Origin of the sequence: Paraburkholderia heleia NBRC 101817 (assembly GCF_000739775.1) — a bacterium.
Classification (GTDB): Bacteria; Pseudomonadota; Gammaproteobacteria; order Burkholderiales; family Burkholderiaceae; genus Paraburkholderia; species Paraburkholderia heleia.
The window spans coordinates 57,202-109,788 of sequence record NZ_BBJH01000035.1; the positions used below are offsets into that span (position 1 = coordinate 57,202).

The 52,587-nt window shown below is 65.8% G+C and carries 43 protein-coding genes, 2 pseudogenes and 1 riboswitch (1 of these 46 only partly in view); of the genes and pseudogenes, 25 read left to right on the top strand and 20 right to left on the bottom strand.

All coding sequences use genetic code 11. The features are described 5' to 3' along the window. From BHE01S_RS26090 to BHE01S_RS26100, 3 genes are all read right to left on the bottom strand, one after another. Positions 1-1,466, bottom strand: the 5' portion of a protein-coding gene (locus BHE01S_RS26090) for a bifunctional diguanylate cyclase/phosphodiesterase (RefSeq protein WP_042268927.1). 1,282 nt of this gene lie to the left of the window's left edge; 1,466 of the gene's 2,748 nt are visible here — the first part of the coding sequence; it begins with the start codon at positions 1,464-1,466; the stop codon falls past the left edge of the window. An 8-nt stretch (positions 1,467-1,474) separates the two neighbouring features. Then, complete coding sequence (locus BHE01S_RS26095; RefSeq protein ID WP_042268928.1) at positions 1,475-2,257, bottom strand: substrate-binding periplasmic protein; 783 nt, start codon at positions 2,255-2,257, stop codon at positions 1,475-1,477. A 297-nt stretch (positions 2,258-2,554) separates the two neighbouring features. Further along, the gene (locus BHE01S_RS26100) at positions 2,555-3,907 is read right to left on the bottom strand and encodes an MFS transporter (RefSeq protein WP_042268929.1); all 1,353 of its coding nucleotides are present in this window, start codon (positions 3,905-3,907) and stop codon (positions 2,555-2,557) included. 332 nt (positions 3,908-4,239) lie between these two features. Between BHE01S_RS26100 and BHE01S_RS26105 the strand changes: the two genes are divergently transcribed. Genes BHE01S_RS26105 through BHE01S_RS26115 form a run of 3 tightly spaced genes read left to right on the top strand, consistent with a single transcriptional unit; the run spans position 4,240 to position 8,695 of the window. Then, the gene (locus BHE01S_RS26105; RefSeq protein ID WP_042268930.1) at positions 4,240-6,024 is read left to right on the top strand and encodes an IlvD/Edd family dehydratase; all 1,785 of its coding nucleotides are present in this window, start codon (positions 4,240-4,242) and stop codon (positions 6,022-6,024) included. Positions 6,025-6,050: 26 nt separating this feature from the next. Beyond that, positions 6,051-7,229 (top strand): fumarylacetoacetate hydrolase family protein, encoded by a 1,179-nt coding sequence (locus tag BHE01S_RS26110; RefSeq protein ID WP_042268931.1) that lies wholly within the window; start codon positions 6,051-6,053, stop codon positions 7,227-7,229. A gap of 23 nt (positions 7,230-7,252) precedes the next feature. Then, positions 7,253-8,695, top strand: a complete 1,443-nt coding sequence (locus BHE01S_RS26115; RefSeq protein ID WP_042268932.1) for an aldehyde dehydrogenase family protein — start codon at positions 7,253-7,255, stop codon at positions 8,693-8,695. Between the two features lie 37 nt (positions 8,696-8,732). Here the strand turns inward: BHE01S_RS26115 and BHE01S_RS26120 are convergent, their stop codons facing one another. Together BHE01S_RS26120 and BHE01S_RS26125 are read right to left on the bottom strand one after the other, a co-directional pair. After that, complete coding sequence (locus BHE01S_RS26120) at positions 8,733-9,428, bottom strand: phosphatase PAP2 family protein (RefSeq protein WP_042268933.1); 696 nt, start codon at positions 9,426-9,428, stop codon at positions 8,733-8,735. 650 nt (positions 9,429-10,078) lie between these two features. Further along, positions 10,079-10,375, bottom strand: a complete 297-nt coding sequence (locus BHE01S_RS26125) for a PXPV repeat protein (protein WP_042268935.1) — start codon at positions 10,373-10,375, stop codon at positions 10,079-10,081. A gap of 296 nt (positions 10,376-10,671) precedes the next feature. Here BHE01S_RS26125 and BHE01S_RS26130 point away from each other — a divergent pair, with 296 nt between their 5' ends. Then, on the top strand, positions 10,672-12,591 hold the full coding sequence (locus BHE01S_RS26130; protein ID WP_042268936.1) for a hypothetical protein: 1,920 nt from the start codon (positions 10,672-10,674) through the stop codon (positions 12,589-12,591). Here BHE01S_RS26130 and BHE01S_RS26135 read toward each other — a convergent pair. After that, positions 12,588-14,468, bottom strand: coding sequence for a beta-galactosidase (locus BHE01S_RS26135; RefSeq protein ID WP_245639865.1), 1,881 nt, complete (start codon positions 14,466-14,468; stop codon positions 12,588-12,590). The two genes, BHE01S_RS26130 and BHE01S_RS26135, sit on opposite strands and share 4 nt — an antisense overlap. Positions 14,469-14,549: 81 nt before the next feature. On the opposite strand from BHE01S_RS26135, the gene BHE01S_RS26140 reads away from it, so the two are divergent. Both BHE01S_RS26140 and BHE01S_RS26145 read left to right on the top strand, forming a co-directional pair. After that, the gene (locus tag BHE01S_RS26140; protein WP_157025651.1) at positions 14,550-15,110 is read left to right on the top strand and encodes a DUF308 domain-containing protein; all 561 of its coding nucleotides are present in this window, start codon (positions 14,550-14,552) and stop codon (positions 15,108-15,110) included. Between the two features lie 131 nt (positions 15,111-15,241). Beyond that, positions 15,242-15,622: an SHOCT domain-containing protein gene (locus tag BHE01S_RS26145; RefSeq protein WP_042268938.1), complete on the top strand. Its 381-nt coding sequence runs from the start codon at positions 15,242-15,244 to the stop codon at positions 15,620-15,622. Positions 15,623-15,710: 88 nt separating this feature from the next. Here BHE01S_RS26145 and BHE01S_RS26150 read toward each other — a convergent pair whose 3' ends face one another. Continuing rightward, positions 15,711-16,037, bottom strand: coding sequence for an RcnB family protein (locus tag BHE01S_RS26150; protein ID WP_042268939.1), 327 nt, complete (start codon positions 16,035-16,037; stop codon positions 15,711-15,713). 410 nt (positions 16,038-16,447) lie between these two features. Between BHE01S_RS26150 and BHE01S_RS26155 the strand changes: the two genes are divergently transcribed. The 4 genes from BHE01S_RS26155 to BHE01S_RS26170 all read left to right on the top strand — a co-directional run bounded on the left by BHE01S_RS26155 (position 16,448) and on the right by BHE01S_RS26170 (position 24,188). Beyond that, complete coding sequence (locus tag BHE01S_RS26155; RefSeq protein WP_245639866.1) at positions 16,448-17,653, top strand: efflux RND transporter periplasmic adaptor subunit; 1,206 nt, start codon at positions 16,448-16,450, stop codon at positions 17,651-17,653. A gap of 12 nt (positions 17,654-17,665) precedes the next feature. Continuing rightward, entirely contained in the window at positions 17,666-20,854 is a 3,189-nt protein-coding gene (locus tag BHE01S_RS26160; RefSeq protein ID WP_042268941.1) for a multidrug efflux RND transporter permease subunit, read from the top strand. Continuing rightward, the gene (locus BHE01S_RS26165; RefSeq protein WP_042268974.1) at positions 20,847-22,319 is read left to right on the top strand and encodes an efflux transporter outer membrane subunit; all 1,473 of its coding nucleotides are present in this window, start codon (positions 20,847-20,849) and stop codon (positions 22,317-22,319) included. The genes BHE01S_RS26160 and BHE01S_RS26165 overlap by 8 nt, the downstream gene beginning before the upstream one ends. Positions 22,320-22,466: 147 nt before the next feature. Next, complete coding sequence (locus BHE01S_RS26170; RefSeq protein WP_042268943.1) at positions 22,467-24,188, top strand: dihydroxyacetone kinase family protein; 1,722 nt, start codon at positions 22,467-22,469, stop codon at positions 24,186-24,188. Positions 24,189-24,266: 78 nt separating this feature from the next. Here BHE01S_RS26170 and BHE01S_RS26175 read toward each other — a convergent pair whose 3' ends face one another. From BHE01S_RS26175 to BHE01S_RS26190, 4 genes are all read right to left on the bottom strand, one after another. After that, complete coding sequence (locus BHE01S_RS26175) at positions 24,267-25,001, bottom strand: metallophosphoesterase family protein (protein WP_042268944.1); 735 nt, start codon at positions 24,999-25,001, stop codon at positions 24,267-24,269. Positions 25,002-25,164: 163 nt separating this feature from the next. Beyond that, on the bottom strand, positions 25,165-25,479 hold the full coding sequence (locus BHE01S_RS26180; RefSeq protein WP_042268945.1) for a high-potential iron-sulfur protein: 315 nt from the start codon (positions 25,477-25,479) through the stop codon (positions 25,165-25,167). Between the two features lie 19 nt (positions 25,480-25,498). Next, entirely contained in the window at positions 25,499-26,698 is a 1,200-nt protein-coding gene (locus BHE01S_RS26185) for a c-type cytochrome (protein ID WP_042268946.1), read from the bottom strand. A 95-nt stretch (positions 26,699-26,793) separates the two neighbouring features. Next, positions 26,794-28,521, bottom strand: a complete 1,728-nt coding sequence (locus BHE01S_RS26190; RefSeq protein WP_042268947.1) for a methanol/ethanol family PQQ-dependent dehydrogenase — start codon at positions 28,519-28,521, stop codon at positions 26,794-26,796. Positions 28,522-28,968: 447 nt separating this feature from the next. Here BHE01S_RS26190 and BHE01S_RS26195 point away from each other — a divergent pair, with 447 nt between their 5' ends. The 10 genes and pseudogenes from BHE01S_RS26195 to BHE01S_RS26235 all read left to right on the top strand — a co-directional run bounded on the left by BHE01S_RS26195 (position 28,969) and on the right by BHE01S_RS26235 (position 38,384). Next, on the top strand, positions 28,969-31,284 hold the full coding sequence (locus BHE01S_RS26195; protein WP_042268949.1) for a TonB-dependent receptor: 2,316 nt from the start codon (positions 28,969-28,971) through the stop codon (positions 31,282-31,284). A gap of 277 nt (positions 31,285-31,561) precedes the next feature. Then, positions 31,562-33,550, top strand: coding sequence for a sigma-54-dependent Fis family transcriptional regulator (locus BHE01S_RS26200; RefSeq protein ID WP_042268950.1), 1,989 nt, complete (start codon positions 31,562-31,564; stop codon positions 33,548-33,550). Between the two features lie 222 nt (positions 33,551-33,772). Beyond that, positions 33,773-33,847 carry a pyrroloquinoline quinone precursor peptide PqqA gene (gene pqqA / locus BHE01S_RS37130; RefSeq protein ID WP_006410019.1) on the top strand — a complete coding sequence of 25 codons (75 nt, stop codon included), beginning with the start codon at positions 33,773-33,775 and terminating at the stop codon, positions 33,845-33,847. Positions 33,848-33,974: 127 nt separating this feature from the next. Continuing rightward, positions 33,975-34,316 (top strand): annotated as a pseudogene (locus tag BHE01S_RS26205) (pyrroloquinoline quinone biosynthesis protein PqqB); the annotation flags it as partial. A 2-nt stretch (positions 34,317-34,318) separates the two neighbouring features. Next, positions 34,319-35,038: a pyrroloquinoline-quinone synthase PqqC gene (gene pqqC, locus BHE01S_RS26210; RefSeq protein ID WP_042268976.1), complete on the top strand. Its 720-nt coding sequence runs from the start codon at positions 34,319-34,321 to the stop codon at positions 35,036-35,038. Further along, entirely contained in the window at positions 35,035-35,322 is a 288-nt protein-coding gene (gene pqqD / locus BHE01S_RS26215) for a pyrroloquinoline quinone biosynthesis peptide chaperone PqqD (RefSeq protein ID WP_042268952.1), read from the top strand. The genes pqqC and pqqD overlap by 4 nt, the downstream gene beginning before the upstream one ends. A 1-nt stretch (position 35,323) precedes the next feature. Further along, positions 35,324-36,442, top strand: coding sequence for a pyrroloquinoline quinone biosynthesis protein PqqE (gene pqqE / locus BHE01S_RS26220; RefSeq protein ID WP_042268953.1), 1,119 nt, complete (start codon positions 35,324-35,326; stop codon positions 36,440-36,442). Between the two features lie 13 nt (positions 36,443-36,455). Further along, a complete protein-coding gene (locus BHE01S_RS36140; protein WP_052406127.1) occupies positions 36,456-37,247 on the top strand; it encodes an energy transducer TonB in 792 nt (263 codons plus the stop codon). A 13-nt stretch (positions 37,248-37,260) separates the two neighbouring features. Further along, positions 37,261-37,959, top strand: a complete 699-nt coding sequence (locus BHE01S_RS26230; RefSeq protein ID WP_042268954.1) for a MotA/TolQ/ExbB proton channel family protein — start codon at positions 37,261-37,263, stop codon at positions 37,957-37,959. Beyond that, positions 37,956-38,384, top strand: a complete 429-nt coding sequence (locus BHE01S_RS26235) for an ExbD/TolR family protein (protein ID WP_042268955.1) — start codon at positions 37,956-37,958, stop codon at positions 38,382-38,384. Before BHE01S_RS26230 ends, BHE01S_RS26235 begins: the two co-directional genes overlap by 4 nt. A gap of 3 nt (positions 38,385-38,387) precedes the next feature. Here BHE01S_RS26235 and BHE01S_RS26240 read toward each other — a convergent pair whose 3' ends face one another. From BHE01S_RS26240 to zwf, 3 genes are all read right to left on the bottom strand, one after another. Further along, positions 38,388-38,918, bottom strand: a complete 531-nt coding sequence (locus BHE01S_RS26240; RefSeq protein WP_042268956.1) for a cytochrome b — start codon at positions 38,916-38,918, stop codon at positions 38,388-38,390. Positions 38,919-39,142: 224 nt separating this feature from the next. Then, positions 39,143-39,928, bottom strand: coding sequence for an ROK family protein (locus BHE01S_RS26245; RefSeq protein ID WP_245639868.1), 786 nt, complete (start codon positions 39,926-39,928; stop codon positions 39,143-39,145). A 115-nt stretch (positions 39,929-40,043) separates the two neighbouring features. Next, positions 40,044-41,651: a glucose-6-phosphate dehydrogenase gene (gene zwf, locus BHE01S_RS26250; RefSeq protein WP_042268957.1), complete on the bottom strand. Its 1,608-nt coding sequence runs from the start codon at positions 41,649-41,651 to the stop codon at positions 40,044-40,046. A 161-nt stretch (positions 41,652-41,812) separates the two neighbouring features. Here zwf and BHE01S_RS26255 point away from each other — a divergent pair. The 4 genes and pseudogenes from BHE01S_RS26255 to BHE01S_RS36145 all read left to right on the top strand — a co-directional run. Then, positions 41,813-42,066 (top strand): annotated as a pseudogene (locus BHE01S_RS26255) (dihydroxy-acid dehydratase); the annotation flags it as partial. A gap of 116 nt (positions 42,067-42,182) precedes the next feature. Continuing rightward, positions 42,183-42,286, top strand: a riboswitch (SAM-I-IV-variant riboswitch). 42 nt (positions 42,287-42,328) lie between these two features. Then, complete coding sequence (locus BHE01S_RS38065) at positions 42,329-42,652, top strand: hypothetical protein (RefSeq protein WP_157025653.1); 324 nt, start codon at positions 42,329-42,331, stop codon at positions 42,650-42,652. 43 nt (positions 42,653-42,695) lie between these two features. Beyond that, positions 42,696-43,664, top strand: a complete 969-nt coding sequence (locus BHE01S_RS26265) for an ROK family protein (RefSeq protein WP_042268958.1) — start codon at positions 42,696-42,698, stop codon at positions 43,662-43,664. A 111-nt stretch (positions 43,665-43,775) separates the two neighbouring features. Further along, on the top strand, positions 43,776-44,441 hold the full coding sequence (locus BHE01S_RS36145) for a hypothetical protein (protein WP_052406131.1): 666 nt from the start codon (positions 43,776-43,778) through the stop codon (positions 44,439-44,441). 11 nt (positions 44,442-44,452) lie between these two features. Here BHE01S_RS36145 and BHE01S_RS26275 read toward each other — a convergent pair whose 3' ends face one another. The 5 genes from BHE01S_RS26275 to BHE01S_RS26295 all read right to left on the bottom strand — a co-directional run bounded on the left by BHE01S_RS26275 (position 44,453) and on the right by BHE01S_RS26295 (position 50,712). Continuing rightward, the gene (locus BHE01S_RS26275) at positions 44,453-45,550 is read right to left on the bottom strand and encodes an enolase C-terminal domain-like protein (protein WP_042268959.1); all 1,098 of its coding nucleotides are present in this window, start codon (positions 45,548-45,550) and stop codon (positions 44,453-44,455) included. Positions 45,551-45,569: 19 nt separating this feature from the next. After that, on the bottom strand, positions 45,570-47,849 hold the full coding sequence (locus BHE01S_RS26280) for a xanthine dehydrogenase family protein molybdopterin-binding subunit (RefSeq protein WP_042268960.1): 2,280 nt from the start codon (positions 47,847-47,849) through the stop codon (positions 45,570-45,572). Further along, complete coding sequence (locus BHE01S_RS26285) at positions 47,846-48,877, bottom strand: FAD binding domain-containing protein (protein WP_042268961.1); 1,032 nt, start codon at positions 48,875-48,877, stop codon at positions 47,846-47,848. The genes BHE01S_RS26280 and BHE01S_RS26285 overlap by 4 nt, the downstream gene beginning before the upstream one ends. Beyond that, entirely contained in the window at positions 48,874-49,476 is a 603-nt protein-coding gene (locus tag BHE01S_RS26290) for a (2Fe-2S)-binding protein (protein ID WP_084069242.1), read from the bottom strand. Before BHE01S_RS26290 ends, BHE01S_RS26285 begins: the two co-directional genes overlap by 4 nt. A 207-nt stretch (positions 49,477-49,683) precedes the next feature. Then, positions 49,684-50,712 (bottom strand): cation diffusion facilitator family transporter, encoded by a 1,029-nt coding sequence (locus BHE01S_RS26295; RefSeq protein ID WP_245639867.1) that lies wholly within the window; start codon positions 50,710-50,712, stop codon positions 49,684-49,686. Positions 50,713-50,904: 192 nt separating this feature from the next. Here BHE01S_RS26295 and BHE01S_RS26300 point away from each other — a divergent pair, with 192 nt between their 5' ends. Then, positions 50,905-51,729: a CHAD domain-containing protein gene (locus BHE01S_RS26300; protein WP_042268963.1), complete on the top strand. Its 825-nt coding sequence runs from the start codon at positions 50,905-50,907 to the stop codon at positions 51,727-51,729. Here the strand turns inward: BHE01S_RS26300 and BHE01S_RS26305 are convergent. Then, positions 51,726-52,587: TolC family protein (locus BHE01S_RS26305; protein WP_157025655.1), on the bottom strand; the 862-nt coding region annotated here is incomplete at its 5' end. The genes BHE01S_RS26300 and BHE01S_RS26305 overlap by 4 nt on opposite strands.

The following is a 52,587-nucleotide window of genomic DNA, read 5'->3' on the forward strand; positions in this document are numbered from 1 at the left end:
CGATTGGGCAGGCCGGTGAGCGCGTCGTAGAAGGCCAGTTCCTTGATGCGCTGGTCGGCGATCTTGCGCTCGGTGATGTCGCGCCCGCTGGTGCGGAAACCGATGAAATCGCCCTTCGAGTCGGTAATCGGCACCCACGAAGCGCAGAGCCACATGAGCGAGCCGTCCTTGCGCACGCAGCGGAATTCGAGGTTGTCTCCGCGCGAGCCCAGTTGCGCGCCGCGGAACTCGGGCGCGACGTAGGAGGCGTCGCCCGGATAGATCACGGTGCAGGCGAAGTCGCTCATGGCCATGCACTCGTCGACGGTATAGCCGATGTACTGCTCCACCGCCGAGTTGATCCAGCGCGGCTTGCCTTCCGGCGACCACCAGATTTCCCAGTTGACCGTGCAGTCCGCAATGGCGCGAAATTTTTCCTCGCTTTCGCGCAGTTCCTTCGTCATCGACGAGGCGAGCCGTATCGCGCGGCTGCGGCCCGTCATCATGAGGCGCGTGAGCAACGCGAGCAGCAGGCTCAGGCCCGTGCCGGTGATCGCGATGAGCGTTGCCGCGTCGCGGCCGAAACGGGCTTTGAAGCCGTCGCGCGCCATCAGCCTGAGCATCCAGTTGTGTCCGCAGACCACGAGATATTCGGTCGCCGAAAGGTCGCTGGGCAGATGATGGGCGGGGGCGCCCGAGGTTCTGTAGAGCAACGCGTCCGGGGACGATTCCACGCCGTCGTAGAGGGAGACCGAAAGGCCGGGCAGTTCCTCGCCGTAAAGGCTGGCGATGACGTCGTGCATGCGAAAGGACGCATACACCCAGCCGACCAGCCGCGCCTCGCGTTCCGTGGCGTTTTCCGGCGCCTGGCCGCGTGTGTAGACCGGCATGTACATCACGAAGCCGGGGTCGGCGCGAGGATCGGTGTCGACCGAGAGGCGCACCTTGCCGGAGATGGTCGCCATGCCGGTGTCGCGCGCCTGCTCCATGGCGCGTCGGCGCACCGGGTCGACCCAGGCGTCGAAACCGGGCGCCGCGCGATTGGCGCCGATATACGGCTCGCGCTGGATAATGGGCGCGTAGTTCGCGCGCGGACCAGCGGGTTCGATAGAGTAGCCCGGCAAGCCGCGCTGCTGCATGGCCGCAATATGCGCGGCCTTTTGCGTTTGCGGCACCCATGCAACGATGCCGATGGCCTGGATGCCCGAAAAGTTGGCGTCGAGATTGAGCGTGTTGACGTAAGCCCGGAACGCATCGCGATCGACCTCCCCGCTGGCGGCAAAGAGGCTCTGCACGCCGCGCAGCAGCAGCTCGTACGTGCCCATGCGCTGTTCGATGCGGCTCACGACGTCGCCGAGCGAGAAGTCGAACTGCGTGAGCAGTTCGTGGCGGGCCGCTTCCCGCTCGTGGTTCCAGAGCGTCCAGGTCACGCCGAGCGCGGCGGCGAGAACCAGTAGCGGGAGCAGAACGAGGCGCGTCCGGGTCATGGCGGCGTCTAGAAAGGGACCATCGAGTCGGCGAGATCAGGCTTGAAATACTTCGTGAAGATGCGCCGCACCGTGCCGTCGGCGATCATTTCGTTGACGAGGGCGCGCCACTTGTCCCGCTCCTCGGGTGAGAGCGCTTTCTTCGACATGATGAGTCCATGCGGAATAGGTGGATCGTCGAACTCCACGATATTGGTCACGCTCCGAATCTTCGCTTCATCGATGGCGGGATAATCGAACGGCTCGATGATCATTCCCTGAATGCGCCCAAGGATCAGCGCCTGGTAAAGCGGCTCGAGGCCCCCGGCCTGACTCACGCGGTTTTCGGCGGAGAGAGAATCGACCAGCCGGTTGGCCGACTCGCTGTAGCGGAAACTGCGAATCACGCCGAGCTGAAACTTGTCGTTGTGCTCGAAATCGGCCAGTTGATGGATGCCCGAATCCTTGCGAACCAGCAGATAGTACTTGTTGCTGAAGTACCAGGCAAAATCCGCGTATTGATTGCGCTCTTCGTTGGCAATGCCCGAAAGACTAAAATCGAGCGCACCCGATTCGATCAGTTTCCAGATGCGCGCGCGCGACATCAGGCTCACGCGGATCTGGCAGCCGCTGCGCCGCGCCAGGGCGTCGGCGAAGTCCTTGTCGATGCCTGTGTCCGTGTCGACGGAATAGAGCAGCCCATGATCGTGTAAGGCGAGCGTGAATGAGCGCGAGCAGTCGGGGCCCGCGGCGAGCGCGGTACCGATGCAACCGAGCGCGAGCGCGAGGCCTCCAAGGCAGTTTCGAATCACAGCGTCTCCGTTGCTTGTCAATGGCCCGACGGCAGCCCGTCGGGCGAAAAACAGTCGTCACGTCTTATCGGCAGCCTGCTGCAATTCTTGAGACAATTCCAATTGTTTTTTTGCTCGCTTTTCGTGCAGGCACGGGGGTGTTCAGGCAGGACGAGTGCCCGTGCTCGCCGGACCGCGCATCCGTTAAGAAAAAAAAGCGCCGGCGCAAGGCCGACGCAATTGTCATGGGATCGTGCAGGGAAGGCGTGCCCGGAAGGCGGCCCTCGCAACGGATGATTTAACCGATTCGCATAACGCTCAGTTCTCTTCCACCGGGTCGCGGTTCAGCATGCTTTTCGGAATCGACAGAATCAGAACGCAGCTCACGAGCAGGCACGCGCCCAGCGCATAGGTGCCGTTGTTGATGTCGCCGGTCAGGTCCTTCGCGACGCTGGTGATCATGGAGCCCGTGAAGCCGGAGAGATTGCCGACCGAGTTGATGAGCGCAATACCCGCCGCCGCAGCCGTGCCGGAGAGAATCTGCCCCGGGAACGTCCAGTAAATCGGCATGAGCCCGAGGATCGCGCAGGTGGCGATAGTCAGAAATGCGATCGAAAGCGGCACGTTGTGCGCGAAGAGCGCGCTCAGAATCAGGCCGACGCCGCCAATACAGGCCGGAATGGCCGCATGCAGCCGGCGCTCGCCCGTCTTGCGCGAGTGCGACGCATTCCAGATCATGGCGACCACGGCGCTGAGATACGGAATGGCGGTCAGCAAGCCGATATTGAACGTGCTCTTCACACCGGAAGCCTTGATGATGGAAGGCAGCCAGAACGCCAAACCATAGAAGCCGGTATTGAAGGTCAGCAGAATGAACGTCAGCAGCCAGACGCGCGGGCTTTTCAGCGCCGCAACGGCGCTATGCGTTTTCTTCGCGCTTTCCTGTTCGAGATTCTTTTGCAGTATGGCTTTCTCGGCGGCGCTCAACCACTTCGCCGACTGAATGCCGTCGCCCATGCACAACAGCACCACGAAAGCGACGAGAATCGAAGGGATGCCTTCGAGCAACAGCATCCACTGCCAGCCGCCCAGACCGAACAGGCCATGGGTGTTTTCCATGAGCCAGCCCGAGATAATCCCGCCAAGCGTAAGGCTCACCGGAATGGCGATCAGGAAGCCCGACATGGCGACGCTCTGGCGACGCGCGGGAAACCAGTAGTTCAGGTAAAGAATGATGCCGGGGAAAAAGCCCGCTTCGCATACGCCGAGCAGTAAGCGCAGGATGTAGAACATCGTCGCGGTTTGCACGTGGAAGACACCCGCGAGCGGCGCGATAAAGGCGAGCGACGAAGAGACGATGCCCCACGTCACCATGATGCGCGCAATCCAGAAACGCGCGCCATAGCGATGCAGCAGCAGGTTGCTCGGCATCTCGAAGAGAAAGTAGCCCCAGAAGAAGATGCTTGCGCCCACGGCGTAGACGCTGTCGCTCAAGCCGAGCGAGTCGAGCATCTGCAGCTTGGCGAAGCCGACGTTGACGCGGTCGAGGTAGGCGACGACGTAGCACAGAAGCAGAAGCGGCAAGATGCGCTTCAGTACCTTGCGGTACAGCGCTTCTTCGGCTTCGTTGACGGCGGCCGGCGAGTCCGCAATCTGGGTCAGGGTTGGCATGGGATGTGTCTCCTTTCACATGTGCCTTTGAATGGTCCCGCGCTGGGGGAGGCGATTCCACGAGCTTCGTGGTGTGTTTGCTGGATCTCTGCGCTGGCTGTGAACAGCGCTTTTTCTGTTATCGGTAACACAGCGGTCGCTAAATTAGCATGAGACGAGGCGCCACAGCAAGTCGAAAGCCGGTGCCGAGGTCGGGAAAACGTGTGGTGTCACCTGGTGCACAGGGCGAGCGCAAAGTGCTAATATGCAACGATGTTACCGATAACAAACTCGCGCGGGCTCGAATGTGCGCCCGCCGCATCGTCGAGACAAGGAACAAGGAAGTGAGTGATATGACCGAGCCCAACGCACGGCGCCTGCGCAGCCAGGAATGGTTCGACGATCCTGCCCACGCGGACATGACCGCGCTCTATGTCGAGCGCTTCATGAACTACGGTCTGACCCGGGAAGAACTGCAGTCGGGCCGCCCCATCATCGGCATTGCGCAAACGGGGAGCGATCTCGCTCCCTGCAACCGTCACCATATCGAGCTTGCCGCCCGCACCAAGGCGGGCATTCGCGACGCGGGCGGCATCCCGATGGAGTTCCCGGTGCATCCGCTGGCCGAGCAGAGCCGCCGGCCCACGGCAGCGCTCGACCGCAATCTGGCCTATCTGGGTCTCGTCGAGATCCTTCACGGTTTCCCGCTCGATGGCGTCGTGCTGACCACCGGTTGCGACAAGACTACGCCCGCTTGCCTGATGGCCGCGGCAACGGTCGATATGCCCGCCATCGTGCTCTCAGGCGGCCCGATGCTCGACGGCTGGCATAACGGCCAGCGTGTCGGGTCGGGCACGGTCATCTGGCATGCGCGCAATCTGCTGGCGGCCGGCGAGATCGACTATGAGGGCTTCATGGAACTGACGACGGCTTCGTCGCCCTCCATTGGGCACTGCAACACGATGGGTACGGCGTTGTCGATGAACAGCCTCGCCGAAGCGCTGGGCATGTCGCTGCCCGGCTGCGCCAGCATTCCGGCTGCTTACCGCGAGCGAGGGCAGATGGCGTACGCAACGGGCAAGCGCGTTGTCGACCTCGTGCGCTACGACATGCGGCCTTCGCGCATCATGACGAAGGAGGCGTTCGAGAATGCCATCGTCGTGGCCTCCGCGCTGGGCGCGTCCACCAACTGCCCGCCGCACCTCATTGCCATCGCGCGGCACATGGGCATCGAGCTGAGCCTCGAAGACTGGCAGCGCGTTGGTGAACAGGTGCCGCTCATCGTGAACTGCATGCCGGCAGGCGAGTATCTGGGCGAGAGCTTCCACCGCGCGGGCGGCGTGCCCGGCGTGCTGCGCGAACTCGATCGCGCGGGCCTCGTGCACCGCGAATGCCTCACGGTATCGGGCCGCACCGTCGGCGCGATCGCCGACAGCACTCCCGAGCCCGATCGCGAAGTCATCAGGACAACCGATGACCCGCTCAAGCACGGTGCAGGATTCATGGTGCTGTCGGGCAACTTCTTCGACAGCGCGATCATGAAGATGTCGGTGGTCGGCGACGCCTTCCGGCAAACTTACTTGAGCGAACCGGGCGCGGAAAATACCTTCGAAGCGCGCGCGATCGTGTTCGACGGTCCCGAGGACTACCACGCGCGCATCAACGATCCGTCGCTCGAAATCGACCAGCACTGCATTCTCGTGATTCGCGGTACGGGCACGGTGGGTTATCCGGGCAGCGCCGAAGTCGTGAACATGGCGCCGCCCGCGGAACTGGTGCGCCAGGGCATCACGTCGCTGCCCACGCTCGGCGATGGCCGCCAAAGCGGCACGTCGGCGAGCCCGTCGATCCTGAACATGTCGCCCGAGGCGGCGGTGGGCGGCGGCCTCGCGCTGCTGCAAACGGGCGACCGCATTCGCGTGGATCTGAATGCGCGCAGCGTGAACGTGCTGGTCGACGAAGCCGAGCTTGCGCGGCGCCGCGAAACTGCGCACTTTGAGATTCCCCCTGCACAGACGCCCTGGCAAGAGCTTTACCGCAAGACAGTGGGGCAGCTGTCCACGGGCGGATGCCTGGAACCGGCCACGCTTTATCTGAAAGTCATCGCCGAGCGCGGCAACCCGCGCCATTCGCATTAACCTTCGGACACCCAACTGGACGCACCATGACCTCGAACACCCCCTCAAACTGGCTTCCCCGCGATGTTGGGCAGGCGCTGCTCGTTGGCCGCGTGTGGCGCAAGGCAGGCGAGCATGAAGGCCCCTGCGTCGTGCTCGTGCGCAACGGCGAAGTCATCGATATCACGACCAGCGCGCCGACCACCGCGGATCTGTTCGACCGCGAGGACATCGCGCAATTCGCGCGCACGGTGAGCGGCGAATCGCTCGGCCCGGTGGAGAAGCTGATCGAAGCGAATCTGCCCGGCAGCGCGGAGCCCGCGCTGCGTCTGCTCGCGCCCAATGACGTTCAGGCCATCAAGGCCTGCGGCGTGACGTTCGCGGTGAGCCTGATCGAGCGCGTGATCGAAGAGCAGGCGGGCGGCGATCCCGCGAAAGCGCAGGAAGTGCGCGAAACCATTGCGGCAACGATCGGCACCGATCTCTCGAAGATCGAGCCGGGCTCGGAAGACGCGATGAAGCTCAAGGCGGAACTCGAGCGGCGCGGCGCGTGGTCCCAGTACATGGAAGTGGGTATCGGGCCCGACGCCGAAGTGTTTTCGAAGTCGCAGCCCATGTCGGCCGTGGGCTTCGGCGCGGCGGTGGGCTTGCTGGCCGCTTCGGTCTGGAACAACCCGGAGCCGGAAATCGTGCTGGCCGTGAACAGCCGCGGCGAGATCGTCGGCGCGACGCTCGGCAACGACGTTAATCTGCGCGACATCGAAGGCCGCTCGGCGCTGCTGCTCGGCAAGTGCAAGGACAACAACGCTTCGTGCGCGATCGGCCCGTTCGTGCGCCTGTTCGACGAATCGTTCAGCCTCGACACGGTGCGCAAGACGAGCGTCGCGCTGCGCGTGGAGGGCACGGACGATGACTTCGTCCTGGAAGGCATCAGCCACATGAGCGAAATCAGCCGCGACCCGGCCGACCTCGTGGCGCAGACTTGGGGCCCGCATCACCAGTATCCCGATGGCTTCATGCTCTTTCTCGGCACCATGTTCTCGCCGATCAAGGATCGCGACACGCAAGGCGGAGGCTTTACGCATCACCTCGGCGACAAGGTCACCATCTCCGCGCCGGAACTCGGCGCACTGATCAACACCGTGCAATTGAGCACGGCGCTCGCGCCGTGGACCTTCGGCGTGCGCGCGCTCTATCGCAATCTGGCTGCGCGCGGATTGCTGTGAGCCATTGAATCGGGAAACACGACATGAACCAGTTCGACAATTACATCGGCGGCCAATGGGTGCGCGGCGCCACGGCATCCGCCAACATCAATCCCTCCAATCTCGACGACGTGATCGGCGAATTTGCGCAGGCGGACGACGCGCAGACGCGCGACGCCATCGCCGCCGCGCGCAAGGCGTTTGCGCAGTGGTCGCTCTCCACGCCGCAGCAGCGCTTCGATTTGCTCGACCAGGTGGGCAGCGTCATTCTCGCGCGCAAGGCCGAGCTGGGCCGCCTGCTCGCACGCGAAGAAGGCAAGACGCTGCCCGAGGCCATCGGCGAGGTGGGCCGCGCCGCGCAGATCTTCAAGTTCTTTGCCGGCGAGGCGCTGCGCCTTGGCGGCGAGATCGTGCCTTCGGTGCGGCCCGGCATGACGGTCGAGGTGACGCGCGAGCCGATCGGCGTGATCGGGCTCATTACGCCGTGGAACTTTCCGATCGCCATTCCCGCCTGGAAGATCGCGCCCGCGCTGGCCTATGGCAACACGGTCGTCATCAAGCCCGCCGACCTCGTGCCGGCCAGCACGTGGGAACTCGTGAAGATCATCGCGGAAGCGGGCGCGCCGGCCGGCGTCATCAACCTCGTGATGGGGCGCGGCTCGGTGGTGGGCGAGGCGATCGTCGGCTCTGCCGATGTCGACGCCGTCAGTTTCACAGGCTCGGTCGCGACCGGTCGGGCGATCGGCGCGAAGTGCTTTGCAACGGGCAAGAAATTCCAGCTGGAAATGGGCGGCAAGAACCCCATGGTCGTGCTCGACGACGCCAATCTCGACGTCGCCGTGGAAGCCTGCATCAATGGCGCATTCTTCTCGACGGGGCAGCGCTGCACAGCATCGAGCCGCCTCATCGTGACCGAAGGCATTTACGACCGTTTCATCGAAGCGATGAAGGCCCGCATGCAAGCGCTGAAGACGGGCGACGCGCTGGCGGACGGCACGCATATCGGACCGGTGGTGGACGACAAGCAGCTTCAGCAGGACGAGCGTTACATTGCGATTGCGCGTGAAGAGGGCGGTGAGGTGTACGGCGGCGAGCGCGTGCAAGGCGCCACGCGCGGCTATTTCCTTGCCCCGGCGCTGATCACCGGTACGACTGCGCAAATGCGCATCAACCGCGAAGAAGTGTTTGGTCCGGTCGCCTCGGTCATCAAGGTGAAGGACTATCACGAGGCGCTCGCCGCGGCGAACGACACGGAGTTCGGTTTGTCGGCCGGCATCTGCACGACGTCGCTCAGTCATGCCAACCATTTCCGCCGCCATGTGCAGGCGGGCATGGTCATGGTGAACACCGCAACGGCGGGCGTGGACTACCACGTTCCGTTCGGCGGCCGCAAGGGTTCGAGCTACGGCCCGCGCGAGCAAGGCAGCTATGCCCGCGAGTTCTACACCACGGTCAAGACGGCGTACGTCAATCCGGGCGCAGTGTGAAGCCGCGCGGGCGGCGTACGGAAGACGCCGCCCGTTTTCAGATCATGCCGTGCACCACGGAGTGGACGAGCCTCAGCAGATCGTCGAATTGCGTGACCAGTTCGAAACACACGACAAATGCGAATGCGGCGGCCGCCCCGGGAAAGCGCACCATCAGGCGCAGAGCGGGCTCGGCGGTCCGCTTCCTGACCGTATCGCGCGTCATCAACCAGGTAATCACCACGCCGATTACGCCGCCTGCGATCAAATCCGTGGGGTAGTGATAGCCCAGATACGCACGCGGCAAGCAGATGACCAGTATCACATATAACATCACCAGCGCGCCGACCATACGCCATACCAGGAAGATCCCCATCGCAATCGCCACCCATAGCATGGCGTGATCGCTCGGAAACGAGCTGAAGTCGGTTAGCCCGGCCGCCCGTAGCGACGACGAGGCGAAATGCAGATGCAGATCGGGATTGAAGAGCGGCCGTTGCCGGAACGGCAGACAACGCGCGAGCAGGCGTCCCACCGCGAGCGCGACAAGGCCGCTGGCCACCGTGGCGATCATCATCTCGCGCCGCCATGCGCGCCGCTCGTTCGGCTGGAACCAGATCCACCAGATGAGCGGGATGAGGAAATAACCCTTGAACGTATAGAGTCCCACCATCACCCGGATCGCGTGATTGAGCAGTGGCGGCAGATCGATTTGGGTGAGGGCTCCCAGAATGACGGTGTCGAAGCTGTTCATTTATTGTGGGCCATGCCGCTGACTTTATTTACGAATGAGAAAGGCGGCCGGAAACGGAAGTCTCCGGCCGCCTTGGGCCCCGATGTTCCAGGCGCCAGCCATCGTAAGTTTCAACTCAGCGCGCATAGGTAAAGAATCGAAAGCAAGTGTAAATAGCGCTTGCTCCCCCTCCCGCCGCGCTGCAAAGGCAGGCGTCAGCCAGTGCAGTACGGCTGTTCGCTTGCTGTTACGCTCCGTCACACATCGTTTCGTTTCCAAACGAACTGCGCCGTGCAGCGTTTCCGTTATCGGGCATGACCCCACATCGTTTCGGCGATTTGCCCGGTTCCGTCGCCTGGTCGGGCGGCAGGGAGCCGCTTCTCGCATCGCAGCGCACGCGACGGCCACGTTCTGCTGTGCGTCGCCGCTCAGCCGGGTGCCGACACGCGGGAGAAGGAGTTTGGCGAGATCGTGGAAGTGGCGGTTGAAGTTGGCCGCGGTGCCGCTTTTGAAACGGCCGGGCAATTGGCCGAGCAGGCGTTGATAACTCTGGAGGCTAGCCGAACCGGACTACTGTCGCGGCGTGGGGGCGTGGGACTGGCGCAGGCAGGGAGGAGGCATGCGCGCACATGATGTTGTGCGCGCAACGATATCGGTGGCGGGTGCGCCGGTCAATCGTCGTCGCCACGGTGATGTTCCCAGCCGCGATGACGGCCGTGGTCGTGCCAGTGATGTTCGTCTTCGTCGTGATCGTAGCGGTAGTAGCCGTAAGCCGGGGCCGCTTCGTAGACCGCGGCGGGAGGCGCTTCATAAACGACGGGCGGCGGCGCCTCGTACACCGGCTCGGGCGCGGCATAGACCGGACCAGGAACGCCGAGATAGACGCCGATATCGGCATGGGCGGATGCCGCCGTGCTGACACACGTCCCTGCGAGTCCTGCGAGGAGATAAAACGTCAGGCGATTCATGGTGATCTCTATTTCAGTCAACGGACGTGGTTGCTATGGAAGCGGATTCTAGATGCTGAGCCTGCGAACGGGATGCGCAGATTTGTCAATCGTGTAACCGCTGGTAAAGCCGCACGAAAAATAGCGGCCTTAAGGTTCCCATAAGGGAAGCGCGCGGCCCTGAAGCGCCGTTGGTTCGGGGCGGCCGTTTTGGGGCCATGACACGTTTGTGCTGTTGCCATTACCCTATGGAGGCTGCTCGCGCCCGAGACAGGTTGCCCATGCGTGCCGACGATCGAACTTCTACGCAAGCCTGCATGCCCGAATTCCGGACATGGGGCGATGTCTGCTCGTTCGGGAACGACGCCGTTGCGCTGCGCTGGGCACTCGAGGACGCACACCTCACGCACTGCTCGCTGGTCGATTGCACCGGGGCATGCGAGCTGCCCATCGCCGCGCCGTTCGCGCTGACGTTCGCGGACGGCAACACACTCGGCGCGGCCGGCATGCGCGTGCTCGCACCGGTAAGGGAAGATGCGCTCGCCGCCAACCCCCACGCATTGCGATTGGCCGAGCGCGTCTCGGGCCGGCGCGTGAGCGTCATGCTGGGCGACGCGCAGGGACGCCTTGCGATTCAATGGAGCGTAGAGCAGCGCGACGGCGCAAGATATCTGCGCATGACGCTGAACGTGACGGCCCTGCGCCAGGCCGAAGCCATTGCCGTCGTTTCATTGCTGCAGGCGCGCGCTGTCGGCGCGCAGACCTGCAGCGAACGCAAGGGCACGCCGGTCGTTGCGGGCAACTTCTACCTGGGCTTCGAGTTGCCGCTTGCAACCAGCCGCGTGGAAGCAGATAGCGTCAGTTTTACGCTGCAACGCGCGCTGCCGCTGGAAAAGGATCGGACGCTGACTTACTCCGCCGTGGCGGGCGTGGCTCGCGACGGCCAGTTGCGGCGCGACTTCGCCACCTGTCTCGAGCAGGAGCGCGCCCGCCCATATCGTCCGTTTCTGCACTACAACAGCTGGTGGGATATCGGTTATCTCACGCCTTATACGCAGGACCAGGCGCTCGAGCGCATCGAAACGATCGGCCGCGCATTGCATACCGCGCGCGGTGTGCTGATCGATTCGTTTCTTTTCGACGACGGCTGGGACGACCTTGGCGGCGGCTGGCATTTCAGCCAGGCGTTTCCCTATGGCTTCGTACCGCTGCGCGACGCGGCGGCACGCTATGGCGGCGCGCCCGGTGTCTGGCTGTCTCCCTGGGGCGGCTATTGCGCGCCGAAGCATGAGCGCATAATGCACGGCCGCGCCTCGGGCTACGAAGTCATCGACGATGGTTTCGCGTTATCGGGGCCGCGCTACTACGAGCGCTTTCACGAAGTCGTGATGAGCCTGCTCGCGAGAGACGGCGTGAACCAGTTCAAATTCGACGGGACAGGCAACGCGGACCGGGTATTTCCAGGCAGCCTTTTCGATAGCGATTGGGACGCGGCGATCCAGCTGATCGGCGACATTCGCGCGGCGAAACAGGAAACTTTCATCAACCTCTCGACCGGCACGCATCCCTCGCCGTTCTGGCTGCGCTACGTCGACGCGATCTGGCGCGGCGGCAGCGACGACGGTCAGGCGGGCAGCGGCACGAGCCGCGAGCGCTGGATCACCTATCGCGACGCGCAGACCTACCGCAACGTCGTGCTGCGCAGCCCGCTCTTTCCACTCAATTCACTGATGCTGCACGGCATCGTGCTGGCGCAGTGCAATCCACGGCTGAATGCGCCGGCAGGCGATGCATTCGCGCACGAAGTGCGGTCCTTCTTCGCGAGCGGTACGCAGTTGCAGGAACTGTACATCACGCCTTCGCTGCTGGGCGAGGACCACTGGAACGTGGTCGCGCAAGCGGCCCGATGGGCGCGTGCGAACGGTGACATATTGCGCGACAGCCACTGGATCGGCGGCGCGCCCGACGAAGCGGCCATCTACGGCTGGGCCGCTTGGGCGCCGCACAAGGCAATCGTGACGCTGCGCAATCCGCACGATCGGGCCCAGCGTTTTGCACTGGCGTTGCGATATCAACTGGAACTGCCGGATGGGGCGGCGGGACGATTCCGTGCGCTGAGCCTCTGGCATGCAGGCACCCCCGGCGTTCCCGCAATACTGAGCGCGGACGTACCGTGTGAAATCGAGCTCGCACCTTTCGAAGTGCTGACGCTGGAGCTGCTGCCCGATGGGTGCTAATACAACGAATTCGCTAGTGGCACCGGCTTCGTTTCGGTCAGATGCAGGTCGAAGATCAGCACCTCGTTCTCACCATGCGTGAGCCACGGCGCGGGGCAGTACAGGCGCGTTTGCGGGCCGATGCTCCAGTAGCGCCCCAAATTGTGTCCATTGACCCAGACCACGCCCTTCGTCCAGTTGCCCATATCGAGCCAGGTATCGCCCACTTCATCCAGAACCAGGCGCGCCCTGAAAAATAGCCCGGGTTTCAGCGGATTCGTGCAGCGTTCCTGCAACCCGGCGATGTACGCCTCATCCATCGGCAGCGAAAAGACTTCCCACTGCTCGAGAGACGAAACGGACCCGTCGAGGTATTGCATGTTCACGGGATCCAGCAATCCTTTGCGGTCGACGATGGCCGGCCCGAAGTTGACGCGCCCCATGGCCTCTATCAGGATTTCCAGCGCACCGGGCGCACCGGGCGCACCGGGTGCATCGGCCGCGGTGGCCGGCAATGCGAGCGGCGCGCGATGTGTCACGCGTAACCGCTGTGCATAGTCTTGCGGAATGCATGCGCGCGAGACGCCGCCCGCGTAGCGCTCGCCGACAAAAACCGTCGCATAGTCATGAACGCCGCCGATATCCAGCGCGCCAACCGGTTGCGCAAGCAACGTTTTCCGGTACAGCATGAAGCCGAAACTCTGGCCGTAGCGCTCGAACGGCAGCGGATCGACGCTCGACTCGCGCGGCAGAGGCGCGGGGAGGTTGTCCCAGACGGAGGCGAAGAGGGTCGGCGTCAGGGTGTGCCCCGCGACTGTGGGGATGGCGTCGGGAATATCCGGCAATGGCCCGGCCAGATAGTGGGCGATGATGTCGCGATACCTCATGTATTTCGCCGTGGCCGCCCCGTGCTCGTTAATCGGCGCTCCATAATCGTAACTCGTGATATCCGGTTGATAGTTGCCCGACTCGTCCACATTCGCGCCGGCATAAAAGCCAAAGCTCGTGCCGCCGTGAACGACATAGAGGTTGAACGACAATTGCGACTGCATGAAGGCCGTCAAGATGGCTGAAAGATCGTAATCGAGTCCGGCGAAATCCGGCTCGCCCCAATGCGTCAGCCAGCCCGGGTAGACCTCGCCCGCCATCGCGGGCACGGCGGGAAACGCGCGCCGCACCGCTGCGATTTGCGCCGCGTTGCCGTTGCTCAGCGCAATGGCGCCACCTGTCACCGTAGTGCGATTGCGTTCGAGTTGCGCGAGACCGTCCTCGGTGTAGAAGGGCCCGGCTATGCCGTCCCGTAGCCAAAGCTGCCTGAGTTCTTCGAGGTAAGCGGGATTGCTTGCGTACGAACCGAATTCATTTTCTATCTGGATCATCAGGATCGGCCCGCCTGCATCGATCATCAACGGCTTGATGCGCGCAGCGAGTTCGCCGATGTAGCGGGCAACCGCGGCCATGTAGCGGGCATCGGTGGCGGAGTCGGTGCGCAGTCGAATGTCCGGTTCGCTCAGCAGGTAGGCGGGGAGGCCGCCCAGGTCCCACTCGGCGCAGACGTAGGGGCCCGGACGCAACAGCACCCAAAGCGCTTCTTGCTGACACAGGCGGATGAAGGCCGCGATGTCGCGGTTGCCGCTTTCGAAGTCGAACACGCCCCGGCGCGTCTCATGGTAGTTCCACATGATGTACAACGCGATGCAGTTCATGCCCATCGCCTTGGCCATGCGAATGCGATGCAGCCAGTACTCGCGCGGAATGCGCGCGGGATGCATTTCGCCGCTGCGAATCTGCAAGGGCTCGCCGTCGAGCAGGAAGTGCTCGCCGTCGGGGCTGAACGAGAAGGTGTGGCTGCGTTCGCGGTTCACGGTGTAATCGCGCCCTTGTATTTGCACACTCACGCACTATACTTCCACGGCTGATAGTAGAACGCTTAATTTCGCTTAAGCCTGTAATTCGGCGGGAATACGCGCAAGTCAGATATGCCGGGCTATGTAACCGTATTGATGCAGTTACATTCGAATATGAAAAAGCGTGCTATTTTTCCGATTGCCAGCTCAACGCTTCTCGTCGCGGCGGGAATTTTCTGCATCGTCTTGTCGCTCTCGACAAGGTCCCTGATCGGAACGCTTTTCATCGCGAGGATGCTGCTGTTCTGCGGCTTCGTGCATGCCTTGAATCTCTTCACGACGAAAGACTGGAAACTCGCCATCAGGCGCATTCCGCCAGTCATCGTGCCCATACTCATCGGCATTCTCATTCTGGTCAATGACAGCGCACGGGCGCGCGGGCTTACCGTGATGCTGATGATCTTCTTCGTACTCGACGGCTTCTTCAAGATCATTGCGTCGGTCGGGCAGGACGTGAAGATCAACAATATCGGCATTGTCAGCGCCGCGCTGTCGTTCCTGCTCGCCATTTTTCTGGCCGCCAATTTCCCAAGCGTGCCGTTACCCTTGCTCGGATTGTTCCTCGGGCTGGATCTCATTTCCATGGCCGTGGTGCCGTTTGGCGGCCGGGAGCGCAGGCGCGAGCTGATCTGACCTGACGAAAGCGCAGTCGGCGGCCGCGTCGCGGCCGTGCATCACGTTTCGCACGCACACGGTGTCGCCATCGATGTCCGTATCAGTGTGCGGTTGCCGTTTTACACACGCAAAACCGACGGAGGCGATTCATGATCTTCGCAAATGGCTTTACGTTTTCGAACTTTATTATCGATGCGTTTTCGATATTCATGTTCATTCTGTGGTTCTGGCTGTTCATCACGATCACGAGCGACCTGTTCCGTCGGACCGATATGTCGGGCTTCCTGAAGATCGTTTGGGTGATCTTTCTGATTGTTTTGCCCTATATCGGCATATTTGCCTATGTCCTCACGCAGGGCAGAGACATGGCGCATCGCAACCAGGAACGGGCGCAGAAGGCGCGCGAAGAACTGCGCCACATCGTGGGCTACAGTGTCGCGGACGAAATCGAGAAGCTCGACAAGCTGAAAACGACAGGCTCGATTACCGACGACGAGTACAAGCGCCTGCGCGCGCGGCTCGTCGATTGAGTGAGGCAGCAGGCATGGCAACCCTCCATGCCTGAGTCATGCCGCAACCGCGCGGGCTGCGGCAACGCAGCCCGTCACGTCATTCCGGTCATTCGGTACCCGAAACGATCTTCGAGATCCTCCAGTTGCTTCTCGTCACCAGCACGTAGTCGCCATTCACGCCAAGCCATTGCTGGCCGCGCTTCGGGGCGTCCAGGTTATGCGATTTCCAGTCGTTCATCACAAAGTTGTAGTGCCGGTACTTCGAGGGAACCTGTTGGCCCTCGTGCCAGTCGCGATGCGGCATGGTCGGCATGACCTGCTGGCGGCCTGTCCCCTGGCTTTGATCCTCACCGGATGTGCCTTGCGCCATTGCGGACGAGGAGACACCGACGAGGAGCGCAGCGATGACTGAGAGGACGAATTGGCTTTTCATGATTCGATCTCCGGTGGCAAGAAGATGATTGACTTCGCCATGACCTATGGCTTCTTCGGTTATAGAACATCCCGAAAGCCTTGATATCCAACTGTGCGAACGTGCCCTTAAAAGCGTCTGGGAAAAAGGCAGGAAAACGAACGAATATGGCGGTGTGAATAAGGGTGGAAGCGTCTATCCATAGTAGTAAACGGAATTCCGACTTCAAGTAATTTACGAGTGGTTGAATTTGTGGCGTTTTTGCGTAATTCCCGTGAATGCATGAAAGCGCTGTTTGTTAGATAACGATTGAAGCGTTATGCGCATTTCGTGCGCGTGTGCATCGGCGGACTGCGCACATCGGGGGCCGTAATTCGCAGTTTGAGTGAACATCGCAATGATCCGGTCGCGTACTGCGCAATGAGCCGTTCATGGCGCGCGCGTACCGTCTCTATTTTTCGGTGGAGCCTCGCGTGCCAAACTGCGAACCCAGACGCTGTAGACCGTGGCTGATCGGCATTGCGGCTATGCTGCTGCTGGCGGGCTTCGGATGCCGCGACCGGCAAGCCCAGAGCGGCGCAGCGCCACCGCCTCCCAGCGTGCTCGTCGAAACGGTTGCGGCGCAATCCATTCCTCGTGTGATCGAACTGCCGGGGCGCATTGAGGCGATCCGCTCTGCGGAGGTGCGCGCCCGCGTGGACGGTATCGTCGAGCGGCGGCTCTTCGAGGAGGGCACCGACGTGCGCGCCGGCGCGCCGCTCTTTCTCATCGATTCGCGCGACTACGAGGCCGCACTGCAGCAGGCCCAGGCGGCGCTCAACCGGGCTCGGGCCGTGCAGGGCAATGCGGCTTCCGAGGTTGCGCGCTTCAAGCCGCTGGTGGCGCGCCAGGTCGTGAGCGCCCAGGAATTCGAGGCCGCCACGGCCGCACTGCAGCAGGCCGACGCGAACGTTGAGGATGCTCGCGCCGCGGTGACGCTTGCGCAGCTTCGCCTCGATCGATGCACGGTTCGCGCGCCGATCGCGGGCCGTGTGGGACGCGCGCTCGTCACCGAAGGCGCGCTGGTCAGTGCGGCCGGCGCGACCTTGCTCACGCAGGTCAACCAGTTAACGCCTGTGAACGCCGTTTTTACGCAGTCGAATATTTCGTTGCTGGAAGTACGCAAACAGATCGCGTCGGGCACGCTCGCTGCGCCCGCCGCCGACCGCGCGCAAGTGTGGCTCACACTCGCGAACGGCGACGACTACGGCGAGCCGGGTGTGCTCGACTTCACCGATCTCGTCGTCGATCCTTCCACCGGGACGCAGGTGCTGCGCGCGCGCTTCAACAATGCGTCGCGCATCCTGTTGCCGGGGCAGTTCGTGCGCGGGCGCATCGTGATCGGCACGATACCGAATGGCCTCGTCGTCCCTGCGCGCGCGGTGCAGTTCGACAACAACGGCGCGAGCCTTTCGCTTGTTGCCGACGACGGCACCGTCGTGCGGCGCAATGTCGTGCTCGGCCCGCAGGAAGCGGGGCAATGGGTCGTCAAGGATGGGCTGGAGCCGGGTGAGCGCGTCATCGTCGACGGCTGGCAGAGGGTGCAGCCGGGGCAGCGTGTGGACGCCCATCCCTTCGCCGCGCCGGGCCACTCCTGAGCGGCGCGCCCCATGAACCGGTTCTTCGTCTACCGCCCGGTCTTCGCGTGGGTCGTCGCGCTCTTCGTCACGCTCTTTGGCGCCCTCGCGCTCATGCTGCTGCCGGTCGAGCAGTACCCCGACGTCGCGCCGCCCTCGCTCTCGATATCGGCGGTCTACAGCGGCGCCGACGCGAACACGCTGGACCGTACGGTCACGTCTATCATCGAAGACGAGATGAACGGGGTCGACAATTTCCTCTACATGTCGTCGCAGAGCCGCTCGAACGGCACGGCGCAGATCACGCTCACGCTCAGGCCCGGCACCAATCTCGACGTCGCCCTCTCGCAGGTCCAGGACCGCCTGAGCCGCGTCGAGCCTCGCCTGCCGCTGGAGGTGAGACAGGTCGGCGTGAGCGTCACGAAAGCGTCGTCGGGCTTTCTGATGCTCGTTGCGCTGCAATCCGCCGATGGTTCGATCCCGGCCGTCGAGCTGGGCAACTTTGCCGCCAATAACATCGTCAACGAATTGCGCCGCATTCCCGGCGTCGGCGACGCACAGCTGTTCGGTTCGTCGTATGCCATGCGGATATGGATCGATCCGGAAAAACTCGGCAGCTTCGGTATTTCGGCTAACGAAGTGATGACGGCCATCCAGGAGCAGAACAGCCAGACTGCGGGCGGCAGCCTCGGCGACCAGCCCATTGCGCCCGGCGCCGAACTCAATGCGCAGATCGTCATGCGCGGCCGGTTTTCGACGCCCGAGCAGTTCCGCGAGGTGATCGTGCGTTCGAACCCGGATGGCTCCACGGTGCGGGTGGGCGATGTCGCACGCGTGGAGCTGGGCAACGACAGCTATGGCTTTCGCTTTCGCGTGAACGGCAGGGAGTCCGCCGGGATTGCCATCCAGCTAGCGAGCGGCGCGAACGCGCTGGCCGTGGCGAACGCCGTCCGGCAGCGTCTCGCGCAATTGCAGCCGACGTTCCCGAAGGGCGTGGCGTGGGTCGTGCCGTTCGATACGACGCCGTTCATCACGACCTCGCTGAGCGGCGTGCTGCGCACGATGGTCGAGGCGCTGCTGCTCGTGACGGTCATCGTGTTCCTCTTCCTGCAGCAATGGCGCGCGACGCTCATTCCCACGCTGGTCGTCCCGATTGCGCTGATCGGCACATGCGCGGGCATTTATTTGTTCGGACTCTCCATCAATCTGCTTTCGTTGTTCGCCATGGTCGTGGCGATCGGTATTCTCAACGACGACGCGATCGTGGTCGTGGAAAGCGTCGAGCGCGTGATCCAGGAAGAGGGCTTGAGTTCGCGGCGCGCGACCGTCAAGGCTGTCGGGCAGATTGCGGGCGCCGCCGTCGCGAGCACGCTCGTGCTCATTGCGGTGTTCGTTCCCATGGCGTTCTTTCCCGGCTCGACGGGCGCGATCTATCGCCAGTTCTCGGTCACGCTCACCGTCTCGATCTTTCTCTCGACCCTGCTCGCGCTGACGCTGGGCGTGGCCATGTCGGCGGCGCTGCTGGGCAGCAGGAGGAAGTCCGGTGACGGCCCAGGCAAGCCCGCCGCCACGCACTGGCCGGCCCGCATGCAGCAGCGCGTGTTCGATGCGTTCAACCGCGGCATGCAAACCGCCACCGAGCGCTACGTGCTGGCCGTGCAGGCCATGCTGCGCAAACCGGTGCGTTGGCTCGTCGTATTCGTCGTGGTGTGCGCGGCGACCGGGTTCCTCTTCACCCAGTTGCCGCGCGGTTTTATTCCGGGCGAGGACCAGGGGCACATTTTCGTCGCGTATACGGCGGCGCCCGGCGCGACGGCGCAGCGCACGCAACAGGTCGTCGACCAGGTCGAGGCGTTTCTCCGGCAGCAGCCGCAGGTGCGCAATATCGCCTCCGTCACGGGATTCAGCTTCTTCGGCCAGGGGCAGTCGGCGGCGATGTCGTTCGTCGACCTGAAGCCGTGGGCTGAGCGGCCGGGCGCGGCCAACTCGGCGGGGGCGCTGGTTGGGCGCGCGAACGCGGCGTTCCGCAATATTCCTCAAGCGCTCGTCTTCGCGCTCGATCCGCCGGCCATCCCCGCACTCGGCAATGCGAGTGGCTTTACGATGAAGATACTCGACCGCAGCGGCGTGGGCGGCGCCGCGCTGCAGCAGGCGAGCGCGCGCATGCTGGCGGAGGCGGCGCGCAGCCCCTTGGTGGTGGGCGTGCGTCCCGACGGTTTGCCGCCCGCGCCGCAGCTCTATGTCGATATCGACCGCGTGAAGGCGCGCGCGCTGGGGCTGCAGATCGGCCAGGTGAACAGTGCGCTCGCACTCGCATTCGGCTCGAACTACGTGAACGATTTCGTCTACGAGGGGAATGTGCTGCGCGTGCTGATGCAAGCCGACGCCGACCAGCGCATGCGGCCCGAGGATATCGGCGCGCTGCGGCTGCGCAACAACGTCGGCGAGATGGTGCCGTTCTCGGCGTTCACGAGCGTGCACTGGAGCGCGGGGCCGCAGCAGGTCGAACGCTACAACGGCTTTCCCTCGGCCACGATCTCGGGGCAGGCGGCGCCGGGCCGTTCGAGCGGCGCGGCGCTCGCCGAAATGGAGCGCATCGCGAACCACGTTCTTTCCGGCAGCCTGACCTATGAATGGACCGGCACGGCGTTCGAGGAACAGCAGGCAGCCGGGCAGATCGGTGCGCTGCTGCTGCTTTCCTTCGTCGTGGTGTTTCTGCTGCTTGCCGCGCTCTACGAGAGCTGGGCGATTCCCATTGCCGTGCTGCTCATCATTCCGCTGGGCGTGCTGGGCGCGGTGCTCTTTACCATGGCACGGCGTTTTTCCGCCGATATCTACTTCAATATCGGCCTCGTGACCATCATCGGCCTCGCGGCGAAAAACGCCATCCTGATCGTGGAATTCGCGCTCAAGGAGGAGGCCTCGGGCAGCGATACGGTGAGCGCGGCCGTGAACGGCGCGCGCCAGCGCTTGCGGCCGATTCTGATGACGAGCGTGACCTTCGTGCTCGGCATGCTGCCGCTCGTGCTCGCCACGGGCGCAGGCGCGGCGGGCAGGCAGGCGGTCGGCACGGGCATCATGGGCAGCATGCTCACGGCCACGCTGTTCGGCGTCTTCTTTACGCCGGTGTTCTACGTGGTGGCGCGCCGGTGGTTGAGCCGCAAACGCACGCACGACGATGACGAAGAAGGCGCGCGGCCTGCGGGAGCGCACGATGCTTAAGACTGCAAGGCGGTGGGCGAGCATCGCGTGCCTGACGCTCGCGTCGTGCAACTTCGCGCCGCGCTACCAGCAGCCGGAGGTGCCGATTGCGCAAGGCTACGCGAGTGCGGATATTGCCGTGCCGGGCGGCGAGCGTCTCGCTTCGGAGCTGACGTGGGAGGCGTTCTTTCGCGACCCGGCGCTCAAGCAGCTGATCGCCATGGCGCTGGCGCGCAACCGCGATCTGGCGGCATCGGTTGCGCGCATCGAGCAGGCTCAGGCGCTCTATCGCGTGCAGCGCTCCGCGCAGTTTCCACAAGTGGCTGCGGGCGCGGACGCAACCCGCACCAAAACGCCGCTCAACTCCATCGAGCCCGAACTGCCCGACAACACCACGTCGATTCACTTCAACCAGTACAGCGTGCAGGTGGCCGTCACGTCGTTCGAACTCGACTTCTGGGGGCGCGTGGCCAACCTGAGCGAGTCGGCGCGGCGCAACTATCTGGCGACGCTGGAGGCCAACGAAGCATTTCGTCTCTCGCTCATCAGCAATGTGGCGGCGACCTACTATGCCATCCTCTCGGGCAACGAGGGCATCGCCCTCGCGCAGCACACGCTTCAAACGCGCCAGTATGCGTTGGAGGTCGCGCGGCTGCGCCTCGAAGCGGGCGCGACCTCGCTCATGGACTACGAGCAGGCGCGCATTCTCGTCACGCAGGCACAGACGCAGCTTGCCGAGCTGCAAAGAACGACGGGCCAGCAGCGCGATCAGTTGGTTGTCCTGATAGGCGGGCCGTTGCCGGACGCCGCGGACATGACGCAGCGCCACGTGCTGGCCGACGCCGACCAGTTCGGCCCGCTCGACGCGGGCCTGCCTTCCTCGCTGCTCGCGCTGCGCCCCGACATTCGCGCAGCCGAGCAGTCGTTGCGGGCCGCCGACGCCGATATCGGCGCTGCGCGTGCCGATTATTTCCCGCGCATTTCGCTCACGGGCAATTTCGGCTACGTGTCTCCCGAGCTGAGCGACCTGTTCGTGCCCGGCAAGCAGGCGTGGCTCATATCCGGGTTCGTCACACTGCCGATCTTCGATGCGGGGCGCCGCAGCGCGCAAGTGCGCCTGTCCGAAGCGCACCAAACCGAACTCGTGGCGAACTACCAGAAAACCGTGCAGGTGGCGTTCCGCGAAGTGTCCGACGCGCTGATCGCGCGCCAGCGCCTGCAGGAGCAAATCTCGGCACAGGAGCGCGCGGTGGCCTCCGAGTCGCGCCTCGCCGAGGCGGCACAACTGCGCTACGAGAACGGCATTTCCATCTATCTGGAAGTGGTCGATGCGAAGCGCAGCCTGTTCGCGGCGCAACAGCAGCTGATCCAGCTGCGCGCGGCGGCGCTGCAAAACGGTGCATCGCTCTATGTCGCGCTGGGAGGCGGGCAGGACGCGCCCCGCGCCGGGCACGCGGGCGAGGCGGCCAGGGCCGCCAACCCGTAGCCGCGCGGGTCGGGCGCCGCACATCCGGAGCGCATTCGACGCCCGTGCTTCAATACGCCCATGGCGTGAAGGGATCGCGCGGTCCGCCGGTGTAGCCCCTCGCGTCTGCCCCTCGTTTTGCCCCTGTTACTCGTTCAAGGGATTCACATGAAGAAACTCGTCAACGACCCGTCGTTGGTGGTGCGTGAAATGCTCGAGGGCATTGCGCGCACTGCGCCGCATGTCGCCGTGCTCGGCGACGAAAACGTGCTCGTTCGCAACCCGTTGCCCAGCCCGCCCGAGCGCCCCGTCGCGGTGATTTCGGGCGGTGGCAGCGGCCACGAGCCCGCGCATGGCGGTTATGTCGGACAAGGCATGCTGAGCGCGGCCGTGTGCGGCGAAGTGTTCACGTCGCCCTCCACCGACGCCGTGCTGGCCGCGATTCGCGCGAGCGCGGGTCCGAACGGCGCGCTGCTCATCGTCAAGAACTACACGGGGGACCGGCTCAATTTCGGTCTCGCAGCCGAACTGGCGCGAGCCGAGGGCATTCCGGTCGAAATCGTCATCGTGGCCGACGACGTATCGCTGCGCGGGCATGCGCAACGCAATCAACGGCGCGGCATCGCGGGGACGGTGCTCGTGCACAAGATCGCAGGCGCGGCGGCGGCGCGCGGCGATGGGCTGGATCTCGTCGCCGCGATGGCACGCAGCGTGGCCGGGAATCTCGGCACGATGGGCGTGGCGCTCGACGGTTGCACGCTGCCCGGTGCGGAGCAGGCCGGCTTTCGCCTGGCCGACGACGAAATCGAACTCGGCATGGGCATTCACGGCGAGAAAGGCGTGGCCCGCACGGTGCCGATGGCGGCGGCCGAATTGACGGAAACGCTGCTCGCCAACATCGTCGAAGACCTGGCGTTGAAAGGCGGCGAGCGCGTGGCGCTGCTCGTGAACGGACTGGGCGCGACGCCCGCGATGGAACTGGCGATCATCATGCGCGACGCATTCGAGAGCCTGAACCGCCGTCATGTGACGGTCGAGCGGGCGTGGACCGGCACGTTTCTCTCGGCGCTCGACATGCCGGGCTGTTCGATCTCCGTGTTGCGGCTCGACGATGCGAAGCTGCCGCTGCTCGACGCCGCCACCGAAGCGCGCGCGTGGCCCGGCCCCGGCACGGTCAACCGGCATATCTGCATCGAGCCTGCGTTTTCGGCAGCCGATGCGCGCGCCGAGGCGGGCGCGACGCCTGCGGACGCGGCGGGCGTTGCATGGGGGCGGCGTCTAAAGCCGGCGCTCGATGCCGTTGCGCACGCATTGATCGAGAACGAAGCGATCTTCGCGGACCTCGATTCCCGAGCCGGCGACGGCGACCTGGGCGCGAGCATGCAGCGCGCCGCGCAGGCGATGCTCGCCGTGCCGCAAAGCGCGCTCGGCACGCCGGGCAGCGCGCTCGCCGCGCTCGGCACGGCATTGCGCCGCGCGATTGCGGGCAGTTCCGGGCCGTTTTATGCAACGGCGCTGCTGCGCGCCTCGCGCACGCTTGGCGAGAAAACGCAGCCCGACGCGCGCGATTGGGCGGCCGCCATGCGCGGCGCGGCCGAGGCAATCAGCGAACTGGGCGGCGCGAAGCCCGGCGACCGCACGATGCTCGATGCGCTCGTACCCGCCGTCGATGCGCTGGAAAACGCCTTGAAGTCGGCGCACCCCATGGGCGAGGCGTGGGCGCTGGCGGTGAGCGCCGCGGAGTCCGGTGCAAAAAGCACGGCGAACATGACGCCGCGCGCGGGCCGGGCAACCTACCTCGGCGCGCGCGCGATCGGGACGCCCGATGGCGGGGCGGCGGTAGTGGCGTGCTGGCTCAAGGCCCTGCAGCCGCATATCGGCGCGGGGTGAGGGGCGGGTCGCGCAGCCGCCAGATCGTGGCGACGGTGCAGACCATCGATGCGCGGCGCCCAGCATTGGCGAAAACGCTCAGCAATACCCGGTGCGAAGCGCCGCTGCCCAGTCGGGCCGGCCATTGGCGGCAGCACGTTCGGCGGCCGCGTGCCAGTCGTACTCCACGGCGCGAAACGCCACCTCCCAGCCGCGCGGGGTACGGGTGACGCTCGCGTAGCGCGCGTGCGGCGTGCCCGTTTCCATGCGATGCGCAAACGGATGCGTGTCCTCGTACGCGGGCAGGCCGACACTGCCCGGGTTCACGATGAAGCGGCCGTCGGCGAGCTGCATCGAGCGCGCGAGATGCGTATGGCCGCACAGGATCAATGCCGCCTCGACTTCGGCCGCGCGGCGTCTGACCTCGCCATGCGTAGCCGTTCGGCATCCGCTTGCCGTGACGGTTTCGAGGAAATAGGAGAGGTCGTCCTGCGGCGTGCCGTGCACGAGCAGCACGTCGCTTTCGAGCCAGAGCGTGGCAGGCAATGCGCCGACCCATGCCAGCTGTGCTTCGCTCAGCGCGCCGCGCGCAAAGCGGTCCGATGGCCCCATGCGGGCGCAATCCGCGCCGAGCAGCTGTCTTTCGTGGTTGCCGCGAATGGTAGGCAACCCGAGCGGCATCAACCGGTCTGCCGTTTGCGACGGATAAAGCGGGCCGGAGAGGATGTCGCCGAGATTGACGATCACGTCCGCGCCTTGCCGCCCGATATCGTCGAGCACCGCTTCGAGCGCGGGCAGATTGCCGTGAATGTCGGAAAGCGCCGCGATTTTCATGGTGCGAACGGAGGCTGGCCGCGAAAGTCGTGAATTGGCCGATTCTGGACGATTCGCCACCCGGTGTCCACGGGCAATCGTTTGTATTTGCAGATTGCATGGATCCATCAAGCCGGCTCATTGCGCTATGAGCGCGCGGGATGGCGCGCGCTCAGGTGTGTCCTCAGGCACGCTGCGCGTAGACGTTGCACCAGCCATCGGCGGCGACGCTCTTGCCTGGGAACATCGGGCACGCGCCCGAGGCGTCGGCCGCCGCGCCGGCATAGAAGCGGCAAGTCGCGCAGCGCTGACCCGCTGCGTACTTCGGGAACTTGCCTGCGTCGACGCTGCTGGCTTTGGCGCGATAGCCGAGCGCCTTGGCGGTGGGGTCGTTCTCGTCGACGAGGGGCGGCCCGGCGAGTGCGCGCCCGGCCGTGGCGAGCGCGGCGCAAAGGCCGGCGGTGTGAAGGATGAAGATTCTGCGATTGCGGGAGATCATGCTGGTTTCCTGGGTTGTGTTAGTGGCGCGGTCCGGCGTTCAGCGGCGTGGTCGACGATTGCGCGGCGTCGGAAGTCAGCTTCGCGTTGCCCGCGTCATAGCCGTTCGTGTAGAGCAGGAAGGCCATCAGATCGGCGTACTCCTGATCGCTCATCTTGCCCGGGCGGTCGGCCGGCATGTTGGTCGACATGTACTGGTAGATGCCGCCGATGGTCAGATGCGAATTCGCAGCCGGGGCGAAGGCCGGCCCGCTCAGCGCCGGCGCGGTGATGCCTTCGAGTTGCGCGCCGTGGCATTTTGCACAGGATTCCGAATAAAGATGCTCGCCGTGCTCGACCTGTTCGTGATCGAATGCGGGCGCGTTGCCGCCAGCGGTCGCGGAGACCTTGATGAAGGCGCCTCGGCTGTCCATGGCTGCGCGCTGATATGAGACCTTCGTGCTTTCGCGCGAGGCGCTCGCGGCGCTTTCCGGCAGCGTCCAGCCGCGCGTGAGCGCGGCGAGACGGCCGTCTTCGTTCATGCGCGCGAGGGCGTTGTCGATGCGCGTTTGCAGCGCACGCATGCCGGACCCCGAAGCGAACACGAGATGCCAGTCGGCATACGGCGAAGCCGCCGCCGCGACCGCGAATCGATGCTGCGGATGCGCGCGCTGATAAGCCACGACGGCCGGATACCAGACGATAGCGCGCTGCGCGCGCCCTTTCGCGACCGCGTCGACGGTCAGTTCGGAGGTGTTCTCCAGGTCGAAGCGCGCGTTTTTTTGCTGCACGGCGATGAGTTGCGACGGACTGGACCAGGTCGCCGCGACCGTTTCCTTGCCGTCGGCGGCGGGTGCGCTGGCGCGGGGGTGGCGCAGCGTGACGCTGACGTAGCCCGAGCGCAGGTAGCCTTGCGAGAAAATCATCTGCGAGCCCGACGCGTCGGCGACGCTCGAGCGTGGGAAGCCTGCCACGAGGTCGCAGTCGCGGCCCAGCGAACTGGCGAGTTCGTGAGCCGAGATGCCGTCGTCGCCGCCGTCGTCGATGCCGTGGGTGACGAACGTTGCGGCCACGCCGGCGGTTTTCAGCACGGCGCGCGCGACGGCCTGGTCGAGCGCGGCTGTGGGGCTGCCCGGCAGCGTGCAAACACGCACGGCGTTTTCCGCAGCATGAGCGCTGATATGCGCGCCGCCGGCCGCGAACGCGGCGGCCATGGCGAGCCAGGTGATCCGGATGTTCATGATCGTGTGTTCCAGTGAAGTCGGGGCCGCACGCAAGCGCGGGTGGCTTGCGCACATGCGTGCGGCGGAAGGCGGGAGCGTCGTTCAGCCCTGGTTCAGCCCCGGTCCAGTGCGAACACGTAGAGCGTGCCGCCGCGCGGGACATCCTTTGCCACATCGGCCATCGGGCCGCCCCAGATCGGATTCGCGCCGCCGTAGCCCGCAAGCACGGCGACGTACTCCTTGCCGTCGACTTCGAACACGGAAGGCTGCGCGACGATGCCGCTCGCGAGTTGCGGGCTTTCCCAGAGCACCTTGCCGGTGGCGACGTCGAACGCATAGAGATGGCCGTCGAGCGAGCCGCTGAACGCAAGACCGCTGGCCGTGGTCGCTACGCCGCCGTTCCAGGGCATCTTGCTCCAGTGGCCCCAGAGCTTCTTGCCGGTATTCACGTCGATGGCCTGCAGTTCGCCATAGCCTTCGCTGCCCGGTTCAGGCTTGATTTCGAAGCCCTCGCCGAGATAGGGCAGGCCTTCCATATAGCTCACCGACTTGCCCGAGAGGCTCATGCACGCGTGCAGCGAGGGCACCACGGCGATGTGGCGCTCCGGATCGTAGGACACCGACCACCAGTTCTTGCCGCCCAGGAAGCTCGGGCAAGTGTCGATCGTCGTGCCGGCCTTCGGGTATTTCGACGGGTCCTGAACCGGCTTGCCGTCGTCCGTGTAGCCCGTCACCGAGGTGGCCTTGACGAATGGCTCTGCGTAGATCAGCTTGCCCGTTTGCCGGTCGATGGCGTGGAAGAAGCCGTTGCGGTCGGCGTGGATGATGGCGTCGTAATCCTTGCCCTTGTACTGGATGTTCGCGAGGATCGGCGTGTTGACGCCGTCATAGTCCCACGTGTCGTTGCTCGTGTACTGGTAATGCCATTTGAGCTTGCCGTTCTTCGGGTCGAGCGCGAGCAGCGAATCGGAGTACAGATTGTCGCCGGGACGCAGCGCGGCGAGCCACGGGCCGGGGTTGCCCACGCCCCAGTACAGCGTGCGGCTGGCGGCGTCGTAGGTGCCGGTGAGCCACGCGGCGCCGCCGCCGTGCGCCTGCATGCCGTCGGGCCAGGTTTCCGCGCCTTTTTCGCCTGAGCCCGGAATGGTGTAGCGCTTCCACACGATCGCGCCGTCGTCGGGGTTCAGCGCGGCGATGTAGCCGCGAATGCCGTACTCGCCGCCCGAGGTGCCCACGACGATCGAGCCGTCGAGCGCGAGCGGCGCGAGCGAGAACGCGTAGCCGAGGCCCGGCTCGAACATCTGCTTCTTCCAGACCAGGTTGCCGGTTTTCGCGTCGAGCGCGGCGATCTCGCCGCTCAGCATGGCGATATAGACGTTCTTGCCGTACAGTGCCACGCCGCGGTTCACCACGTCGCAGCACGCGGTCTTGAACGACTCCGCGCCGAGCTTCGGCTCGTATTTCCAGAGCTGCGCGCCGGTCTTTGCATCGAAGGCGTAGACATTGTCCTTCGGCGTGCTGACGAAAAGGTAGTCGCCGTTGACGATCGGCGTCGCCTCGAAGCCCTGTTTCAGCTCGGCGGGAAACGCGTAGCTCCACGCCTGTTTCAGCCCGGCGACGTTCGACGCGTCGATCTGCTTGAGCGGCGAATGCGACTGGCCGCTGTAGCTCCGATAGTACGTGAGCCAGCCCGGGTCGCTTTGCGCGCGGGTCAGGCGGTCATAGGTCACGGGCGGATAGTCCGAGGCGGCATCCACGGGGCCCGCGTTCAAGGACATCGCCGCTGCGATGGCCATTGCGCAGGTCGCAAGCCGGCTTGCCGCAGCCGAGCGTCTCTTCATCTTCGTCTCCTGAGTATTGTCGATGCACGGCCGGGAAGCGGTCAGGCTGGATGCGCGGGGGATGGGGCCGGTCCGGGTGCGCTGCCGTTCTTGCAAGTCGTATGCCATTCGCCGCGAAGCGTTGCGCCACGGGCGTTGCAGCCCGTTGCCCGGCTTCCCGGCGAGGTGCCCCGCGGGTGGCCGATGTGTTGCATTCCGGTACAGGCCGCGGTGAAAAGTGTTGGCGAACGTGACAGTGGGCCGGTGGCGCAACGAGGCGCTGCGAGGTATCGCGCATACCGAGGCGCGCGCGGAGGCACGCGCGCCGCACGGCAAAGGACGCCGCCATGCACGCTGGCACGTTCCTGGCTAGATCACGGCAAAGAGGAGACGGTTGTGTGCGCATCGGTCGGCGTTCGACACTACGGCGTCGAGCGGCACGAGCGCATAAAAAAATGGAGACGAAAGTTGATCCGGGAGAAGGCGGCGGGCGCGAGCCGGGGCAGCGCCAGGCGCGCATATGCGGCGGGCGCGAGCCTCGCACTCGGCGCGCTGTGCGCCGGCGCATCCACACCAGCCGTCGCACAGGCACAAGGCGCAGTGGACAAGAACGCGCCGAGCCCGCCCGTGCTGCCCGCTGTCATGGTGGTCGGCACGACGCCGCTGCTCGGCATCGGCACGCCGCTCGCGGAGGTGCCGGCCAACGTGCAGACCGTGAACGCGCAGGACATCGCGACACAGCACCGCGAAACGCTGACCGACTTCTTCGCCGCGAACCTGCCGGGTGTGAGCGTGACCGACGCCCAGGGCAATCCTTTCCAGATGAACCTCAACTATCGCGGCTTCACGGCCTCGCCGGTCCTTGGCACCCCTCAGGGATTGTCGGTGTTCGTCGACGGCGTGCGCGTGAACGAGCCGTTTGGCGACGTCGTGAACTGGGACCTGATACCGACCGGGGCGATCGACAAGATCCAGCTCATTCCGGGCTCGAATCCTGTCTACGGCCTCAACACGCTGGGCGGTGCCATCGCGATCACGACGAAGAACGGCCGCACGAGCCCCGGCGGCGACATCGATCTTTCGGGCGGCTCATGGGGTCGCAAGAGTGCACAGTTCGAGCAGGGCGGCACATTCGGGCCGCATGTCGACTACTATGCGAACGCGAACATCACGAACGACAACGGCTGGGCCGACCACAACGCGAGCCGCGTGCGCCAGGCGTTCGGCAAGCTGCGCTACGCCGACGACGACACGACGCTCTCGATATCGGGCGGCGGCGCGGACAACCAGTTGTACGGCAGCCAGACCATTCCGCGCTCGTTTCTGGACAATCCGAACCAGGCCTACACGTATCCGGACCTGAATCGCAACAGCGTGGGCTACCTCACGCTCTCGGGAGACCATTTCTTCAACGACAACGTGGAGCTGAGCGGCAACGCCTACTATCGCCATTTGCGCAACGAGAACGTGAGCAGCAACAACAACACGGATTACGGCTCGATCGACGCCGGCGGCAACGTCGACACGCTGCAGGGCACCAACGTCGATTCCATCGTGACGACGGACAGCTTCGGTGCGAGCCTGCAGCTGACGCTGCTCGGCAAGCTGGGCGGCATGGGGAGCCAGCTCGTGGCGGGCGTGGCGGCGGACTTCGCGAACTCGCGCTACGTTTCCTCTTCGCAGGAAGCCGCCTTCACGCCCGAGCGCGCGACAGTCGGGATCGGCGATTTCGTTCAGCAGACCGATGCGAGAACGCGCAACGCGAACTATGGCATCTACCTGAACGAAACGCTCACGATCACGCCACAATGGACGCTCACGCTGTCCGGCCGCTACGACTGGGCGAGTGCGCGCATTGCGGACGAAAGCGGCGTGCAGCCGCTACTCGACGGTTATCACACGTTCTCGCGCTTCAATCCGGCCGTCGGGCTCAACTGGAATCCGCTGCCCGCCGTCACCGTCTACGCGGCCTACAACGAGGGCATGCGGGCGCCAACCGCAATCGAGCTGGCCTGCGCGGACCCGGCTGCGCCATGCTCGCTGCCGAACGACTTCGTGGCCGACCCGGCGCTGCAACCGGTGGTCTCGAAGACGTTCGAGGCCGGTGCGCGCGGTCGCGTCGGCGCGCAGACCACGTGGAGCGCCGCGGCGTTCAGCACCACGCTCGCCAACGACATCGAGTTCGTGAGCGCGGCGGGCAGCACGCAAGGCTATTTTCAGAACGTCGGCAAGACACGCCGCCAGGGTGTCGAGCTGGCGGGTCACACGGCGTTCGGCCCCGTTGGCATCAGCCTGAACTACAGCTATGTGGATGCGACCTACCGCTCGGCATGGACCGAGCAGAGCCCCGCGAATGCTTCGGCGGATGTGCACGGCGTGATCACGGTGCGGCCGGGCGACCACGTGCCCGGCATTCCCGCGCATGCCGTCAAGCTGCGGCTCGACTATGCGGCCACGGCGCAATGGAGCATCGGCACGAACATCACGTGGCGCAGCGGCGTGTATGCGCAAGGCGACGAAAACAATCAGGATGCCAATGGAAAGATCGCGGGTTATGTGCTCGTGGATCTCGACACGCGCTATCGCGTCACGAAACGGCTGGAGGTCTACGCGAACGTGACGAACCTGTTCGACAGGCGCTATGCGAGTTTCGGCGTGCTGGGCCAGAACGTCTTCAACGGGCCCGGTCACACGTTCGACGGTGCGCATCCGGTAAACGAGCCATTCGTTGGACCAGGCGCGCCGCGCGGTTTCTGGGTGGGTCTGCATTACGCCTGGGGTTGAAGGAGGGGCAGAGTGCACGCATCGGGGTGAGTCCGCATTCCTCCATGCGGGCCATTTGCGGTAATACACAGACTGGCGCATCGCCGCGGCACGTGTTACGACCGACGCACGGTGCTTTGCATACGATTCGCTTACACAGCGTGTTGCGCGTCGCGTGCGCGTTCGGTGCAGGCCGGCTGCCTGGAATCGGGAGCCGGATGGCCCGGAGCTTGCTAATAGAGGACACCGAGAAATATCGAAGTGTCCGGCAAGGTACCGGCCAATCGTGGAGGAGAGCATGCGCGACGACGTTCATATGGCCGCGGGGCAAGCGGTCCAGATATCCAATGGCTGGCCCGCACCGGCCATCCGGAAGGCGCACGAGCGCTCGGAGACCTTCGGTCTGCGCGCGACGGCGAGACCGGATTACGATGTGCTTTCGGGCGCGGGGCTCGAGCTCAAGCGCGAGCAGAACCGCGTACTGTGCATGCATGCCACGCCGGTCATGGAGACGCTGCACGAGCAGATCGTCAACACGCAAAGCATGATCGTGCTGACCAATGCCGAAGGATTGATCCTGCATTCGATCGGCGACGACGATTTCCTCCAGCGCGCCGAAAAGGTCGCGCTGCGGCCCGGCGCCAACTGGGCCGAGGACCGCCAGGGCACCAACGCCATCGGCACTGCGCTCGCCGAGCGCTGTGCGATGGTCGTGCACGGCGACCAGCATTACCTCGCGGCGAACCGCTTCCTCACCTGCTCGAGCGTGCCGATCTTCGACCCGTACGGCGACGTGATCGGCGTGCTGGACGTGACGGGCGACCACCGCAGCTATCACCAGCACACCATGGCGCTCGCGCGCATGTCCGTGCAGATGATTGAGAATCATTTGTTTGCCACGACTTTTCAGGAGACGCTGCAGGTCTCGTTTCACGGCCGCCCGGAATTCCTCGGCACGCTCATGGAAGGCATCGCCGCCTTCACGTGCGACGGGCGTTTTCTCTCGGCCAACCGCAGCGCGCAATTTCAGCTCGGCCTCTCGCTCGCCGCGCTGCGCGCCCATACGCTCTCGTCGCTATTCCAGACGACGAGCGCGCAACTCATCGACCGGATGCGCGCGGGGCTGGAATCGCACCTCATGCTCAATCTGGCCAGCGGGGCAGTGGTTTGCGCGCGCGTGCAGGCGAGGCGCGCTACGCTGGCCGAAGGCGCCCGGCCCGCGGTGGTGCACGGCGCGGCTGCGCAACCGGCCGCCTGTACGATGGCGCAGCCGCCTTCCATGGGCCTTTCGCGCCTGAGCTACCTCGACACGGGCGATCCGCAGGTGGCGCTCGTGATCGCGAAGGTTCGCAAGGTGATCGGCAAGGACATTCCGGTTCTCGTGACCGGCGAAACCGGCACGGGCAAGGAGCTGCTCGCCCAGGCCATTCACAACGATTCGCCGCGCCGCGACCAGCCGTTCGTGGCAGTGAATTGCGCGTCGATTCCGGAAACGCTTATTGAATCGGAATTGTTCGGCTACGAGGAGGGCGCCTTTACCGGCGCGCGGCGCAAGGGCGCGGCGGGCAAGCTGCTGCAGGCGAACGGCGGCACGCTGTTTCTCGACGAGATCGGCGACATGCCGTATCCGCTGCAAGTGCGCCTCCTGCGCGTGCTGCAGGAGCGCATGGTCAATCCGCTCGGCTCGACAAAGACTATCCCCGTCGATATCGCGATCATCTGCGCGACGCACCGCGATCTGCGCGAGATGATCGCGCAGAACCGCTTCCGCGAGGACCTGTATTACCGGCTCAACGGCCTCGTGGTGCGCCTGCCGCCGCTGCGCGACCGCACGGATCTCGCGGTCGTGATTCAAAAGCTCCTGCATCGCGAATCGCACGGGCGTGCGAACGCGCAGCCGCTCAGCGTCGCACCGGACGTGATGGCGCTGTTCGAGCGCTGCGCCTGGCCCGGCAACTTCCGGCAGCTCGGCAACCTGCTGCGCACGGCTGCGGCCATGGTCGACGACGACGGCCAGATCCGGCGCGAGCACCTGCCCGACGACTTTTTCGACGATCTGCGCGGCTGCGGCCAGAGCCAGGCATTGCCGCCCGCGCGTGCCCACGCGGAGCCGCTCGTGCCGGAGGACGCGCGCCTCGAAGACGTGACCGCCTCGACCATCGCGGCCACGCTTGCGCGCCATGGCGGCAACGTGTCCGCTGCGGCGCGGGCGCTGGGCGTGTCGCGCAATACCATCTACCGCAAGATGCCCGCCGCCGATCCCGGCCGCGGTCCGGACGGCGCCTGAAGCGCCATTCGCGCGGCCAGGTCCTTCCCTGCTTTCTCCTCTGTCCCACGGGTGTTGCATCCTGTAGCACCCGTGTTCCGAAACGCAACACCCTCTGCCTCGCCCGCGGCACGTGCCGCATCGAGCGAGCGCCGGCTCGCACCGGCATGCCCCTTGCTTTGAAGAGACTGGCCGCACATTCGTTGCGGTATGCAGCCTCAATCTCAAACAAGGAGACATGTCATGCAATGGACCACCCCCGCTTATACCGACCTGCGTTTCGGCTTTGAAATCACGATGTATATCGCCAACCGCTGAGCGCGTGCCAGTGCCGTCCGCGCGGCCCTCAGGCAGCGGCGGGCGGCATGCAGCGAGAACGATCATGAAGATCAGGATACTGGGTTCAGGGGCTGGCGGCGGCTTGCCGCAATGGAACTGCAACTGCGCGAATTGCCGCCGCGCGCGCCAGGCGTGCGGCGATGTGCTGCCGCGCACGCAGTCGTCGATTGCGGTGAGCGGCGACGGCACGTTCCGGACCACTACCGAAATGATCGACCTCGGCCTGTCGACGAAGCACGCGGCCGACATGGGGCATCTCGCGCAGCGCGGCGACGACGGCACGCCGGGCATGATCGACTGGCTCGACACATTGCCGCGCGGCACGCGCAAGGTGCTTACGCATATCAACAACACGAACCCGGTTCTCGACCCGCATTCCGTCGAGCGTGCGCAACTGCGTGCCCATGGCATCGACGTGGCCCACGACGGCATGCAGTTTCAGGTATGACGATGAACGCACCTCTCCCGTTGCCGGACACGCACGCAATACCATGGACTGCGAATGAATTCGAATCGCGTCTTCGTGCGCTCGAATCGCGCTATCACATCCACCATCCGTTTAATCGCATGCTCAACGGCGGCCGGTGTTCGCCCGCGCAGATCCGCGGGTGGGTCGCGAACCGCTTTTACTATCAGATCAACATTCCGCTCAAGGACGCGGCGATCCTTTCGAACTGCCCCGACCGCGCCACGCGTCGCCGCTGGATTCAGCGTCTCACCGACCACGACGGGCAAGGCGGGAACGAAGGCGGCATCGAAGCCTGGGTGCGGCTCGGCGAAGCCGTCGGCGTCGATCGGGACACGATGTGGTCGCAGCGGCTCGTGCTGCCTGGCGTGCGCTTCGCGGTCGATGCCTACGTGAATTTCGCCCGGCGCGCGCCGTGGCAGGAGGGCGTGTGTTCGTCGCTCACCGAAATGTTCGCACCGCAGATTCATCTGGACCGGCTCGCGGGCTGGCCTTCGCATTACCCGTGGATCGAGCCGCAAGGCCTGCAATATTTTCGCAGCCGCGTGCCGCTCGCGCAGCGCGACGTCGAACACGGGCTCGAAGTGACGCTGAGCCATTTCCGCACGCCCGCCGAACAGCAGCGCGCGGTGGAGATCCTGCAGTTCAAGCTCGATATTCTCTGGTCGATCCTCGATGCGGTCGAAAAGGCGTGGCCCATATGAACCCGATAGTGCCCGATGCTGGCAGCGGCGTGCCGCTGCGCCCGCGCTTGCGCGGCATGTACCGTTTGCAGTGGGAGGCGGCCCAGGACGCGTATGTCCTGCTCTACCCCGAAGGGATGGTGCAGCTCAATTCGAGCGCGGGCGAGATACTCGCACGTTGTGACGGCGCGCACGAACTCGACGAGATCATTGGCGAACTGGAGCGGCTTTTCAGCACCTCCGAGCTGGCGCCCGATATCTACCGCTTTCTCGATCACGCGCGGCTGCGCGGCTGGCTCGACTGACATGGCGACCCCAACCGCGGTCCTGCCCAAGCCGCTCTGGCTGCTCGCCGAGCTGACGTACCGCTGCCCGCTGCATTGCGCGTTCTGCTACAACCCCGTGGACTTCGCGCGGCACGGCGAAGAACTCGACACCGAAGCATGGCGCGCGACCATCAGCGCCGCTCGCGAACTGGGCGCGGCGCAGATCGGCTTTTCCGGCGGCGAGCCGCTGCTGCGCGACGACCTGGAAGTGCTCATTGCGCATGCGCGCCAGCTTGGCTTCTATACGAACCTGATTACGTCCGGGATCGGCTTGAACGTCGAGCGCATCGAGCGGCTCAAGACGGCCGGGCTCGATCATATCCAGGTGTCGATGCAGGATTCCACGCGCGAACTCAACGACTTTCTCACGAGCACGCACACGTTCGAACTCAAGCGCAACGTTGCGCGGCTCGTCAAGGCGCATGGCTATCCCATGGTCCTCAACTGCGTGCTGCATCGTTTCAACCTGCCCCACATCGCGCAGATCATCGACATGGCGCTCGAACTGGGCGCCGATTATCTGGAGCTTGCGAACACGCAGTATTACGGCTGGGCCATGCTCAACCGCGATCAGTTGATGCCCACCGCCGAGCAGCTTCGCGAAGCGGAGGAGACCGTGAACCGGTATCGCGCCCGGATCGGCGAGCGCTGCCGCATTCTGTTCGTCGTGCCGGATTACTTCGAACAGCGGCCCAAAGCGTGCATGAGCGGCTGGGGGAGCGTGTTTCTCGGCGTGGCGCCCGATGGGGCGGCGTTGCCTTGCCACGCGGCGCGCTCGCTGCCGGGCCTCGTGTTGCCGAACGTGCGCGATATGCCGCTGCGGCAGATCTGGTACGAGAGCGAAGCGTTCAACGCATTTCGCGGCGACGCCTGGATGCGCGAGCCCTGCCGCAGTTGCGATGAGCGTCACGCCGATCATGGCGGCTGCCGGTGCCAGGCCTACCTGCTGACCGGCGACGCCGACGCGGCGGACCCGGTGTGCTCGAAGTCGCCGCACCACGACCGCATCGCGCAGGCCGTGGCATTCGCAAGACGTCCGACGCGCGACGACGAGCGGCCAATCGTGTTCCGCAGCCGGCAGAACTCGCTCGCGCTTTGAGTGGAGAATCGACATGGCGTCGGTCGTTGCCCGCTTCGATCGCGGTGAGCCTGCGGTATTCGGCCAGCATGCGTTGGGGCGACGCGCCGCAATTGCCACCGTGGTTGCGGGCGTGCTCGCGCTGCATGCCGCGCTGATTGCCGTGGCGCGGTGGGAGGCGCCCGCGTCGCACGTCATGCCGGTGCGCGCGAGGGTTGTGGACGTCGCGCTGATCGCACCGACGGGGCCGATGGGGCCGATCGCGCCGGTGTCGCATGCGAGCGCCGCGCCTGCGCGAACGTCGTCGCCGAGTCCGTCGATTCATGAAGCAATCCGAAGCAATCCGTCGCAGCCGGCTCGAACGCGTCCAGTGGCGCCGGTGCATGCGCAAAACACCGTGCGCACGCCGCCGCCGCTAGCGGCGCCATCGGACGCACGTGCTGCGCCCGAGGCCGCGATGCCATCGGAACGCATAGCCGGCCCGCAGCCGCAACCGCAACCGCAGCCGCAACCCGCGCCCGTCGCCAACGCGCCTGCCGCGGACGCGCCCCACCACGTCGCCCGACTGGACTGCGCGCTCACGAAGCCCGACTACCCCGCGCAGTCCTTGCGCCGCGCCGAGACCGGCACGGCCGTCATCGAACTCGAGACCGCAGCTGACGGCCGCGTGGTCGCCGCACGCGTCGCGACGACCAGCGGCTACGCGAGACTCGACGAAGCGGCGCGCAACGCGGCGCTCGCGAGCCGCTGCCAGCCCTATGCCGGGGACGGCAAGCCAGCGCCGGCGCGCGCCGACGTGCCGTTCACGTTCACCCTCAGCGAATGAAACGGAGGACCTCATGACAACCTATGGAATCGCGCACCTGTGGGCCCAGGGCGATCCGATGACGCGCTTCGTGGCGGCGCTGCTCGTCGCGATGTCGGTCGTGTCGTGGTCGGTGATCGTGTTGAAGGCGTTCGCGTTCGCGCGTCTGCGCCGCCATGCTGGCTGCGCCCAAAGACACTTCCGGGAAGCCGGCGACACAGACGATGGCGCCGCCGCGCTGGGCCGCCCCGGCACGCCGTTCTTCGAGTTGGCCAGCGCCGGCCAGCGCGCGCTGGCGCACCACGTGGCGAGCGGCGCGGCGCACCGGGAGCGCGTCGACTTGAGCGAGTGGCTGCTGCGCAGCCTCAGGGCTTCGGTGAGCGAGAGCTCGGCACGTCTTCAGCGCGGTCTCGGCCTGCTCGCCTCGATCGGCAGCACGGCGCCGTTCGTCGGCCTGCTCGGCACCGTGTGGGGCATCTACCATGCCCTGCTCGCGCTCGGCGCGAGTGGCGACGCCAGTCTCGAACATGTCGCGGGGCCCGTTGGCGAAGCGCTCATCATGACGGCACTCGGACTATGCGTGGCGATTCCCGCCGTGCTTGGCTATCACGCGCTTGCGCGTGTTTCGCGCGATATCGTCGCGCAGCTCAACCGCTTCGCATACGGCGTGCACACGCTGTTGCTCACGGGCAGCGTACCTGCGCCGTGTGCGGCGGTGAAGGAACGGGTATGAACGACGATCGCGATCTGGAAGACGAAGCGATGCCGGCGGCCGACATCAATATGACGCCGCTCATCGACGTGATGCTCGTGCTGCTCGTCATCTTCATGGTGACTTTGCCGGTTCTGCACCATGCCGCGAAGCTGGCGTTGCCGCGCGCGAGCAGTCAGCGTGAGGATCTGGCCGCGCCGCACGTCGATATCGTCGTCGATGCGCTTGGCCACATGAGCTGGAACGCGCAGCCTGTTCAGGACTCCAGCCTGGCGGCGCGGCTCGCAGAAGCCGCGCGGCTCACGCCGCAGCCCGAAATCCGGCTCTCGGCCGATCGCGCCACGCCGTACGGGCGTGTCGCGACGCTGCTCTCGGCGGCGAGTGCCGCAGGACTCGCGAAGGTCGGCTTCGTCACCGAGCCGGACCCGCCGCGGCACGACCCATGACAGTTAGAGCTTCATGCGTTGCAGCACGCGGTCGTTCAGCACGAAACGATGAAAGAGCGCCGCGGCCACGTGCAGGCAGATGAGCGCGAACAGCACCCAGGCGAGCACGCCGTGGACGTCCCCCATGGCGTGCCCGAACGACGACCCAGCAGGGGAGAGCGCAGGCAGGGGGATGGCGCCGAACAGCGTGACGTCCCACGCGCGCGACGAGGCGTTGATCCATCCGAGCACGGGCACGGCGATGAGCAGGGCGTAGAGGGCGCCATGCGTGAGTATCGCCACGGCGCGCATGAATGGCGTCTGGTCGTCGGGCGGCGGACGATGGGTGGCGCGCCAGACCAGGCGGCACGCCATGGCGGCAAGGAGCGCCGTGCCGACGCCCAGATGCCACGCAATTTCGCCAACGGGGCGCGTATCGCGGTGCACGTCGGGCATGGTCCAGCCAATCACGAACTGCGCCGCGACGAGTGCGACGACGAGCCAGTGAAGCAGGCGCGCAACGAGGTCGTAGCGCGAATCGGCGGTGATTTGCATGGACACTCCCTTCTCAGCAATGGTCGGTTGAAAGTGGTGATTCTAGCGTGCCGAGATTAACGGATCATTAACTGCGCGGCTTGCGGGCCCCCTTAAAGCCAGGTCCTCCCTTGCCGCGCGTTCGGCTCCTGCGCCAGCGCGTCGAACTCGGGGATCCCGTCCAGGTGTTCGAGCACGCCCTCGCGCGAGCCGAGCGCGAACCGTTCCCGCCGCGCAGGGTCCCGCTAGCGGAATTTGCCCGCGCGCTGCGTGGCTGCGGGCAACTGCCGCGTTTCGCGCACCGAACGCGGGTGCCACAGGCGCGCGCCGCCCTCGATGCCCCGGTCGTTCGGCACGGTCGCCACCTTGGGCGGCAGATCGAACGCGAGGCGGGCCGCGTTGCCGCCGCCTATCCACAGCTTGTCGTAGTGCACGAGCGAGTCGAGTATGCCGATGATCTTCTCGACGCGCGCGTTCCAGCGCTTGTTGCCGGCCTTGCTGCGCGCGGCGTCGCCGATGTACTCGTCGTATGCGCGCTTCTTGCTGACCGGATGATGTGCGAGTTCCAGGTGCGGCATCAGTTCGCCGTCACGGAACATGGCCGTGCCCACGCCCGTGCCGAGCGTCATCACGAATTCGAGGCCTTGCCCTTCGATCGCGGCGAGGCCCTGCATTTCCGCGTCGTTGATCATGCGCACCGACGCAATGCCGAGGCGCTCGCCGAGCATCTGGGCGAGCGGCACGTCGTTCCAGTCGTCGGGGCCGAGATGCGGTGCCGTGATGACGTGATTGTTGCGCACGAAACCAGGAAAGCCGATCGAAACGTGCGTGGCAGGATACGGTTCAAGCAGCGGTTCGACGAGCGTCGCGAGCGTTTCGACCAGCAGGGCGGGTGGGCACGGATGCGGCGTCGCCACGCGCACGCGTTGCGTGCGCATCACGCCGTTCTCGTCGATGATCGCGGCCTTCAGGCCCGTTCCGCCTACGTCGATGGCGAGAATATTTTTGATGTCCTGCGAGGCGCGCGTCACACTTGCCGCGTGCTTAACAGCATTTTTTACAGGGTTTTTCACAGCGCTTTTCCTGACGGCTTGTTCGATTTTGGCCATACGTTCTCCTTGGCTGTCTGGTTCACTTCTTTATGGCTTACGTCGGCGCGAGTGCCCGCCACGCCCGGCCGTCGCGCGCGAGCAGTGCATCCGCCTGCGCCGGGCCTGCGCTGCCGGCGGCGTAGTCGTACACGGGAAGCGCCGCGTCGAGTTCAGGGTGCAATACGCCATCCACCGTCGACCATGCCGCTTCTATGCCGTCGGCGCGCTGGAAGAGCGTCTGGTCGCCGAGCATGCAATCGTAGAGCAGGGTTTCGTAGCCGACGTTGGCACGCTCTGCGAAGAAGTCGTCATAGTCGAACGACGATTGCACCGAGCCGATCTGCACGACCGGCCCCGGCGTCTTCACGTTGAAGTCGAAGCTCGCGCCATGCGACGGATCGATGCGCAGCGTCAGCACGTTGGGCGTGAGCGTCTCGACTGGCGTGTCGCGAAAGAGGAGAAACGGCACGCTCTTCAACTGCACCGAAATCTCCGTGCGACGCGCGGCGAGGCGCTTGCCGGTACGCAGATAGAACGGCACGCCCGCCCAGCGCCAGTTGTCGATCTGCACGCGCGCGGCGGCATAGGTTTCGGTGCGGCTGTCCTGCGCCACGTCCGGTTCCTGGCGGTAGCCCGCGCCCGCCGGACCTTTTGCGTATTGACCGAACACCACGTCGTCCGGCGTGAGCGGCTTGAGCGCTTCGAAGATTTCGGCCTTGTTGTTGCGCACGGCTTCGGCGTCGAACGAGTTGGGCGGCTCCATCGCGACCATGCCGAGCAGCTGGAACAGATGGTTGGGCACCATGTCGCGAAACGCGCCGGTCTGCTCGTAGAACTTGCCGCGGCCTTCCACGCCGATCACTTCCGAAGCGGTGATCTGCACGCTGTCGATGTACTCGCGCCGCCAGACCGGCTCGAACATGGCATTGGCGAAGCGCAGCGCGAGAATGCTCTGCACCGTGTCCTTGCCGAGGAAATGGTCGATGCGATAGACCTGCGATTCCTTCGCGACGCTCAGCACATGCTGGTTCAAGTCGCGCGCCGAAGCGAGATCGGCGCCGAAGGGCTTTTCGATCACGATGCGGCGGAACGTGCCGTTGCTGTCGCTGCCCTCCTCGAGCAGCCCGGCCTTGCCGAGACGTTCGATAATCGGCTTGAAAAAGCGCGCGCCCACGGCGAGGTAGAACACGACGTTGCCGTGCGGCTTGCCGTTCAACTGCTGCGCGAGCCGCTCAAACGTGCTGTCGTCCCCGAATTCGCCCGGCATGTAGGTGAGGCGCTGCGCGACCCACTCCCAGGCCTTGTCGTCGAGCTTGCCCGCGTGGAAGGTGCTTGCCTTGTCGGCGGCGAATTTTTCGAGCGAGGCGTGCAGCTCGGCTGCCCACGCCTTCGTCTCGCGCTCGCCATGATTCACGCCGATGATCTTCATGCCGTCGTCGAGCAGGCGGTCGACGGCCAGGTTGTAGAGCGCCGGCATCAAGAGGCGTTTGGTCAGATCACCGCCCGCGCCGAAGATCACGAGCGTGCAGGGCGGCGCGGGATGCTTGCCGGCGGGCGAGGCGGGGGCGGCCGGTGCGCCGTGCGGATGCGCAGGCACCTTTGCGCTGGGGGCCGTGCGGGATGCCTCGTTGGAAGCATCGGGTTGGGTCGGTTTCGTCGACATGATTTCGCTTCAGAGGGCCGAAACAAATATAGCGAGCAAATCCGGTACCTTGAGTGACCGAGTTTGCGCGCATTCGGTTCAATCCGCCCAATGAAGGCTTTTTGTAATATTTTGGGTGCGCAGATCCGGTTGCCTGCCATGCCGCCGATTGTGCGATTCGCAGTACCCTCGGCGGCCCGCTTGCGATGTCCGCAGCGGCGACCGCATCCGCCTGAGCGTGGCCAACCGCGAGATTGCCTTGCTCGTGGACGACGCAGAACTGCAGCGCCGCGCGCAGGCGAATCCGGTGACCGCGCCCACGGCAAGCCGCGGTTATCACAGGCTCTTTCTGGACACCGTGACCCAGGCAGACAAGGGCGCCGATTTCGATTCCCTCAGGGCGGCCGAAACGCGCGGCGCCATCCCCAGGAAGTAGCCTGAGGCCGCAAAGCCGGGCACGAAGTTGCGTGCGGCCGCACAGCTTGCCCGGCGTTTCGGTTCCGGTATAATGAAAGCTCGTTCGAAATATCGAACAAGCGTAACCAAGCAGTAGCACAGCATCCAGAGTCGGACTGACCGACGCCAACCTGCCCTCCCGGGCAAGGTGGAAGCCCTCGAGGCGATGCGGCCGATTTACGGCAACGAAACGGGAACAGCCTGGCTGGCACCGGTTCGATCAACCTTCCTCCGGAGCCACCATGCATCAAGCTATCCCCGTCCCCTCCTCGCCGACCGTTTGTGAAGACCTGTCGCACTGCCTTCCCGGCTTCACGCTGACTCACACCGTTCATCTGGTGTCCGGACTGGATCTCGGCGTCGTTTCTACCGCCGCTGGCGTGCTCGACGGCGAACAGGTGGTCGTCGACCGATGGGCCGTGACCCGCTTCGGCGACGTGCTCGAGCAAAAAATCGTCTTTGGCGACATGACCGAAAAGCGGGCGGCCCGGCTGCGCGAACAGCTCGCGGCCGTCGACGGCGTGTTGCGCGCGAAAATAGAGCATCATTTCGTTCGCGCCCGCTGAGACCGCAGGCTGGCGTCGCCGCTGCATTTGACGAGGAGCCAGGGTGCCAGACACCAGCGTTGAACAAGGGCAACACCCACGCGTCTTTGTCGCGGACATCGGCGGCTCATCCATCAGGCTCGGCGTATCGGATGCGCCAGGCAGCGTGCGCCTGGTCGAAAGCGTGCCGACACCCGTCGACAATTGGGAGGCCTTTGGCGCGACACTCGAAGCCCTCGCCGCCCGCCATATCGGCGAGACCGGTTCGCCTCTCGTCATCTCGATGGCGGGGGCGATCGATCCCGCAAGCGGCGTGATTTGCGCTTCCAACGTCCCTTGCGTCTCGGGCCGCATGCTCGGCGCGGAGTTGTCCTCCCGGCTTCGGCGGCGCATCCGCATGGCAAACGACGCAGCCTGCCTCGCATTGGCCGAGGCCGTCGAGGGCGCGGGTGCGGGCCACGATGTCGTGTTTTGCGTGGTGCTGGGCTCCGGTGTCGGCGGCGCACTCGTCGTGGGGGGCCGCGTGGTTGGCGGCGCGAGCGGCATCGCGGGCGAGTGGGGCCACGGGCTGCCCGTTGGCACATCCGTCGAGTTCGACGGCATGGGCCACGCGCAGCCCGTGAGCGCATTGCGTTGCGGCTGCGGGCGCCTCGGCTGCGTCGACACCATTGGCGGGGCACGCGGGCTGGAACGGCTCAATACACTCCTGAACGACGAACAGAAAGATAGCCACACCCTTCTCGACGACTGGCAGCGAGGCGGCGAGCGCGCGCGGCGCACCGTTTCCGCCTGGCTCGCGCTGGTATCGGAGCCGCTCGCAGCCGTCATCAACATTACAGGCGCATCGGTCGTCCCGGTTTGCGGCGGCCTTGCAGATGTGGCCCCATTGATCGACGCGCTGGATGCGGCAGTGCGCAAGCGCACGCTGCGGGAGTTTCGCGAACGCGTCGTGGTCCCGGGCGTGTTCAGGCGTGACGGTGGACTCATCGGCGCGGCCATCGTTGCGAGGCAGGACGACGCGCGGGAACCGTAATGCGCCGCGATCGCCCGCGCAGGAAAAATGGGTTTCCGACGCCTAAAATAATCTGTACGGCCAACCGGCTATCGGTCAGCGTATCGGTCAGCGGCTATCGGGGTAAGCATCATGAAAGCGCGTGAATTGTGCAGATTCGTGCTCGTGCTCGTGGCGCTATGCAGCAGCGCCGCGGCGAACGCGGGTAGAGGCGGTGGCTGGGTGCACGGCGGCGGCGGCGGGGGGTGGGGCGGCTATGGCGGCGTGAATCATGGCAGCGGCTGGAGCGGCGGCTACCACGGGGGCTATAACGGCGGCGGCTGGTATCACGGCGGTTATTACCACGGCGGCTACTATCATGGCGGGTACTACCACGGCGGGTACTACCACGGCTACGGCTGGTACCACGGCGGCTACTATCACGGCTGGTATGGCTGCTGCGGTTCGGCGAGCGTCGGCTTCTACTTCGGCCCCGGCTTCATCTACGGCTATCCGTTCTATCCGTACTACTATCCGCCGTACATCGCGAGCGTCTACTATCCCTACGTCTCCGGCGACTTCTCGCAGCCCACGCAATGGATCGAACAAGGCCAGGCCCAGGTTGAGCCCCAGTACGGCGGCGCCAATGTGTACGATCAAAACGAGCAGTATGGACAAGGCGGCGGACAAGGCGGCCAGGGCGGCGAGGCGCCATACGGCGTCTGGTACTACTGCGTCGCGTCGCAGACCTACTACCCGTATGTGCGGACCTGTCCAGGCGGCTGGCAGCAGGTGCCCGCGCGGCCACCCGACAGTTGAGTGACGGCGCGTCAGCGCACCGCGTAGCGTTCGGCGTCGGCGTGCCGGAAGGTCAGGCCGTGGCCGCTGCGCGCAAGGTCGGGCGCGATATGCCCTGCGCTCACGCGCGGCGCGCCTTCGAACAGCATGGCCTCGATGCGCGCATGATCGTGAAACCACTCGATATGCACGAGGCGCCGCGCCGCGCACGCCGCGTGCAGATGCAGCGCCGGCGCGCAATGCGCCGAGAGCGGCGTATGCCACGTATCGCACAGCGCATCGGCCTGCAGAAAACCGGTGATGCCGCAACAGCGCGTGGCGTCGGCCTGCAGCACGTCCACGGCATGAGTCTCCAGCAGCGCGCGCAAGTCGTCTGCCGTGTAGGCATACTCGCCCGCCGCGAGCGCCATGCGCGCGGGCAGGGCGGCGCGCAGCGCCGCCAGGCCGCGGCGGTCGTCCGAGGAGACCGGTTCTTCGAACCACTGAACGTCCTCTTGCGCGTAGCACTGCGCGAGCCGCTGCGCCTCCTTGATCTCATACGCGCCGTTGGCATCGACGAAGAGGCCCGCCTTGCTGCCTATCGCCTGGCGTGCCGCCGCCACGCGCGCCGGATCGTCGGCGGGGTGGGAGCCGACTTTCATCTTGACCCACGCACAACCGTCGTCCTCGACCCAGCCGCGCAACTGCTTCGTGAGCGTTTTCAGGTCGTAGCTCGTGAAGCCGCCGCTGCCGTACACCGGCACGCGCTCGCGCTGCATGCCGAGCAGCGCGCATAGCGGGATGCCGAGCGCCTTCGCCTTGAGGTCCCAGAGCGCGGCATCGACGGCGGAAATGGCGCAGGCCGCGAGGCCCGGCCGGCCGATGTTGCGCACGGCCCGTTGCATTTCGAGGTTGATGCGTGCGATGTCGAAGAGGTCGTACTGGCGCACGGCGTCGCCGAGCACGCTCTCCACGAGCGCCGCGGCGGCCGCATGCGCATAGGTATAGCCCACGCCGGTGAAGCCAGGCGCGTCGATTTCGACCACCACGAGCGTGGTGGAACGCCAGGCGATGGTGCCGTCCGCTTCGGGGTGGTCGGTGGGGATCGTGTAGGCGCGCGCTTCGAGGCGGGTTACCCGGGTGGCGTTCATGATGTCTCGCGCGTGCGGCTCACAGCAGCTTGTCGAGCGTGACCGGAAGATCGCGCACGCGCTTGCCCGTGGCGTTGTAGATCGCGTTCGCCACGGCGGCGGCCACGCCCACCACGCCGATCTCGCCCACGCCCTTCGCGCCGAGCGGGTTCACCACGTCGTCGTGCTCGTCCACGAACAGCACGTCGATCTCGCCGATGTCGCGATTCACCGGCACGTGATATTCCGCAAGGTTGTGGTTCATGACGCGCCCGAGCGTATGGTCGAATTGCGCCTGCTCGTGCAGCGCCATGCCGATGCCCCATACCACGCCGCCGGCGATCTGGTTCGCGGCCGTCTTCGGGTTGACGATGCGGCCCGCCGCGACCGCGCTCACCACGCGCGCCACGCGCACCACGCCGAGCGTCTCGTCCACGCGCACTTCGGCGAACACGGCCGAATGCGTCGCCATGGAATACTGCTTCTGGCGCGACTCGGGCTCGAGCGTGACCTGCGCTTCGAGCGTTTTCATGCCCGCGTCGGCGAGCACGTCGGCAATCCGGGCGCGCGTTTCGGGCCGGCCGGCGCTCTCGCGCAACCTCGCCTCGCCGTCCTCGATCACGAGCGCTTCGTCCAGCATGGCGGGGTCGAGATTGGCGAACGCCACGCCGCCGTGCGCGGGCAGCAGTTGCGCGAGGCGCGAGCGCAGCTGCGTGCAGGCAAGCGATGCGGCGCTGCCCACCGAAGCCACGGTCCACGAGCCGCCCTCGATCGGTGCGCTCGGCAACGACGTGTCGCCGAGCGTGAACGCCACGTCGTCGATGGCCATGTGCAGGGCGTCGGCGGCGATCTGCGAAATGGCGGTGTAGGTGCCGGTGCCGATATCCGCCGTGGCGCTGGCGAGTTCGAGCCGCCCTTGCGCATCGAGCACTGCGCGCACGGTCGCTTCGGTCTGCAACGCCTCCCAGATGCCCGTGGCCATGCCGTAGCCAACCAGCTCGTGGCCCTCGCGCATGGCGCGCGGCGTCGCAATGCGCGCGCCCCAGCCAAAACGCTCGGCGCCCTGCGCGTAGCAGTCGAGCAGCGCCTTGCTCGAATAAGGCAGCTGCTTGTTCGCGTCTTCGTCGGCGTAATTGCGGATGCGCAGTTCGAGCGGGTCCATATCGAGCGCGACGGCCAGTTCGTCCATGGCGCATTCGAGCGCGTAGAGGCCTTGCGCGGCACCGGGCGCGCGCATGTCGAGGGGCGTGTACACGTCGAGCCGCCCCAGCTTGTAGCCGAGCTGGACGTTCGGCGCGCGATAGAGCCGTCCCGCCCAGTTGACGACCACGTCGGTGAAGTCTTCGAACTGCGAAGTTTCTCCCACGGCTTCGTGGATGATCGCGTCCAGGCGGCCGTCGCGCTGCGCGGCGAGCGCAACGTGCTGGATCGAGGCGGGCCGGTGCCCGAAGGTGAACATCTGCGCGCGCGTGAGCACCACGCGCACGGGCAGACGCAGCGCGCGCGCCGCCATCATCGCGAGCGGCAGATGATATTGCGGGCGCAGGCCGGAGCCGAACGCGCCGCCCACAAACGGCGAAATCACCCGCACGCGGTTCTGCGGCAGGCCGAATACCTTCACCAGGTACTGCTGAGTATTGCTCACACCCTGGGTTTTCTCGTAGACGGTGTAGCGCCCGTCGGCGGATGGCACGACGGTGCAGCCGTGCATCTCCATCGGCTGATGAAATTCCGTGGGCGTGCTGTAAAACGCATCCGTGCGTGCATGGGCTCGCGCGTGCGCCCGGTACGCGTGGCCGCGCGGTGCAGGCGGAGGCTCGAAGCCGCCCTTCTCAGTCGAGGGGTTGACCGCCTGCTTCAGAACGCGGGCCAGCTCGGTCTGATGCGCTTCGCTGCGGTACCGCACGCGCACGAGCGAAGCGGCGTAGTGCGCGAGTTCGGGCGTTTGCGCCACCACGAGCGCGACGGGCTGGCCCGCGAAGGCGACGTGCGCGCCGGCGAGCGGGCGAAACGGCGTGCCGCCCGGCGCGACCTGATCCTTCCAGGCCGCGTCGTCTTCGGCGAGCGTCGGGCGGTTCTCGTGCGTGAGCACGTGCAGCACGCCTGGCAGCGCGAGCGCCGCCGACGCGTCGATGGCGACGATCTTGCCGCGCGCAATCGTGGCGTTGACGACTGCGCCGTGCACGAGCCCCGTGGCCGTGAATTCGGCGGCGTAGCGCGCAGCGCCCGTGACCTTGCTGCGGCCGTCCACGCGCGAGAGCGGCGCGCCGATGCGTGCTACGGGAGCGGCGACGCGACGAGATTCATAGGCGGTGCTCATGCTGATTCCTCCCCGGAGTCTTCTGCGCCAGCGCCTTCGGCTCGGGGCGCCAGCGCCTGTTCGAATGCGCGCACGATCGCGCGCCGCGCGAGGTCCACCTTGAACGCATTGCCGGGACGCGGGTCGGCGTGCGCGACCACGGCGTCGGCGTAGCGTTCGATGGCGCGCGTATCGTCGATGGCGTGGCCGATCAGCCGCTGCTCCGCTTCGCGATCGCGCCAGGGCTTGTGCGCGACGCCGCCCAGCGCGCAGCCCAGCGCGCGCATCACGCCGTCTTCCACGCGCACGCCGAGCGCGACCGAAACGAGCGCGAACGCATACGACTGACGATCGCGCAGCTTCAGATAAGTGAAGTGCTGCGCATAGCCCTCGCGCGGCAATTCGACGGCGGTGATGAGTTCCTCGTCGGCGAGCGTCGTTTCGCGGTGCGGCGTGTGGCCAGGCAGGCGGTGCAGGCTGTCGAAGGGCAGCGTGCGCGTGCCGCGCCGGCCCGCCAGGTGCAGTGTGGCGTCGAGCGCTTCGAGGGCGACGCACAGGTCCGACGGATGCGTGGCGATGCAGTGTTCGCTCGCGCCGAAGATCGCGTGCATGCGGTTCACGCCATCGAGCGCGGCGCAGCCGGTGCCCGGCGCGCGCTTGTTGCAGCACGTGGCGGGGTCGTAAAAGTAGAGGCAGCGTGTGCGCTGGAGCAGATTGCCGCCCACGGTCGCCGCGTTGCGGATCTGCGCGGATGCGCCGGCGAGCAGCGCCTGTGCGAGCAGCGGATAGCGCCCGGTCACGTGCGCGTCCCATGCCAGCGCGCTATTGGTCACCAGCGCGCCGATGCGCAGGCCGCCGCCTTTCGTGGCCTCGATGTCGCGCAGCGGCAGCCGCGTGATGTCGATGATCGCCGCGGGGCGCATGACGTCCTCGCGCATGAGATCGACGAGATTCGTGCCGCCGGCGAGGAATTCGGCGCCGGGGATGACCGAGTGCAGGCGCACGGCGTCGGCCACGCTCTTCGCGCGCGCGTACGAGAAGCGGTTCATGGCTTGTCTCCTTGTTCCTGTGCGCCACTGGCGAGGTCCTGCGCGCGGCGCACGCTTTCCACGGCGTTCGCGATGTTCACATAAGCCCCGCAGCGGCACAGATTGCCGCTCATCTGCTCGCGCACGTCGTCGCGGCAACGCGCGTGGCCTTCGGCGAGCAGTCCCACGGCCGAGCAGATCTGGCCCGGCGTGCAGTAGCCGCACTGAAACGCATCGTGGTCGATGAAGGCCTGCTGCACGGGGTGCAGCGTATCGTCCTGCGCGAGTCCTTCGATCGTCGTGATCTCCGCGCCGTCGTGCGACACGGCGAGCGCGAGACACGCGTTGATGCGCACACCATTGACGAGCACCGTGCATGCGCCGCACTGGCCGTGGTCGCAACCTTTCTTCGTGCCGGTGAGATGAAGCTGCTCGCGCAGGAGGTCGAGCAGGCTGGTCCAGGGTTCGACGCGCAGCACATGGCGCGCGCCGTTGATCGTGAGTTCGAGCGGCACGGCTTCGGGCGGGCTCACGGTCTCGCTGCGAAGATGCGTATCATCATCGTGCTTCGCCTTTGCGTCGTGCGCGCGCGGCGCGCGGTTGCGGGTGGCTGTGTGCATGACGGCCTCGTTGTCAGGGCGGGTTGGTCTGGGTGGTCGATCGGGCTCGGCGGGCTCCATGGGCGGGAATGGCCCCATACGCTGGGCCGCGCGGGGTGCGACCACGCTGTGCGCAATGCGCTTGCCTGGTCGTTTTGGGAGCGTGCGATTGCGCTCTCGATTGCGCCCTCGAATGGGCCGGCACACGACCGCGCGAAGGCTCGAGCCCTATAGCGGATGCTCGCCATGCTCACGCAGTTCAGGCTCGAAAAACACCCATCGCACCGCGGGAAACGCCTCCCGCAAGGCATTTTCGACACGGTCGATAATGCGCACCAGTTCGACTGCGTCGCAGCGCTCGGCAAGTTCGGCCTGCACGGCTACGAGCAGGTTGTCCGACCAGCGCAGCACCACGAGACTCACCACGCGGCCGATCTCGGGGCGCGCATCGAGCCACGCGCGCATGGCACCGCGCACGCTCGCGCGCGCCGCTTCGCCAACGATCAGCGACTTGATCTCGCGTAGCGCGAACACGGCCGTCGCCATCATCACGGCGCCCACGCCTATGCTGCCGAGCGCGTCGAAGCCCGCCCAGCCCGTGAGGGCGGCGAGGCCCGTGCCGGCAATCGAGACGAAGAGGCTCACGAGCGCGGCGGCGTCCTCGCCGATCGAGAGCATGTTCTCCAGTTCGCCCGTCTCGCGAAACCAGCGCCACAGCCCGCCCGCGCGGCGCCGCCGGTCGATGGAGCGGATCGATGCGCGCAACGCGCTGCCCTCGACGAGCGCGGAAACGACCAGCACGCCCAGGGCGATCTGCACATGATCCACGCTGCTGTGATGCCAGAGCCGCCATGCGCCGATGGCCATCGAGACCAGGCCGCCCACGAAGAAGAACTGCAGCGCGACGAGCATGGCGTAGAAGTGCGTCTCGCGGCCAAAGCCCAGCGGATGCTGTTCGTCGGGGCGGTTGCGGGCCGCGCGCCGGCCCGCGATCAGCAGAAGCTGGTTCAGGCAGTCGGCGCTGGAGTGGGCGGCCTCGGCAAACGTCGCGCCCGAATTCGTATAGGCCGCGGCGGCGAACTTGCACAGCGCCACCACGACATTCGACGCGAGCGCGTAGTAGACGGCGCGCGGGACCGTGGCGCTCGCCAGATGAGGCGCGCCGCGCTCCATCAGAATCTCGGGATTGCGCGCACCGCGCCGGTCGACAGGGGCGCACGCCCGGGCCGTGCCGCAACGTCCATTGCCTTGAACCACGCAGCCATACTGTGCTCCCGTACACGGGGTCCTTATTGCGAGCGGGCGAGCAAACCGCGTGCCGTGGGCGCGCAGGGACGCGCAGGGGCGCGCGTGGCCGGCGCGATCTGGACGGCACATCGCTTGCGCGACAGGCCGGTGGCGCAGACGCGGGCGGTGCCGGCGTGAGCGCGTGCGGGAGGGGCAAAGCAAATGGACGAGTCAGGCACACGAGCGAAGAAACCTGCGCGCAGCGACGCGCAATCGCAGTTCTCGCGCTATGCGCAGCCGCTGGTGAGCGAGGCGCTTGCGCGTGTCGCCGCGCTGGATGCCGAGCACGAGACGCTGCACGCGCTGCGCGTCGCCTTGCGGCGGCTGCGCACGCTGTTGTGGGCGTGGCGGCCGCTGCTCGGGCGTGCGCGGGTCGAACCGCAGCGCGCGTTTTTCAAGCGTGCGGCGTCGGCCGCGGGCGAGGCGCGCGATTGGGACATTGCCCTCTCGCTGCTGGGCGCGGACGGGGCGCTCGCGAACGAGGGACTCGTATCGGCACGGCGGGCGGCCGGAGAGCATGCCCAGCAGACGCTGCGCGCCACCGATCTCAAGCACGCGCTGCGCGACATGCTGCATGAGCTGAACCGCGTGCTGAACACCTCGCCACGACGCACGCCGCTCAAGCGCCTCGCGCGCGAACGCGTGCGAGTGGCGCGCAGGTCGCTGGCGCGGCGCATGCGGCGAGCGCGCCGCGCGAAACGCCGCGATTACGCCGCCTGGCACGAGGTGCGCAAGGGCGCGAAGCGGCTGCGTTATCTGCTGGAATTCTTCGGATCGGTACTGCCGCGCCGCGAAAGCCGGCGCGTGAAGTCGCTCAAGAAGCTGCAGGATCGTTTCGGCAAGCTAAACGATGCGGTGGCGAGCGAGCGCCTGATCGCGCAGCATCGCGAGATCTTCCCGGACACCGCGCAGGCCGATGCCGCGCTTTCGACGCTGCGTCGCGAACGTCGGAGGCGTCGGCGTAAGGCGGCGAAGCTGCTCGATTAGGGCACCGGCGAAGAAGCGGACGAGGCGATCGGCCCCGCTTGCTCCCACCCGCCGCCCAGCGCCTTATACAGTGCAACGAGATCCGTGCACACCTGCAATTGCGCTTGCTGTGCGCTCTGCTCGGCGCTGCTCGATTGCCGCTGCGCGTCGAGCACAGTGCTGCGATAGTCGAGCGCGGCTTCGACCTGCTGGAGCTTCGAAAGCCGCAAGTTGGACACGAGCGCGCCGCCCTGGAACACGGGCAGCGAAACGCTCGGCCCCCACGACCAGAAGAGGCTCGCCCAGTGCGCGAGATCGTGCGGCGAAGTCGCGCGCGTGCCGATTTGCCCGGTGAGCGAGATGTCGGGATAGAACTGCGCCACGGCCACGGCCACGGCCACGGCCACGGCCACGGCCACGGCCACGCCCACGTTGGCCGTGGCAGCGTGCAGCGAAGCCTCGGCGCGGCGGATGTCGTGGCGGCGGCGCGCGAGCGTGGCGGGCAGCCCGACCGGCACCGTGGGCGGCGTGAGTTCGGCGTCGAGCGCACCCGGCGCTTCGCCCACCAGCACCGCGAGCGCGTTGAGCGACTGCGCGATCTGCTGATCGTATTGCCGCAGCAACGCCTCGGTCTGCGTGCGTTCAGCATCGGCACGCGCCTCCTCGTACTGCGCGGGGAACTGCACGCGCGCGATGTCGAGCTGCGCCTGCGCGGAAAGCAACTGGGCCTGCGCGAGGCCCAGCTGCGCGCGCGCCTCGTCGATCTGGGCCGCATAGTCGCGCAGGTCGATCTGGACCATCAGGTCGCCTTTGTGCACATAGATGTTGTCGTCGACGTTGAGCTGCGTCACGTAGCGAACGCCGCCCGTCGCCTCTGAC

What these genes read in the sequence shown, in the direction of transcription:
- BHE01S_RS26100 (WP_042268929.1), bottom strand. Translation starts at nt 3,907, where the DNA reads ATGCCAACCCTGACCCAGATTGCGGACTCGCCGGCCGCCGTCAACGAA.
- BHE01S_RS26105 (WP_042268930.1), top strand. Translation starts at nt 4,240, where the DNA reads ATGACCGAGCCCAACGCACGGCGCCTGCGCAGCCAGGAATGGTTCGAC.
- BHE01S_RS26110 (WP_042268931.1), top strand. Translation starts at nt 6,051, where the DNA reads ATGACCTCGAACACCCCCTCAAACTGGCTTCCCCGCGATGTTGGGCAG.
- BHE01S_RS26115 (WP_042268932.1), top strand. Translation starts at nt 7,253, where the DNA reads ATGAACCAGTTCGACAATTACATCGGCGGCCAATGGGTGCGCGGCGCC.
- BHE01S_RS26120 (WP_042268933.1), bottom strand. Translation starts at nt 9,428, where the DNA reads ATGAACAGCTTCGACACCGTCATTCTGGGAGCCCTCACCCAAATCGAT.
- BHE01S_RS26125 (WP_042268935.1), bottom strand. Translation starts at nt 10,375, where the DNA reads ATGAATCGCCTGACGTTTTATCTCCTCGCAGGACTCGCAGGGACGTGT.
- BHE01S_RS26130 (WP_042268936.1), top strand. Translation starts at nt 10,672, where the DNA reads ATGCCCGAATTCCGGACATGGGGCGATGTCTGCTCGTTCGGGAACGAC.
- BHE01S_RS26140 (WP_157025651.1), top strand. Translation starts at nt 14,550, where the DNA reads ATGCCGGGCTATGTAACCGTATTGATGCAGTTACATTCGAATATGAAA.
- BHE01S_RS26145 (WP_042268938.1), top strand. Translation starts at nt 15,242, where the DNA reads ATGATCTTCGCAAATGGCTTTACGTTTTCGAACTTTATTATCGATGCG.
- BHE01S_RS26150 (WP_042268939.1), bottom strand. Translation starts at nt 16,037, where the DNA reads ATGAAAAGCCAATTCGTCCTCTCAGTCATCGCTGCGCTCCTCGTCGGT.
- BHE01S_RS26155 (WP_245639866.1), top strand. Translation starts at nt 16,448, where the DNA reads ATGGCGCGCGCGTACCGTCTCTATTTTTCGGTGGAGCCTCGCGTGCCA.
- BHE01S_RS26160 (WP_042268941.1), top strand. Translation starts at nt 17,666, where the DNA reads ATGAACCGGTTCTTCGTCTACCGCCCGGTCTTCGCGTGGGTCGTCGCG.
- BHE01S_RS26165 (WP_042268974.1), top strand. Translation starts at nt 20,847, where the DNA reads ATGCTTAAGACTGCAAGGCGGTGGGCGAGCATCGCGTGCCTGACGCTC.
- BHE01S_RS26170 (WP_042268943.1), top strand. Translation starts at nt 22,467, where the DNA reads ATGAAGAAACTCGTCAACGACCCGTCGTTGGTGGTGCGTGAAATGCTC.
- BHE01S_RS26175 (WP_042268944.1), bottom strand. Translation starts at nt 25,001, where the DNA reads ATGAAAATCGCGGCGCTTTCCGACATTCACGGCAATCTGCCCGCGCTC.
- BHE01S_RS26180 (WP_042268945.1), bottom strand. Translation starts at nt 25,479, where the DNA reads ATGATCTCCCGCAATCGCAGAATCTTCATCCTTCACACCGCCGGCCTT.
- BHE01S_RS26185 (WP_042268946.1), bottom strand. Translation starts at nt 26,698, where the DNA reads ATGAACATCCGGATCACCTGGCTCGCCATGGCCGCCGCGTTCGCGGCC.
- BHE01S_RS26190 (WP_042268947.1), bottom strand. Translation starts at nt 28,521, where the DNA reads ATGAAGAGACGCTCGGCTGCGGCAAGCCGGCTTGCGACCTGCGCAATG.
- BHE01S_RS26200 (WP_042268950.1), top strand. Translation starts at nt 31,562, where the DNA reads ATGCGCGACGACGTTCATATGGCCGCGGGGCAAGCGGTCCAGATATCC.
- pqqC (WP_042268976.1), top strand. Translation starts at nt 34,319, where the DNA reads ATGAACGCACCTCTCCCGTTGCCGGACACGCACGCAATACCATGGACT.
- pqqD (WP_042268952.1), top strand. Translation starts at nt 35,035, where the DNA reads ATGAACCCGATAGTGCCCGATGCTGGCAGCGGCGTGCCGCTGCGCCCG.
- pqqE (WP_042268953.1), top strand. Translation starts at nt 35,324, where the DNA reads ATGGCGACCCCAACCGCGGTCCTGCCCAAGCCGCTCTGGCTGCTCGCC.
- BHE01S_RS36140 (WP_052406127.1), top strand. Translation starts at nt 36,456, where the DNA reads ATGGCGTCGGTCGTTGCCCGCTTCGATCGCGGTGAGCCTGCGGTATTC.
- BHE01S_RS26230 (WP_042268954.1), top strand. Translation starts at nt 37,261, where the DNA reads ATGACAACCTATGGAATCGCGCACCTGTGGGCCCAGGGCGATCCGATG.
- BHE01S_RS26235 (WP_042268955.1), top strand. Translation starts at nt 37,956, where the DNA reads ATGAACGACGATCGCGATCTGGAAGACGAAGCGATGCCGGCGGCCGAC.
- BHE01S_RS26240 (WP_042268956.1), bottom strand. Translation starts at nt 38,918, where the DNA reads ATGCAAATCACCGCCGATTCGCGCTACGACCTCGTTGCGCGCCTGCTT.
- zwf (WP_042268957.1), bottom strand. Translation starts at nt 41,651, where the DNA reads ATGTCGACGAAACCGACCCAACCCGATGCTTCCAACGAGGCATCCCGC.
- BHE01S_RS38065 (WP_157025653.1), top strand. Translation starts at nt 42,329, where the DNA reads ATGCATCAAGCTATCCCCGTCCCCTCCTCGCCGACCGTTTGTGAAGAC.
- BHE01S_RS36145 (WP_052406131.1), top strand. Translation starts at nt 43,776, where the DNA reads ATGAAAGCGCGTGAATTGTGCAGATTCGTGCTCGTGCTCGTGGCGCTA.
- BHE01S_RS26275 (WP_042268959.1), bottom strand. Translation starts at nt 45,550, where the DNA reads ATGAACGCCACCCGGGTAACCCGCCTCGAAGCGCGCGCCTACACGATC.
- BHE01S_RS26280 (WP_042268960.1), bottom strand. Translation starts at nt 47,849, where the DNA reads ATGAGCACCGCCTATGAATCTCGTCGCGTCGCCGCTCCCGTAGCACGC.
- BHE01S_RS26285 (WP_042268961.1), bottom strand. Translation starts at nt 48,877, where the DNA reads ATGAACCGCTTCTCGTACGCGCGCGCGAAGAGCGTGGCCGACGCCGTG.
- BHE01S_RS26290 (WP_084069242.1), bottom strand. Translation starts at nt 49,476, where the DNA reads ATGCACACAGCCACCCGCAACCGCGCGCCGCGCGCGCACGACGCAAAG.
- BHE01S_RS26300 (WP_042268963.1), top strand. Translation starts at nt 50,905, where the DNA reads ATGGACGAGTCAGGCACACGAGCGAAGAAACCTGCGCGCAGCGACGCG.